We start from the raw sequence: 57671 nt of genomic DNA, 5'->3' as shown, positions 1-57671 counted from the left end.
AGGCTGATGACTTGGGTGGTGGGGTTGAAAATCTCCAGATACTCCGAGGCCGGCAAACCAACCACGGGCGATTCATCGGCCAGAATTTCGGTAATGAGCACCTGATTTACACCGGGCTGCACGGCAAAGCCACTGTTTACGAAGTCTACCTGCGCGGGTGTGGTCAGGGTATTGCCAAACAGGTCGGCTACCTGCTGCACGGTCAGGGTGTTGGCTCCCAGCGGCAGGTCGGCAGCCAGGGTCAGGTGCACCAGGGTGTTATCAGAGGCGTCGCGCCGGGCGGCGCTTATGGCGGGTGTGCTATTTTTTAGTTGGTAGTTGGATGCCAGTTGGGCTTCGATTACGGCTTCGGAGAACTGCACATCCAGTTGCCGCGCTGCCGTGGGCGTGACGGTCAGCGGCTGGGGAGCCTGCTGGTCGCTGACGCGAAAATCATCGAAGTAAAAACTGCGGCTGTTGGCCGAGGAATACGTGAGGGCAATGCCCAGGTAGTTGCTGGCGTGGTAGGTAGCATCGGTGGCCGTGCCTTCGGTGGTGTAGCTCTGGCCAGTACCGGTCAGGTCGGTTTCCAGGGTCCAGGTATCATCGGCGGCGCGGGTTACCCGCACGCGCACCAGATTATTGGTACTGGAGTTCAGAGATTGGTCCCGACCGTTTATGACGTAGGCGGCGCTGGTGGAGGCATCTTTGCGGAACAGGCTTACCTCATCGGGGGTGCCGCCCAGGCGCACAAAATAGCCGTGGTTGCTGGCAGCCCGCAGGTCGCTCTGGTCGGAGAGTAGCCACACATCGGCCAGGTTGCCGCTGCTGGTGGCCAGCTTTAGGTTGGCGTAGAATTCCCAGGTGGTGCCCGAGGCCGCTACGCTGGGCGTAACCAGCTGCAGGCTGGTGCCCGTGACGGCGGGGCCGTTGCTTTGCAGCTGCAGTGCGGTGTTTACTTCAAAGCTGGCGGCGTCTCCCGTCCAGGCAGGATTTTCGATGAAATTTCCGTCGGCGAAGGAGTCACTTAGCTGAGCCTGGGCTGGCAAGGCCGCTCCAATCAGGAAAAGAAGTAGGCAAGAAAGCAGCGGAATATGCGCAAAACGGGGCGCCAACGCGCAGGAAACGTGGTTCACGAGGGAAACAAACAAAAAAGAAAGGGGGACCTGGCCGGGCACAGGCCGGATCATACATCTAAGTAACCGGCTTTTCCCGACATTTGCCATGCTTTGGGCTTGCCCGAAGCTTCATTTTTTTGCTGCACGATTTTATGAAAGTCGCAATTGTAGGAGCCACCGGCCTGGTTGGGGGCGAAATGCTGAAAGTGCTGGCCGAGCGCCAGTTTCCCGTTACCGAGCTACTGCCCGTAGCTTCGGAAAAATCGGTGGGTCAGGAAATAGAATTTCAGGGCCGAAAATTCAAAGTAGTGAGCATGGACGACGCCATTGCGGCCCGTCCGGACGTAGCCATTTTCTCGGCGGGCGGCTCCGTATCCAAAGAGCAGGCCCCGCGTTTTGCGGAAGTGGGCACCGTGGTGATTGACAACTCCTCAGCCTGGCGCATGGACCCTACCAAAAAGCTGGTGGTGCCCGAAATCAACGCCAAAGACCTGACTTCCGCTGATAAAATCATTGCCAACCCTAACTGTTCCACCATTCAGATGGTGCTGGCCCTGCATACCCTGCACGATGCCTACCGCATCAAGCGCATTGTGGTAAGCACCTACCAGAGCGTTACGGGCACGGGCAAGAAAGCCGTAGACCAACTCATGGCAGAGCGCGCCGGCACGCCCGATGCCGCGCCCCGTGCCTACCCGCATACCATTGACCTGAACGTGCTGCCTCACATTGATGTGTTTGAGGAAAACGGTTACACCAAGGAGGAAATGAAGATGGTGAAGGAGACCAAGAAAATCATGGGCGACGACTCCATTCAGGTAACCGCTACCACCGTGCGCATTCCCGTAGTAGGCGGCCACTCCGAGGCCATTAACGTGGAGTTTGAAAAGGAATTCGAGCTGGCTGATGTCTATAAAATCCTTGCCCAAACTGAAGGTGTGGAAGTGGTGGACGACCCAGCGCAGAACCGCTACCCCATGCCCAAAGATGCCCACGGCAAAGATGCCGTGCTGGTAGGCCGCATCCGCCGCGACGAGTCTCAGCCCCGCACCCTGAACATGTGGGTGGTGGCCGATAACCTGCGCAAAGGCGCGGCGACTAACGCCGTACAGATTGCAGAGAAAATGCTGGAAATGGGACTGCTGAAGTAAGTTCTTCCTTTTAAAATCCATTTATAAAAGAGCCCTTGACGTACCATACGTCAAGGGCTCTTTTAATAAAAGTCAGATAGCCGCCAGGTGGCTCTTTAATGATCGGGGCTGGTTACTTTCCAAACACCCCACCCGCGAAGTTCATTACTGCCCGGCAGGTAACTTCCGGCTCTTCAAAATAGCCCAGGTGGCCTACATTGCTCAGGAGCAGGGCATGGCTTTGCGCGGGCAGGGCCAGTTGTGGCAAAATGCTTTCCACTGATACGGCCACATCCTCTTTTCCCACAACGAACAGCACCGGGAACCGGGCATTGCGCAGCACCTGCGTACGGTCCGGCCGGTCGCGCATGGCTTGCAGGGCGCCCAGCACGGTATCCTGCGGGGTAGCTTTGCCGATATCCTCCAGAAACTCGCGGCGCTCCAGCAGCCGCTCCCGGTTCACGGGCGCAAACAGAGGCCGGATAAACGACTCCATGAACTTCTCCACCCCATTGCGGCGCACGAAATCCATGTTCTTGTCGCGGTTGGCTTTCTTCTCTTCCGTATCGGGCAGGGCGGTGGAGTGGAATAGCACCATACCGGCTACCATCTCGGGGTAGCGCTCGGCAAATGCCAGCGCCACATAGCCGCCCATGCTATGGCACACCAGCAGGGCCTTCTCCACGCTTTTCTGCCGTAGCTGTTCCGCCACGTAGCGCGCCTGGGCTTCCATGGAGTAGTCCCGGATATCGTGCACGTTGGTGCCGTGCCCCAGCAGGTTTAGCGTGAGCAAACGGTACTCGTCCGGAAAGCCGCGGGTAAAATCCGTCCAGACCTCCCGTGATTCGCCGAAGCCGTGGAGGAAGAGTAGCGTGGGGTGAGCGTCGGACATGGCGGGAGTTGGAGTAGAGAGATAAGAAATCAAAAGTAGGAAATCTGGGGAGACCTTAATTCCTCTCTTCAGCAAACAAAAAAGCCAGGACCTGGTGGGTCCTGGCTTTTACTATGGTCAGATAAGCGGTGGATTAGCGGCGGCTCATCTTCACTACTTTCTGCTGATTACCCTGGCGGATAGTCAGGTAGTACACACCGGTTGGCCAGCTGGCGGCCTGTGGCAGTTTCAGCTCCTGCTCGCCGGCAGCGCCGTAGTTCACTGTTTTTTGCAGCAAGCGCTGGCCCAATACGTCATGCACCGTCAGGTACACTGCGCCCGCACCCAGGGTGTTGAACTGCACCGTTACCGTATTTTCATACGGGTTAGGGTATACGCCAGCCTGGAAGGTTTGCGCTGCCGCCGGAACCTGCACTGAACGAATGACTGAGGTGTTGGACTTCTTGTCCAGATCAACCTGCCGCAAGCGGTAAAACACGGTACCTACGGTAGCCTGGGTGAGGCTCATATCGTCAAACTTGTAGTCTGTGCGGGTACTGGCCGTACCGGCACCGGCTACCTGGCCAACCACCTTAAAGGTACGGCCGCCATCCACGCTGCGCTCTATATCAAAGTAGGCGCTGTTCCGCTCAGAAGCCGTAGCCCAGTTCAGGGTGGGGTGTTTACCCGTCCAGGCAGCCGTGAAGCTGATAAGCTCTACCGGCAGGGGCTTCGATACGGTTACCGTTACCTGTTGCGTATTGAGGCAGCCGGAAGCACTGGTCCCTGTTACGGTGTAGGTAGTTGTAGCGCTGGGGCTAGCGTTTACAGTAGCTCCCGTCGTAACGTCCAACCCATCTGCTGGCGACCAAGAGTAGGAAACAGCACCACTGGCCGTGAGAGGAGTAGAAGAGCCTTGGGTAATGGTAGGTGATGCAGGTGTCACTGCAACCGTCGGCAGCGGATTCACCGTGACATCAAAGGCCTGAGCACCGGTATCGACGCAACCAAAGCTGCTGGTGCCTATTACCCGATAGGTAGTATTCTGCGTTGGCGAATCAGACAGCGAGGCAGATGTTTCGCCAGTGATAACCGTAAATCCGCCTGACGTACCTATCCGTTTCGACCACTGGTAGCTAGAAACATTGCTTCCGGCTGTGGTTAATGAAATAGAAGAATTAAGGCAGACAACACCATTAGCAGGGTTTGATGTGATGGAGCTAATGGTTGGCAGGGGGTTCACCGTAACATCAACGGTACGCTCGGTTGATACGCAGCTGGCGCTGCTGGTGGCGACCACCCCATAGGTGTAAGCCGTTGGGCTGCTCACTGCCGGAGCCGGCGTGCTATACGTGTTGGTCGTGGTCGTGGCCAGCGTGGTCACCGCCCCCGCCCCAAGGCGACGCGTCCAGGTATAGCTGGTGGCGTTGCTGGCTGTGGCTGCCAGGTTCACGTTGAGGCCCGAGCACACGGGGCTGTTGCCCGTTAAGGCCGACACCACCGGGGTTGGATTGACCGTCACGGTCACCGTGGCCGTATTCGTGCAGCTCGTGGCTGAGTTGGTGGCCGTTACCGTGTAAGTGGTCGTTGCCGCCGGGTTAACAGAGATAGAAGCTCCTGTCTGGCCTGTGGACCAGCTATAAGTAATCGTGCCTGTGCTAGTGGTCGAAGCCGTCAGCGTCGAGGAGCTGCCTGCGCAGATAGTGGCCGGAGCAGCCGAGGCCGATACTGTCGGCAACGGATTAACCGTCACTGTCACCGTAGCTGTGTTAGTGCAGCCATTGTTGGTGCCCGTGACGGTGTAGGTGGTCGTCACAGATGGGTTTGCCGTAACAGTGGCGCCTGTCGTCGCACTCAGGCCCGTGGCCGGCGACCAGGTGTACGAAGTAGCACCACTGGCCGTCAGGCTAGTCGACCCGCCAGCGCAATAAGCCGGCGCGGCCGGAGTCACCGACACCGTCGGCAATGGGTTCACATTAATGGTGAGTGTGCGTGGACTAGTTTGAGAACAACCGAAGCTGCTAATACCTACTACCTCATATGTTGTACTTTCAGTTGGTGTAGTTATTAGTGAAGCGGACGTTTCTCCAGTCAACGTGGTGTATGTAGTTGACCCTGCTGGTCTGCTACGCCACCGATAACTGGAAACATTAGTACCTGTTGTAGTGAGTGTGATTTGAGTGCCTATGCAAATGGGCGAAGCAGGGTTAGACGTAATAGCCGTAATAGTCGGCAGTGGGTTGACTGTTACGGCCACAGTACGTTCAACCGAGGCGCAGCCGGCGCTACTTGTCGCGAATACGGCATAGGTATACACCGTCGAGTTGGTTACTGCCGGGGCTTGCGTGCTCAGCGTGTTGGTTGTAGTCGTCCCTAGTGCAGTGGTAACCCCGTTCAGGGTACGGCTCCAGGTATAGCTGGCGGCATTGGTAGCCGTTGCTACCAGGTTCACGCTATTGCCCGCGCACACGGGGTTGTTGCTCGTTAAGGCAGACACCACTGGCGTCGGATTGACCGTGACGGTGACCGTCTGGGTACTTGTGCAGCCACTAGCGTTGGTGCCCGTGACCGTGTAAGTGTAAGTACCCGCCGTGCTGGAAGTGAACACCGGGTTGGCAATGTTGGCTGCGCTCAGGTTGGTGGCCGGCAACCAGCTGTACGAAGTAGCGCCGCTGGCCGTCAGCTGCACCGGGGTGCCGGCGCAGGTAGCGGGGGCAGCCGGGGTAATGGTCACTACCGGCAGGGCATTGACCGTGACAGTCACCGTGGCCGTATTCACGCAGCCATTGGCGTTGGTGCCCGTGACGGTGTAGGTATAAGTGCCCGCTGTGCTGGAGTTAAAGACCGGGTTGGCAATGCTCGCATTGCTCAGGTTCGTGGCCGGCAACCAGCTGTAGGTAGTCGCCCCGCTGGCTGTCAGCTGGCTGTTCACCCCGGCGCACACGGCCGTCGGCGAAGCCGTGGCCGTCACCGTTGGCAAGGGATTCACGGTTATTACCGAACTCAGGGTTTGTGTTCCGCAGCTGGTAACAATGTCAACTTTATAAGTAGTAGTTGTAGTAGGGCTGGGTGTATAAGTAGCGGAAGTGGAAAGTACCTGGCTTGAGGTCGAAGTGTACCAGGCATAAGTAGCACCCGTAATGTTGGAAGTAGCCGTTAGTGTGGTAGGCGTACCGGCACAAACAGTAGCAGCCGTAGGAGAAACCGAGTTAGTAGCGGAGGCAACTTTAGTAACTGTTGCAGTAGCAGAGGTAGCCGAGCACACCGCAACACCAGCTGCGGTTCTACCTGTTGCCGTTACCTGGTAAAACAGGTCAGGGGCGGGGCTACCAGCAACAAAGCTATAAGTAGGGCCTGTAGCACCAGAGATATTGGTGAACGTACCATTGGCAGTACTGGAGCTTAACCACTGGTATGTGGCATTGGCATTATTGGAGCCAGCAGTCAGGGTAACCGCGCCATTATTACATACGATAGTGGTGCTGGGCGTAATAGTGGCGGTAATAGGCGCAATGGCTACGCTTAGGTTTTGGGTTAACGTAGTGCTGCAATCAGCAGTAGTTGCATCTACACGGTAGGTAGTGGCGGTAGTTAAGTTGCCGGTAGTAAACGTAGAAGAGATACCGGGCCCCGTTGTCTGCACGAGTGTTCCCGCCGAATTATACCACCTGAAAGTGGCGGCGCTTCCGGAATAGGTAGCCGTAAAGGTTGCTGCTGCCCCGGAGCAAACTGTGTTGGTGATAGGCGTAACCGTGAGGCTATTTACCGGAACGGTAATTTCCTGGCTGCTGTTGCCGCACGTGCTGTTGGTGAAAGCTGTTACCGTAAAAGTGGTAGTGGCAGTCAGGGTGCGGGTAATAGTTGTTCCCGTTTCGCTTTGTAAAACGCCACCGATATACCAAGCATAAACGCCCGACTGAGAACCAGTAGCGATTAACGTAACGGGCCCTCCGGAGCATAAACTGGCTACGCTTGACGTAACCCCCAGAGATGGCTGCAGCGTAACATCACCGTAGTTATCGGTTGTGCCACCGCTACAAGATTGTGCTTGTGACCGGATCCGGTACCGTGTATTAGTAGTGGGAGTAACTGTAAAAGCTATTTGCGCATCGGCAGCTCTTACACCACTGGTAATGAGGACCTCTGTGGTACCATCCAACCGGTATAGGGATAACTTTGCATCAGAAGTAGAAGATACATAAAGGATGGTAGAGGTACCTACGTTCGAACAAACGGGTATCGGGGCGCCTGACGAACCATTATTGATGGTGACAGTTGGTGCCGAGGTTCCGTCCGGATTATAGTAATTTACCTTAATCTGGTTAGAACATGATGCCGCTAAAGCATCAGAAGTGGAAAAGAAGTAGAAGAGCAGCAGGAAAGAGCCCAGTAATTTGTACAATGTCCTCATATACAGGAAGCAACAGGGTTTAGAATAGCATCTTTACGAACGTCCAAAGTTACTACGAAACGCTGATATCCATATTAATATATTATCATTCATTTATTCTGTATTATTAATACTAAATATGTGGACATGGAATTATTATATATTTTTATTATTTATCAAATAAATATTATAATTATAATCATTTAAATTAACCCCTTCAGCGAATAATACTTTACTATGAATGTCGGAAACTGTAGTGAATATTTCCCTGTCTATGGTTTTGAGCATGTTTGAAGATTTGGGGGAGGGATAATTCTATTCTTTTCTGTCTTGGGTAAAAATTTTTTTTACCCAAGACAGAAAAGAATAGAATTATCCTGTTTTTTCTACCCGGCCACATCACCTATAAGGGTTATTCTTTGGGGACCATAGTGCTAAGGCTCACTTAGAAAATAGCAAAAGACCAGGCCCATAACGGATCTGGTCTTAACTAGGCCTAAAGAAAACGACCAACAAAAAGACCAGGACGTTTCCGTACCTGGTCTTTTTGTTGGTCGTAAGATTGACCTACCGCCTACTTACGGCTCAGTTTCAATACTTGCTGCTGAGCACCCTGACGGATGGTGAGGTAGTATACACCACCACGCAGAGTAGCTGCTTCTGGCAAGCCTACTTTCTGCATACCCATACCCGGCGCCGTTACTGTGCGCGTCAGCAGTTTCTTGCCCAATACATCGTACACAGTGAAGACAATAGGACCAGCGCCTAGGGATTCCACTTCTACTGCCACATTCTTCTCAAACGGGTTAGGGAAGGCTGAAGCTTTGAAGTTGGCTTTGCCCGTACGGACCTGCAGCGTTGCTACGCTGGAATAGGCAAATGTGCCATCGGTGTTAACCTGGCGCAGACGGTAGTACACCGTACCCGTAGCGAAGGAAGGCAGACCGGCATCCGTAAAGCTATACTCATTACGGGTAGTGGTGCTGCCGGCACCGGCGCGCTGGCCGATGGTAGTGAAGGTTAGCCCGTCCAGGCTGCGCTCTACTACGAAGGAGGCGCTGCTTTTCTCGGAGGCCGTGGCCCAGTTCAGCTGTGGGGCTTTTCCTGCCCAAGCGGCATTGAAACTCGCAAACTCTACGGGGAGGACTTGTGGCACAGTAAGCGTCAGGCTGGCCGGGCCGCAGTTAGTACCTGTTCTGCTAACAGAATACTGCGTGGTCACCAGCGGATTTACATCCAGCGTGTTGCCTGCCGTGCTGGCCAGCGGAGTAGTGGTGCCATTGATGGTTTGCGTCCATACATAGCTACCGCTGGTACCGCCTTGTGCAGTCAGGGTTACCGTTTGACCGGAAGTTACTACACGGTCGACATCGGATGAGGCAATGGAAACCGGAGTCGTAATCTGGATTACCTGCGTTATAGCATTATTACCACAGGTAGGCACATTAGCAGTGACGGAGTAAGTAGTGGACGTAGTAGGGGTCACCGGCAAAACACCCGTGTCATTACTGCCAATAATTGCTCCCGTATTATCCCGAAAAGTATAAGTGGAACCAGCCGGGGCTCCCGAAGCCGTGAGCTGGACCGCAGTGCCGGGGCAAACTGTCCCAGTAACAGGCGCCCCATTTGCACTCGCCGCGAGTGAGAGAGAAGGCTGCAGACTTACTCGCACATAGATGAATTTGTTATTACTACATCCAATGGTGTGAACGAAGGTATAATCCGTAGTAGAAGAAGAACTCACATTCAGCGTTATAGGTGCGCTAGCATCTGAAGCAGTAGTCACAGTAGCAATAGGAGTCGCACCTATGGGAAGCCCAGCACTTTGCCCTTTACCTTCAAACAGAAGCCCAGTATAAACTCTCGTGGTACCTCCACCAGTATTGGTACCTTCGATTATAGTAATGGTAGCATTACCTGTGCCATCCGGGCAGTATGTAATAGGAGCATCATTACTGCCATTATTATAAGCAGTTGGGGTGCCTCCTGGATATGTAAGTGAAAATTGCCCTGAACACTGTGCAAGTACATTACCTGCTGTTCCGGTAACTAACAGCACAATTAGTGCAAAAAAGCGGTACAATGTTTTCATAGTAGAGAAGGTTTGGAGATGCATTCAACTTAGTTTATTTCAATATGCAAAATTACCTTATTAATATAAGAGTATGCTATAATGTTTTATATCTGCTTATTAAGAGAGTATAAGCAGGTATAAGAATAGTTATGAAATATATTATCTGTTGGCACCAAGAGAAATTATCCTATTACAAAGCCCTCACTGTTCACCATAATTAATGTCAGCACAACTCAAACTTTACCTTGTTAGGTTAAGTGTGAGTGTTTTTGAACAAGCCACCCACACACACAAAGGCCTGGTCATTTCCGACCTGGCCTTTGTGTGTTAACCATTAAAAGTAAGGCGAGTTACTACTTCCGGCTAAGCTTGAGCACCTGCTGTTGCGTGCCTTGGCGCACCGTCAGGTAGTAGATACCGGCCCGCAGCGAAGCGGCCTCCGGCAGGCTGATTTCCTGCAGACCTGCACCTGAAGCCGTAACTGTGCGTGTCAGCATCTGCTTGCCCAGCGCGTCATGCACCGTGCAGGTGATGGCCTCGGCACCTAAAGCTTCCACCTCCACGGTAACAACCCGGGCAGAGGGGTTTGGGTAAACACTGGCTTTGAAGTTGATCCGGCTGGTAGCCACCTGCAGGGTTTTGATAGCTGAATAGCTGAAAGTACCATCGGTATTCACCTGCCGCAGACGGTAGTATACCGTGCCGGCCATAGAGGTCGACAGGCTCACATCTGAGAACTGGTACTCAGTGCGGGTGGTGGTATTGCCGGCACCGGCGCGTTGGCCAATGGCGGCAAAAGTTAAACCGTCCATGCTGCGCTCGACAACAAACGAGGCACTGCTTTTCTCGGAGGCCGTAGCCCAGTTCAGTTGCGGGGCTTTACCGACCCAGATGGCCGTGAAGCTGGCAAACTCTACCGGAAGAATCACACCATTCACAGTGATGATAATTGAGGCAGATGTAGGGCAGTTGCCTGCGGCTGTATTACCACTCACCGTATACTGAGTTGAGGTTTTGGGGTAAACCGTTACCTGGGAGCCAGAAGATGTGATGACAGTACCATCACTAGCCGTCCAGCTATACGCACCAGCAGTACCACCGCCAGCTGTCAGGATAACCGGGGTAAGTGGAGCTACATTATTATCCGGGTCGTCCGAAGTTAAAGTCAGGTTGTTGGTATCTACTGCTATTCGCTGCACTACATCTGCACCACCGCAATTATCCGTCTTGGTAGTGATAGAATAGATAGTTGAAGTGGTAGGATTCACATTAAAAACACCCGTCTGATTCTGATCCAGCAGCGTGCCGCTGGAATTACGCAGGTAATATATTTCTCCTGCGGTGGCACCTATGGCAGTCAGGCTTACCGTTGATCCGGGGCAAACCGCGCCAGTAACCGGCAGGCCATTCTGCGTAGCAGTAATAGAGAGCGTGGGAGCCAGTGTTAGAGTAAAAATATTGGTCTTAGGATTGTTACAGTTGATGTCGCTCCGTAGCGTGTAGGTAGTATTGGCAGAGTTGATAGGCAGACCAAACGTATAAGTTGCATCAATTGGCACATACTGCTTGTTTACTCTCACGGTATCGGTGCCAGCACCTTTGTAGAGTATAAAAATGGTATTCGTTATCGGGGTAACAACAACCTGAGAAGAGGTGGATACCAGAGAAGGACAGTAGTAACTGGTAATGTCGCCAGAGCCATTATTTACGGAAACTGTTTCCACGCCATTTACAGCAGTAGCTGAGTTAGACGGGAAAGAAATGGTAAACTGGCCGGAACAGTTATTCCCACCTGGAGTGCCGCCACCACCTGGAGTGCCACCGCCCCCGTTGTTACCACTATTTCCTTGAGAATAACCTATGCTCACTGAGCCAAGCAAGAGCAGTAGAAAGGTCAAAAACGCGTATATATTTTTCATATTGCAGGTTTTACAAAGAGGGCGGAAACTGAATTTCCTGCAATACGCGAGCTTCCCCCTAATGACTGTGCAACAGAGTAAAATAACTTATTTACCTCATTTACAGCAATATATATTAGATTTATATATATAAATATTATTCAATGCTCCACAAAAAGTTCAATGAATTGCGACAAATTTTCAAGCCTATTTCGACGACTACTTTCATCAGGTCAGGGATGATAATACCATCCCTTTAAAATTGTAATCGTCACTTTCAGGACAGTCAACAAACGCTTATGACCTGGATGCCAAATAGAAATGTCACTTCATCCAGGTTGACGTAAAAAGAAAAAGCCGAAGCAGCTGGCGCTGCTTCGGCTTTGAAAAACTATTACTGGCAAATATTACAGCAAAACCGTGGTTCTGGGTACGGCTGCTACCACTTTCCCGCTCATCTCGCGTAGCGCAGCAGCAATACCATCGGCATCGAAACCACACTCTTTGTACAGCTCGTCCTGAGTACCGTGCTCTACAATGCGGTCCGGGATGCCGAGGCGCTTCACGGGCAGACTGTAGCCGTGGTCGGCCATAAACTCCAGCACGGCCGCACCGAAGCCGCCTTGCAGGCAGCCATCTTCTACGGTTACAATGGCTTTGTACTGGCGCAGGATGTTGTGCAGCATTTCCTCATCCAGCGGCTTGCAGAAGCGCATATCGTAGTGCCCGGGGTTGAGGCCCTCGGCAAGCAGCTGCTGGGTGGCTTTCACGGCATAGTTGCCAATGTGGCCAATGCTGAGCACTGCTACCCCTTCGCCCTCGCGCACTACGCGGCCGGTACCAATGGTGAGCTTTTTGAGCGGCTTGCGCCATTCCGGCATCACGCCTTCGCCGCGTGGGTAGCGGATGCTGAACGGACCGGCATTTTCGGGCAGGGAGGCCGTGTACATCAGGTTGCGCAGCTCTTCCTCATTCATGGGGGCCGAAACTACCATGTTGGGGATGCAGCGCATGTAGGCCAGGTCGTAGCAGCCGTGGTGCGTGGGGCCGTCGGCGCCGGCAAAACCGGCGCGGTCCAGGCAGAAAACCACGTGCAGATTCTGCAGGGCGACATCATGCACCACTTGGTCGTAGGCGCGCTGCATGAAGGAGGAGTAGATATTGCAGAAAGGCACCAGGCCCTGCGTGGCCAGACCAGCGGAAAAGACCACGGCATGCTGCTCGGCAATGCCCACGTCAAATGCGCGGTCGGGCATAGCCTCCATCATGATGTTCAGCGACGAGCCCGAAGGCATAGCCGGCGTCACACCCATGATTTTATCGTTCTTCTCGGCCAGCTCTACCAACGTGTGCCCAAACACGTCCTGATACTTAGGTGGCTGCGGCGTAGAGTAGGTTTTCTTGTGAATCTCGCCCGTAACCTTATCAAACAGGCCGGGAGCATGCCACAGCGTCTGGTCCTTCTCGGCCAGCGCATAGCCCTTGCCCTTCACCGTAACGCAGTGCAGCAGCTTGGGACCGGGAATGCTCTTCAGATCGTGCAGGATGGTGGCCAGATGCTGGACATCGTGGCCATCTACGGGGCCGAAGTAGCGAAAATTGAGGGCTTCGAACAGGTTTCCCTGTTTCAGCAAGGTGGCCTTCATGGCCTGCTCCACGCGCTTGGCAATCTGCTGGGGGTTGGGACCAAACTTGGAGAGCTTGCCCAGCACGTTCCACAGCTCATCGCGCACCTTGTTGTAGGTGCGGGAAGTGGTAATGTCGGTGAGGTATTCTTTGAGCGCGCCCACGTTGGGGTCGATGCTCATGCAGTTATCGTTGAGGATAACCAGCAGGTTGGATTTCTCCACGCCGGCGTGGTTCAGGGCTTCGAAGGCCATACCGGCCGTCATGGCCCCGTCGCCAATTACGGCAATGTGCTGCCGGTCGAATTCGCCTTTATAGTCTGAGGCTACCGCCATACCCAGGGCCGCGCCAATGCTGGTAGAGCTGTGGCCTACGCCAAAGGCATCGTACTCACTTTCGCTGCGTTTCGGAAACCCCGACATGCCGTGGTAGCGGCGGTTGGTAGGGAATTTCTCGCGGCGCCCTGTCAGGATTTTGTGCCCGTATGCCTGGTGGCCTACGTCCCACACCAACTGGTCGTAAGGCGTGTTGAAGACGTAGTGCAGGGCTACTGTGAGCTCCACTACACCCAGGGAGGCGCCAAAATGGCCGCCGTAGATGGAAACGGAATCAATGATGAACTGCCGCAGTTCCTGGCTTAGCTGAACCAACTGGTCCGGGCTGAGCTTTTTCAGGTCGTCAGGCGAGTCAATAGCTGCCAACAGGGCACCGGGTTCAACAATCATCTTGGGTCAGAACAAATAACAGGAACTAACAGGGCAACAGATAACCTTGCAAAAAGGTTAAGGGCAGCTACCATATAGCATCCCCATAGTGGGCAAAGGTACGAGTTTTCCGGGGCAGCGGTTTATCCCACTCGTACAGGTTTTCCGCTTCGTATCTTCCCTACGCAGCTCTGGCCGAATATTGGCTACTTTTGCCTATCCCCACACCGCTTGCTTATGCCCGTAACCCAGGACTCCGAGGAACAGCAACTGCTCGATAAGCTACGGCCGTCGCGCATTGTGCTGCCCGTGCTTATTGGCCTGGGAGTGGTGGGCTTTATGTTCTGGCGCAGCTACAAGCCCGGCGACCTGGCCCCGCTGGGCAACGCCAGCCCCATGTGGCTGCTCATTTCCCTGCTGGTGCTGGTAGCCCGCGACGCCGGCTACGTTTATCGGATCCGGGAAATATCGGAGCGGGTGCTCAGCTGGCGCGCCTCCCTGGATATTATTATGATCTGGGAGTTTGCGTCCTGCATTCTGCCCTCAGCCGTGGGTGGCACTTCGGTAGCGCCCATTCTGCTGCATAAGGAAGGCATTACGCTGGGCAAATCGGTGGCGTATGTGATGGTGACGGCCCTGCTCGACAACCTGTATTATGTGGTGATGGTGCCCTTGGTGGTCTGGTTGGCGCACGAGGGGCTGTACCCGGCCGAGTCGCTGCAAAGCGGGTTCATGACCACACTCAAAATAGCTTTTGGGCTGAGCTACGTCATGGTTTCGGTGTATTCCGGGCTGATGCTGTACGCTATTTTTATCAACCCGATGTCGGTGAAGCGGCTGCTGGTGCGCCTGTTTTCCCTGCGCGGCCTGCGGCGCTGGCGGGCTAAGGCCTACCAGCACGGCAATGAGGTAGTGTGGGCCTCGGCCCAGCTGCGCGGCAACGGCGCGGGCTACTGGCTGCGGGCGGCCCTCAGTACGGCCTTTGTCTGGACGGCGCGCTACCTCGTTATTGGCTGCCTGATTGCGGCTTTCGTGAACGTATCAGCGCAGGAATTCACCATGATGTTTGCCCGCAACATCACCTACAAAGTGATTCTGCTGGTAGCTATTACGCCGGGCGGGGCGGGCATTGCGGAAGGTGCTTTTCCCACGTTTTTCGGCAAGTTTATCGGTACGGCTACCATGACCAGCTTTATGGTGCTGCTCTACCGCATTGTAACCTATTACCTATATCTGGTGCTGGGCGCGGTGTTCCTGCCGCGCTGGGTGGCGCGGGTGTACGGCCGTCGCACGGCCCAGAAGCTGATGCATTCGTAGTCAGGCTGCCCTATCCAATCAACACAAAAAAGCCTTTCTACCAGTGGCAGAAAGGCTTTTTTGTGTTTTTCAGACTTCGATTTTCAACCGGAGCTTAGTCGGCCTCCAGCATCATTTGCGAGCCATCGGGGGCGCGCAGGGTAATTTCATCTTTGGTGAGATTTACGACATCAAAAGACAAAGTGTTGCTGCTGCCGGTAGGCGTGAGCGTAATTTTTTTAGCGGTCTGATCAAACGTGTACGTGCCCTGCATGGTCTGGGAGGGCGACGTCATGTTGAAGTTGCCGTTGGCAAAGAAGCGCAGCTCGGTTTTCTTGTCGGCGCTGGTTTGGTCTACTTTGTCGCCGGTGGCGGTGGTTTCCTTATCGGTCTTCCAGACTTTGCTGTCGGTACCGTAGAGCATATTGGTTTCGCCTACTTTATTTTCCTGGTTACAGGAGGTAGCAAACAGGGCCACCAGCACCAGCAGGCTGGCCAGATAGCGAAACGGGAAGGGCATCAGTTTCATAGGGAATGGAGGTGAAGTTGGGAGAAACTTGCAAGGTGAACTACCCGCTGGGTGCGCTATGCTTTTCCGGCGGATAGCCACTTCTTACGACAGGCTTTCCAAAGGGTTGGGATAAGTCTATTGACTCCCGGAATAACAACCAAATTGGTTCCACCGCGTAAGATTAGCGTTACATGCCTATGGCTATCAGGCCGATGCAGTACCTCCACTCCTCTCCTACTCCTAAATAACCACTCCCATGGGACTCTTCGATTTTCTGAATAAAGGCGAGCAGAAACCTGTTCAGCCAGCCAATAAGCCCGCCACTGGCAACACCGATTTCTTCGGCAACGCCAACCAGCCAGCGGCTACTACTCAGGGCGATACCTACACCGTAGTATCGGGTGATTCGCTCTCCAAAATTGCCAAACACCACTACGGCGACGCCAGCAAGTGGCACCAGATTTACGACGCCAACAAAGCCACTATCGGCTCTAACCCCGACCATATTGAAGTAGGTCAGGTACTGACTTTACCAAAAATTTAGTCTCCGACGCTACTTCCTCCAAACGCCGCTCTGCTCCGCAGGGCGGCGTTTTTTTGTGCATTCAGCTGCGTATAGCTTGTTTCATTTTAAGCCAAAGCGGTTAAAAAAAATGCGCTTAAAATTTTGAGTTCTGAATCTGGCGCTTACATTTGCCCTCACCAACCCGGTACTCCCCCGCTCGCGGCGGGGCAGTTTTCATAGGATTTATACAGAAGTGGCGAGAGAACAGGCTCCGTGACCCACTGGCAACCTTCGACCGCGCGAAAGGTGCCAATTCCTGCCCAGACCAGCTGTTGCTGGCGGGAGATATAAGTTGAGTGCCATGGAAAACACCCTCGCTTTCGCCTTATCGTATCCGTTTGCTCCGGCCGCCTCGTTGCGTCCCGGCACCTCAACGGATGTCTGTGTTTCCGCCTTCGCCGCTGCGCGAATGCGAATGCGCTGCTGTTGCAGCGCGTGTTGTTGCTGTTGCTAGCCGCTTAAATCCGGCTCCCTCCAGCACCCCTCCTCTCTTTTCCTGTTTAGCCCTGATTGGTAATGCCCCTTGGCATTCCATGAGGCAAACTGCATCCTAACCGCCGCAATCCGCTTGCTTTAGCCGGTTTCAGGAGGGTTTCCGCTACGCTTCGTCGTGGCCATTTTGCGCCCCCTGGCGCCTTCCCCAGTCAAAAAATTCTTCTTTAAATACAGACCCATTATGTCTACTCAGAACCTGCATTTCGAGACACTCCAACTCCACGCCGGCCAGCAGCCTGACCCCGTAACCGGTTCCCGCGCCGTCCCAATTTATCAGACCAGCAGCTACGTATTCAAAAACGCAGAGCATGGCGCTAACCTGTTTGCCCTCAAGGAATTCGGCAACATCTACACCCGGTTGATGAACCCGACCACTGACGTGTTTGAGCAGCGTATTGCGGCGCTGGAAGGTGGAGTAGCCGCGCTGGCCGTGTCCTCGGGGCTGGCCGCGCAGTTCATTGCACTCAACAACATTCTGCAGGCCGGCGACAACTTTGTTTCCTCCTCCTTTCTCTATGGGGGCACCTACAATCAGTTTAAAGTAGCCTTCAAGCGCCTGGGCATAGAGGCCCGGTTTGCCGATGGCGACAAGCCCGAGAGCTTTGAGGCCCTGATTGACGACAACACCAAGGCCCTGTACCTGGAAACCATTGGCAACCCCAGCTTCAGCGTGCCTGATTTTGAGCGCATTACTGCCATTGCCAACAAGTATGACCTGCCGCTGATTGTAGACAACACGTTTGGTGCGGGCGGCTACCTGTTCCGCCCCCTGGAGCATGGCGCGCACATTGTGGTAGAATCGGCTACCAAGTGGATTGGCGGGCACGGCACCAGCATTGGCGGCGTGATTGTGGATGGCGGCAAGTATGACTTCGGCAATGGCAAGTTTCCACAGTTTACGGAACCATCAGAAGGCTACCATGGCCTCATATTCAATGATGTGTTCGGCAAAAACGGCCCGTTCGGCAACATTGCCTTCATCATTCGGGCACGGGTAGAAGGCCTGCGGGACTTCGGCCCTTCGCAGAGTCCGTTCAACTCCTTCCTGCTGTTGCAGGGGCTGGAAACCCTGAGTTTGCGTCTGGAGCGCACCGTGGAAAACACGCAACGCATTGCTACCTGGCTGGAGCAGCACCCCCAGGTAGAGAAGGTAAACTACCCCGGCCTGAAAAGCAGCCCCTACTACGCCTTGGCGCAGAAATATCTGACCAAAGGAGCCGGGGGCGTGCTCACCTTTAGCATCCGCGGCTCCAAGGATACGGCTACCCGTTTTATTGACAACCTGAAGCTGGTGAGTCACCTGGCCAACGTAGGCGACGCCAAAACGCTCATCATTCAGCCTTCCGCTACCACGCACCAGCAGCTTTCCGAGCAGGAGCAACTGGCGGCCGGGGTACTGCCCACGCTGCTGCGCCTGTCCGTGGGCATTGAGCACTTTGAAGACATTCGTGCCGACCTGGCCCAGGCTTTTGAAGCCGTTCGGGAAGATGTGCCGCAGTCCAAGGAAACCAGCACTACCCTGCTGGAGCCCAAGGCCGAGCACGCGCAGCCGCTGGAGGTTTAATATCAGTTGCCAGTTGTGAGTTATCGGTTACCCGTTCGTTCAAAAGAATCCTGGCAACCGGCAACTCACAACTGGCAACTGGCAACTCAACATATGGGTTGGGCTCCGCCGGCACTTAAGAGTCTATTGGGTGGGACTAGGACTCGCCGACATTTGGGCCCAACCCTTTCTATCACGGCGCTGCCCAGGCGGGCAGCGCCGATTAGGAATTTCCTTCCGGATATATCATGCCTGAAGACTTCATATTTACGCTCCCCCAGCCTTTGCCGCTGGAAGGTGGTGGGCTGCTGCCCGGCGCCCAGGTGGCCTACCGCACCTACGGCACCCTGAATGAAGCCCGCGACAACGTCGTCTGGGTATGCCACGCCCTCACGGCTAATGCCGAGGTGCTGGACTGGTGGCCGGGGCTGTTCGGGGATAATTGCTACTTCGACCCCGCCGACTGGTTTATCGTGTGTGCCAACGTGCTGGGCTCCTGCTACGGCTCTACGGGTCCGCTCACTGTGCACCCCCAAACCACCCGGCCCTGGTACCAGGAGTTTCCCCTGCTTACCGTCCGTGACCTGGTGGCGGCCCATGAGCAGTTGCGCCAGCATCTGGGTTTAACCCAGGTTCATACTCTCATTGGCGGTTCTCTGGGCGGACAGCAGGCGCTGGAGTGGGCCGTGCAGCAGCCCGGGGTGTTTGCGCACCTGGTAGTGCTGGCCACCAATGCCCGGCACTCTCCCTGGGGCATTGCGTTTAATGAGGCCCAGCGGCTGGCTATTCTGGCCGATGAAACCTACCACCAGTCCTCCCCAACCGGGGGGCAGCGCGGCCTGAAGGCGGCCCGGGCTATGGCGCTGCTCAGCTACCGCAGCTACGATGCCTACCACCAAACGCAGGCCGAGCCGGCCGATGACACGCTGGAGGATTTTCGGGCCAGTGCTTATCAGCAATACCAGGGCAACAAGCTGGTAGCCCGCTTCAATGCCTATACCTACGTGGTGCTTTCCAAAGCCATGGACTCGCACCACCTGGGGCGCGGCCGGGAAAGTATTGAAACGGCTCTGAGCGGCATTAAAGCCCGCACGCTCATCATCGGCATCAGCTCCGATGTGCTCTTTCCGCCAACGGAGCAGCGCCTGCTGGCGCGCCATATCCCGGGAGCCATGTATGCAGAAATAGAGTCCCGCTTCGGCCACGACGGATTCCTGATTGAAACCGACCAAATCACGCATTTTCTCGAACGATTTCATGCCCAGACCTTCGCACACTAGCCTGCCGGACACCGTTCACTCGCCCCTGCGCATTGGCCTCATGGGCTTTGGCTGCGTAGGCCAGGGCCTGTATGATATTCTGCAGCAGCTGCCGGAGTTTGGGGCGGAAGTACGGCGCATTGCGGTAAAGAACCCCGCCAAAACCCGCCCCCTGCCCGCTCACCGGTTTGAATACCACGCCGATGCCCTGCTGGATGACCCGGAGCTGGACGTATTAATAGAGGTAATTGATGACGCCGCCGAAGCTTTCCGGCTGGTGAAGGCCGCCCTGCAGCAGGGCCGCCGCGTGATAACCGCCAATAAGGCCATGCTGGCCCGCCACCTGCCCGAACTGGTGCAGCTACAGGAGCAGTTTGGCGGCACACTGCTGTATGAAGCCAGCGTGTGCGGCAGCATTCCCATTTTGCGCACGCTGGATGCCCATTTCGGCAGTGAGCCCCTGCGCTCGGTCAGCGGCATTCTGAATGGCTCCTCCAACTATGTGCTCACGCGCATGACCCAGGAAGGCACGGATTACGCCGCCGCCCTGGCTGAAGCCCAGCTGCTGGGCTTCGCCGAAACCGACCCCACCCTGGACATGGCGGCTTTCGACCCGCGTTCCAAAGCCGTTATTCTGGCGGCCCACGCCTACGGCTTACTTCTGCAGCCGGAACAGGTGCTGCACCTGGGCATTGAAGCCATTACGCCCACCGATATTGCCTACGCGCAGGCTCAGGGCCATAAAATAAAAGTAGTAGCCACCCTGGAGCAGCTGCCCGATGGCCGCGTAACGGCGCTGGTAGCGCCCACCTTTGTGGCGGCAGATTCCCCCTTGTATACCGTAGAGCATGAGTTCAATGGGGTATCCGTAGAGGCGGCGTTTGCCGGTACGCAGTTTCTGCGGGGCCGCGGGGCCGGCGGGCACCCCACTGGCTCCGCCGTTCTATCGGACTTGGCCGCCTTGCAACGCCAACAGGCCTATGGCTATACCAAGCTCCGGCAGACAGCGCCGGCCTTCACCAACAATCTGGCGGTGGAAATTTATCTGCGCACACCGAAAGAAAACGTGCTCGAAGCCCTGACGTTGACGGATGTTTCGGTGGAAGGGAGCGGGCCGGAGGGGTATTTTGCCGTAGGCTACACTACGCTGGCCACGCTACTGGAGCAACGGGAAAACTTGCGGCAAGCCGGAGCATTGGTAGTGCGCACCGGGCCAATCCGTATCACGGAGGTAGCGCAGCAGGTGGCAGAATCTGCGCTGGCGCAATAACGAGCAGGCCAAGGGCCAAGGGTAAGGCCGGCACTTAATTAAGTCAGGGAATGTGTATATTCCAGTATGGAATCGAGCCGGGTTTTTCATCCTTGAAAAACCAAATGGCTCAGGCATTTACCTGGGCCGAAAAGGTGTTCTTGGTTCTTACCGCTTTGCCCTATGCTTGCCGCTCTGCTTCTGCCCTTTTTCAGCCTGGTAGCGGGCTGGTGCGCCCAGCCCACCCCGGCCGCACTGCGCGATAAAACCGTGCGCAACGACTTTGAAACGTTGGTGGAAGCGGAGCGCACCTTTGCCGCCTATGGTCAGGAGCATTCCGTGCAAAACGCCTTCGGCAAATACCTCGGCAATGCGTTTCTGCTGCATAAAGGCCAGTTTATGCGGGGCCGCGACATTTATGGCCAGGCACCAGAGGAGCCCGGGCGCTTAATCTGGCGCCCCGTGTTTGCCGATATTGCCGCCTCCGGTGACCTGGGCGTGACCACCGGCCCCTGGGATTTTCGGCCGAATACCCTGGCCGATGCGCCTACGCGGTTCGGCAACTTTGCCACCATCTGGCGCAAGACGGATTCCGGCAGCTGGGAGGCCGTGTACGATGGCGGCATAAGCCACGCGGCCCCTGCCAAACCAGCCGCCGAGCAGCTCCGGCCCGTCCGATATGCCCTCAAGCAGGAATCGGCACCGGCAGACACGGCCAGGCGCCGGGCTGAATTGGCGCAGGTAGAAGCGGATTTTGCCAGCCGGGCCAAAAAGTGCCTGCGCCAGGCGTATCAGCCAGTGCTGGGGCCCACGCAGGAGTTGCGCCTGCTGCGCGAAGGGGAGCAGCCGTTTCTGAATACGGCCGCCTGGGCACTAGCTAAAACCTCTACCCAAGCGCTGCTGCTGCAGCCGGTAAAAACGGAGGTATCGGCGGCGGGCGACTGGGGCTATTCCATCGGCTATATCGGGCAGCTGCCCGAGCGGGGCCAGTTTCTGCACGTATGGCGCCGCACCGATGGCCAATGGAAGCTAACCATGGAAGTGCTTAGCTTACGCGTCATCTGAGGTAGCCTCGCCGCCTGAAAATAGAATGGAGCAGCCCTGGCCTTTGCCGGGGCTTTTTTGCTGATGCCAGCTGCCTGCGCTCCGGCTTTTGTTGCGTAGGTTTGCCCAGTTCATCTTACTGCGCTATGCCCACCGCTCCTGACCCGCTTCGCCCCCAAGACCGGGTGGCCATTGTATGTACGGCCCGTAAAGCCTCTCACGAAGAGCTGGCCGCCGCCGTGGCTACGCTTACCGGTTGGGGCCTGGAAGTAGTACTGGGCGAAAGCACGAATATTGCCCACCATCAGTTTGGCGGCGACGATGAAGTGCGGCGGCGCGACTTTCAGCACCAGTTGGACGACCCCGGCATCCGGGCTATTCTGATTGCGCGCGGCGGCTACGGCACCCCGCGTATCATTGACCAGCTGGACTTTTCCCGCTTTGCAGAGAACCCGAAATGGGTAGCCGGCTTCTCGGATATCACCACGCTTAACTGTCACCTGCTGCGCCTGGGGCACCAGAGTATTCATGGCGTGATGCCGTTGCTCTTTCACCAGCCCGGCGGCGAGGAAGCACTGGAAAGCCTGCGGCGGGCGTTGTTTGGCGCACCAATAATCTATACCGTGGCGCCACAGTCGCTTAACCGTTTCGGCACGGCCGAGGGCGAGTTGATAGGCGGCAACCTCAGCCTGCTGCAAAACCTGACCGGTACTGCCTCCGACTGCCCTACCGATGGCCGGATTCTGTTTCTGGAAGACACCGACGAGTATCTCTATTCCATAGACCGGATGCTGGTGCACCTGGACCGCACCGGCAAGCTCTGCCATCTGGCCGGGCTGCTGGTAGGCCACTTCAGCAACCCCCAGGATAACCTCGTGCCCTTTGGCCAAACTCCCTACGAAATCATTGATACCTACGCCCGCCGGTATAATTTCCCGGTGGCCTACGGCTTCCCCGTTGGCCATGAGCCCGAGAACATGGCTCTGATTTGTGGCCGGCAAGCCAGGATGACGGTGAATGAGAGTGGGGCGCGGGTGGAGTATATGGAGGCGCCATAACGGCTATGCGTATGGCCTCAGCAATTCATAAAGGCCTTCTTTTTCAAAGAGTAGTTTACCAATTCTTAGGCTTGACCACCCCGGTAGCAGACGGTAGGTAAAACGTGGAACCTGCTCTTCCAACAAACATTCTATAGAATAAGCATGAATACTTGGCTGTATTGTTAGCCGGCTTTCCAGTTGTAGTAAGTGAGTGGAAACCATAAAATAGGAACCCTGAGAGCTGGCCAGTCCTTCAATCGTTGCTTGGGTAATATCCAATGCGTCATCCACATTAGTGCCCCGAAAAAGCTCATCAAAGACGGCAAACGTTCGGCCTGGCCGTTGTGCTGCCTGTACTACTGCTTTCAGGTTCTGTATTTCCGCCATAAAGTGGCTATACCCATTTTTCAGACTATCGGTCAGGTTGATGGCTACCACTATAGAATGAAAAAAGGGTAATTGGCAGGCTGCCGCCGGCACTCCTACTCCTACATGGGCCAAATACACACACAAGCCTATAGCTTTGAGTAAGGTAGACTTGCCGGCCATATTAGGTCCGGTCAGAATTAGTACCGAATCAGTTGGCTTCAGAACCAGGGTATTCTTGACAGGTAGCGCCAAGATGGGATGATAGAACTGCTCCAGGGTCAATCCGTTATCCTGAAAGATGGGAAAAACAAAGCCGTAACGGAGCATCCCTTTCGCTAAGGACCAGTATGCTTCAAACACATAGAATGCCTGCCAGAATGCGCTTACTTCCTCGGGGCTAACGGCTTGTAGTTGCCGGGCAAAGCGTACCATTTGGGCAACTGAAAAAGAGTCCTGCTGAATAGCCAGGGCAGTAATTGGCAGAATAAAGCGGTGCAGAAACCGGACCAGCTTCTCTAGTATCGGCCGAAAGCTAGCGGGAAACCCTGATACAGTAAGTTGCAGCACATATTGCTGCTGCAGCCGGTGTAGAAAGGAAATAGTCTGAACGTAACGGGCCCGGCTTGTATAGCGCTCCTTCTCCGAAAACAACAGCTTAACACTGAGCCTGAACCTGTTATCTTCTAATCTAACCCGACCATTGCTAACATCCAGCAGAAAAGCCCGCACTTCCTGAAAATGAATTTTCTGATAAGAGAAATCAGCAAGCACTGACCAGTTGTCCAAAAAGGCTTTAATAACTGCTTGCTTCTCCTGAATCAACTCGACTGAAGACGGTAATTCACTCAACAACTTGCTTAAAGCATCCTCAGCATCGGCATTTTGGGTATAGTTGAATAAAGGCAGTATTTCAGCTTCCAGATGTAAGTCCTGAATATGTATCATTTGCTTATAGTCAGTTGCTGCTTCACTTCGCTAATGTACATTCCGGGCTTCGACTCCCTTCAAGAAGCCTAAAACCGTCTGATTAAACAACGGACCATTTTCCTGCGGGGCGTAGTGCGAGAGTGCCGGCAGAATAACCAGCTGGCTGTGCGGAATATTCTCAGCAATAAGCCGGGTGTGCGCATCCTTGATAACATCCTTCTCCCCGGCCAGCACCAGAACCGGCGCCGTTATGGCATGTAGCTCGGCGGGTTTCATGTTGGGGTAGTTCAGCAGCAGGGTACTGAGGCGGTAGCCTTTGTGCCACTGCTTTTTGAAAGGACCAAGCACAGTCAAAATCCGCTTGGTCTGGCGCACCTGCTTCAGTAGCTTGGCATCTACGGCAGTGGTGTCGGCGTAGAGGTTGGCGCCCATGGTTACCAGGCTTTTTACCTGGGTTGGATAGCGCAGGGCCATACTCAGGCCCGTGTTGCCGCCGTCGCTCCAGCCCACAATGTGGGCGGCGGGCATCTGCAGGTGCTCCAATAGTGCGTGCATGTCATCGGCAAACAAATCGTAGCTGAGCCGGCCCTTGGTGGCGGCCGACTTGCCCTGGTCGCGGGTATCAACGGCAATAACCTGGTATTCCTGGGCCAGTGCCCCTATTTGCTGGCGGAAGCTGCTGATGGATTCTCCATTACCGTGCAACAGCAGCAGGGGCTCGCCCTGGCCGTAGGTTTCGTAGTAGAGCTTCACGCCATTTACTACCGCATAGTGTCCTGCCGCTTTGTTGCGGCCATAGGGCACAATATGCTGCCCCGCGGTAGCCAGGTAGTGGTTGCCACTGGAATCCGTGGCAATTTCCTGAGTAAAGCCCGTCACCTGCTGAAACTGACGCCAGCTTCGCTTATCCGCCAGCAGAGGGCCGGCACTTTCAAAATCCGCGTTCAGCAGGGGGCATTTCTCCCACCGCCCGGGCTTAGTTTCGACTTCCAGCAGAAAGTCATCGAAGCCGAAACGGCCGTTCATATAGTAGCCCAGCACTACCTGCAGCGTGTCGGCCTGCTTACTTAGCTTGCCCTGCACGCTATAGGTGCGCCAGTGCGCATTCTTAATATTTTTGGGAAGGCGGGCGGAGCTAAGCCACTTGGTTTTAGAGTCCAGCACGGAAGCCGCAATCCAGGCATCCGCTCCGTCGGAGGCGGCAGTATCTACCTGCATTCGGGCCGATAGCCGGTAAGGTCGGCCGGCATACGCCTTCACGTTCACGCGTTGGAACAAGCCATCGGCCACGGCTAGTTTAGGGGTTGTTTGGGCGTGGGCGGCAGCGCTCAGCAGCAGGGCCAGCAAAGTCAGAAGTTTTTTCATCCGTGAGGAAGAGCCCGAAACCAGGCTGCAGGTGGCAAGGGCAGAAAAAAACTCCGGCCATTCTACTGGCCGGAGTTTTTTCTGATTTTCAATTAGCAGTAACTACTCGCCGTAAATCACCTGCAGTACCGTCTGGCCCACGGCCTTAAGCGTGCGCCGGTCTACAATGCTCATGTTATCCTGCGTGGTGTGGTGATAGGCGGGGAAAACATCTTCCCCGAAAGGCAGCGTGTCAATGATATCGATGGTGCGCACCCCGGCCTTGTTTGTATACACGTGGTCATCAGTAAGGGCGGGCCCATCCCGAAAGATAAAGAAGTCTGAAAAGCCAATTCTGGCGGCCATATTCCACACTTTTTCCACCACATCGGCGGCCATCTGGCGCGACTCGCCTTCGCGGCTAAACTTGGCGTTCTTCGCCCCTACCATATCCAGCAGAATGCCATAGCTGGGCTTGTAGCCAGCTGGCAGCATGTGCTCGGCCCAGTACTGGGAGCCCAGGCACCAGCTGTCTGCATCTGGCAGTTGGTTGCGCAGCTCGCTTTGCGTCGATTCGTCGTAGCCGTAGTCTTCGGCGTCAAACAAAATAAAGTCGATGCCGACGTTGGGGCGGAGGCTATCGGGCTGGGCGGCCAGCACGCGGGCCATTTCCAGGGCTATGCCCACGCCGCTGGCACCATCTACGGCACCATCCAAGGGGGCATTTTTCCTGGTCTTGTCTTTATCGGCGAAGGGGCGGGTGTCCCAGTGCGTGAAAATGGCAATACGGCGCGCTGCCTGCGGCTGATACTGCGCTACAATGTTGCGCGAGCGAAGCATTTTGCCATCAAAAGCCATGGCCTCAAACGGCTGTTCCTTTACTGAAAGGCCCAGGCTTTTAAACGTGCGCACTATCCAGTCGCCGGTTTTTACGTGGGCCGTGGAGTTGGGCACGCGGGGCCCAAACGCCACCTGCCGGGCCGTGTAGGCATACGCCGAGTCGGCGTTGAAGGCAGGCGCTTTCGGCAGCGGCACTTCCTCCTTAGTGGCGGTGGTTTCGGTGGTGGTTTTCTTCTCTGTACAGCCTGCGGCCAGCAGCAAAGCGGCCAGCGCAAGGGAGGTAATATGAGAGAGGCGGAAGTTCATAGAGTTATAGAAGGACGTTGTGCCGAAGCAAAGCGACTGGCATGCGGAGGTTGCAACGGATAGTATTTCTCAAGCCCACTGCCGGCCGGAGCCGCGGGGTTTATTCTTCGCTGTAAGCCCAGTCGATGCCGGATTTGGTGTCTTTTACCACTATGCCCTGCTCTTTCAGCGCGGCCCGAATAACATCCACTTTGGCGTAGTCTTTGGCTGCTTTGGCTTCCTGATAAAAGCTCAGCGTAAGGCCCAGCAGATCTTCGGCATTGGCCCGCGGCTCGTCCTGCAGGCCCAGCACCTCCTGCACCAGCGTGCGGAAAGCGCTGGTGGCTTCCGTTAAAGCGGCTTCGCTCACCTGGCTTAGCGTAGCCAGGTTGGCCGCGTAGCCATTAAACTTGCGCAGCAGGTTAAACAGGGAAGCAATGCAGCGGGCCGTGTTCAGGTCGTCGTTCAGGCCCGTGAAGCAGTCCTGCGTGAGTTTGCGCAGCTCGGCATCGGCCGCAGTGGTATCAGCAGCGCGCTCGGTGCCCTCGGGCAACACCAGCTTATCCAGCACGCGCAGGCCGTTCATGAGCTTGCGGTAGCCTTTGCGGGCGGCCTGCATGGCATCATCCGAAATATCAATGGGGCTGCGGTAATGCGCCTGCAGCAGGAAGAACCGCGCCACCATGGGCGAGTATGCCTGCGACAGAGTAGCATTGGTGCCCTCAAACAGCTCGGAAATGGTAATGAAGTTGCCAAGCGACTTGCTCATTTTGGCTCCATTCACCGTAATCATGTTGTGGTGCACCCAAACGCGGGCCTCATCGGTGTGGCTGTGGCTGCCCTGGCTCTGCGCAATTTCGCACTCGTGGTGCGGAAACATCAGGTCCAGGCCACCGCCGTGGATGTCCGACATCTGCCCCAGATACTTGCGGCTCATGGCCGAGCACTCCAGGTGCCAGCCGGGGAAGCCCTGGCCCCAGGGCGAGGGCCACTGCATGAGGTGGCGGGCATCGGCCTTTTTCCAGAGGGCAAAATCCAACGGGCTGCGCTTTTCTTCCTGCCCCGCCAAATTGTCGCGCGAGCCGGCCAGCAGCTCATCTACTACCCGGTTGGAAAGCTTGCCATATCCGCGGCCGGCGGCATTATAAGCGGGTACATCAAAGTACACCGAGCCATTCACCTCATAAGCAAAATTGTTGCTGATGATTTCCTGAATCAGCTCAATCTGCTCGGTGATGTGGCCGCTGGCGCGGGGTTGAATATCGGGCGGCAAGCAGCCTAGTACCTCTACGTGGCGCTGGTAGAGGTTGGCAAACTGCTCTGCCACCTGCATGGGCTCCAGCTGCCGGGCGCGGGCCATTTTGCTGATTTTGTCCTCCCCTTCGTCGGCGTCGCTTTCCAGGTGGCCTACATCCGTGATGTTGCGCACGTAGCGCACCGTGTAGCCGAGGTAGCGCAGATAGCGCGTGAGCACATCGAACACCACCGGGCCGCGGGCGTTGCCCACGTGGGCTTCGCTATATACGGTGGGGCCGCACAGGTACACCCCTACAAAGGGTGCGTGCAGGGGTTCAAAGGATTCCTTCTTGCGGGTGAGGGTGTTGTAGAGGGAGAGCGGGTGGTGCATCCGGCAAAGATATCATTGGCAATGAAGAATGAGGAATGATGCGGGCAGGCACCTTCTTATCTCAGTCTTTCGTCTTGGTTTTCAACCGATACGTGCCGGTGAGGGGAAAGTGGTCAGAATACGGAATTTCGTAGTGCACGCCAAAGTCGTCAATGGCCCATTGCGGGCCGGCAAACTGCTGGTCGATGCGCAGGAAAGGCAGGCGGCCGTTGTAGGTGGCCCCTATCCCGTTACCGATGGTGGCATGGGCATTCTGCAGGTGGTCGGCCAGCTGGTCGTAGGTATAGCTGTAGGGTAGGTCGTTTAAATCAGCGCAAAAAAGAATGGGGTAGCGGCACTGGGCCATGTGCTGCACCAGCTCATCTACCTGCCGGCTGCGCGCTACCAGCCCGCGCTTAAACCGGCGCAGCAGCCCCACGCCTTTCGCTTTCAGCCCGTCCTTACTGGAATAACTGTCCACGATGTCACGCTCATCCATGCTCATGCTTTGCAGGTGGGCGTTATACACCCGGATGGTATCGCCACCGGGCAGGCGCAGATCAGCAAACATGGCGTGATTCTGCGTGAGCTTACCAAAGTTGATAGTGCCCCGGTTTACAATAGGAAAGCGCGAGAAGATAGCCAGCCCGAACTCCGCCCCAATGGCATTCCGCAGCGTAACGGACACAAAGGGCGTGCGGTGCGCATCAGGCCCAATGCGCTGTACTGACTGAAACACGTCTTTATTTGCCCGGGTTGTGTGCGGTTCGTTATAGAATTCCTGCAGGCAGATTACGTCCGCCGGTTGCTCGGCCAGCCATTTAATTAAGTGGCGGGAAGACGAAAAATTCTTGTCCCGCAGCTGCGCATACACATTAAAAATGCGCACGTTGGCACTCAGCAGCTGTACTTGTTGGCCGGCGGCCTTCTCGCCCGTAGGCACCAGATACAACGGATGCAGAGCAAAGCCCCGCTGCACATGGGGCCACATCAGCACCAGCAGCAGAATGGGCAGCAAAGCCACCCGCCAGTTGCGCAGCAGCCAGTACACAGCCAGCACGCCCGTGAGTAGGAGCGCTACCGGTAAAGAAAGCCCCAGAAAGGCGGCGGGCCAGAACTGATGCGCCGGCACCTGCAGCGCCGCAATGGCTACCAACACCCATCCCAACACCAGCAGGGTGCATTTAAAAGCAAAGGAACGTCGCACAGTTACAAAGAAAGACGCCGGCAAATTACGACATCCTGCTTGTTTAGCTGCGGATGGCATTAATCCGTGCCTACTTTAGACTATATTTCAGGGTCATATTTTCGCTTGTTATCTTAATTATGAATCGAAGGGCCTGCTATTGCCTGTTTCTGGGCATTATTTCATTGTTGATAGGCAAAGGGCAGTCTGGCTACGCTGCTGCTCCCACTACGCGCAGCTTAGAGTTTGTGGAAAACCGCGGGCAGTGGCCGGAGCCCGTACGCTTTGCCGCTGATATTCCGGGCGGGCGCCTGTTCCTCCGGCCCACCGGCTTTACCTACACGCTGTACTCACTCGAAGACTTAAGTGCGCACAACCACCACGACGGCCGCAGCAAAACCACCACCATTCCCCCGGAGCGGCTCCGCGGCCACGCCTATACCGTCTCGTTTGTAGGCGGGCGGGCGGCGGCTCAGATCAGCTCCCGGGAGCCCACGGAGGGCACACGCAATTATTTTCTTGGGCAGGATTCCCACCATTGGGCCCGGAACGTGCGCGGCTTCCGCCAGCTGCGCTATGAAAAAGTATACCCTAATACCGATGTACAGCTCTATGAAAACATAGGCGGGCAGCTGGAATACGATTTTCTGGTGGCGCCGGGCGGCAAGCCCGATGCCATTCGGCTGCGCTACGAAGGGCAGGAAAGCCTCACGCTGCAGGAAGGCGTGCTGGTAGTGCGCACCTCCGTGGGCCAGGTAACGGAAACTGCTCCCCGGGCCTGGCAGGATATTAATGGCCGCCGCGTGCCCGTGGCCTGCGCCTTTGTGCTGCGCGGCAAGGAAGTATCGTTCCGGCTGCCCCAGGGCTATCAGCGGAAATACCCGCTCGTTATTGACCCCACGGTTATCTTTTCCTCCTTCACCGGCGCTACCGATGATAACTGGGGCAATACGGCAACTTATGATGAGGAAGGCCACCTGTATTCCGGCGGCACGGCGTTTGGGCCGGGCTATCCGGTTTCGCCGGGGGCATTCGATGTAAGCTTCAATCAGGTGATTGATGTTGCCATCATTAAATATAATACCACCGTCAACGGGCCGGCTGCCCGCCTGTATGCCACGTTTCTGGGCGGCAGCGGCGTAGAAACACCCCATAGTCTGGTTGTCAACTCCAAGGGCGAGCTGCTGATTCTGGGTACTACCTCTTCCCCTGACTTTCCGACCAGCACTACCGCTTTCGACCGGAAGTTTAACGGTGGCGCACCAATCGTGCCTCTCAGCGGCTCTAACTATACGAATGGTGCCGATTTGTTTATCAGCACCTTATCTACTGATGGCAGCCAACTGGTCGCCTCCACTTTTCTGGGCGGCACCGGCAACGACGGTTTGAATACCGATCAATCAGGGGATGATTATCTATCCCGAAACTACGGAGACGCCTTCCGGGGTGATATTACGGTGGATGCCGCCGATAACGTATACCTCACCACCAACACCATCAGTACCGATTTTCCGGTGCGCAATGGCTTGGGCCGCACCTACGGTGGGGGCGCCAGCGACGCCGTGGTGGCCAAGCTCCCCGCCGACCTGAGCACCCTACTGTGGTCAAGCTACCTGGGCGGGCGTGGGGCCGATGCGGCCTACTCCATTCAGCTGGCCACCGATGGCTCCGTTTACCTGGCCGGCGGTACCAACAGCACCGACTTTCCTACCACCACCGGCTCCTACCAGCCCGGGAAGGCCGGCAATGCCGATGGGTTTGTGGCGCACATCAGTGCTAATGGCACGCGCCTGGAACAGGCCTCTTACCTGGGCACCGCGCAGTATGACCAGGCTTATTTTCTGCAGCTGGATGAGCTGGACAATGTGTATCTGTTGGGGCAAACGTTCGGCACCTATCCCGTAACATCCGGTCTGTACGACAACAATAAGCGCCGCGGCGGACAGTTTATTCAGAAGATGGATCCGAAGCTGGCCACACGCGTGTACTCCGTCGTTTTCGGCAGCGGCCGCAATGGGGTGGATGTATCGTTGACGGCTTTCCTGGTAGATGCCTGTGAGCGGATTTATGCCTGCGGCTGGGGCGGCCGGGTCAACCAGGCCTATACCGGCGGCTCTACCGATGGCCTGCCGGTAACATCCAATGCCATCCAGACCACCACGGATGGCTCCGATTTCTACCTGATTCAGTTTGGAGCCGGCGCGCAAAGCGTAGAGTATGCTACTTTCTTCGGCGAAAATGGGGGGCGCGGTGAGCATGTAGACGGCGGCACCAGCCGCTTTGATAAACGCGGCGTGGTGTACCAGGCCGTATGCGGCGGCTGTGGTGGCACCTCCGGCTTTCCGGTGCCGCCCGGCGCCAACACGTATTCTACCCGCAACAACAGCCGCAACTGCAATAACGCGGCGTTTAAAATTGACTTCGGGCTGCGGTTTGCCCAGGCGGGTCCCGCCAGAATAGTGTGCGCCGATGATGCGGCCTTTGTGCTGGGCGGCAGCCCGGCTGGTGGTACCTGGACGGGCCCCGGCGTAACTCTACAAGCTAACGGTAGCTACCTCTTCACGCCCGCCGCTGCTTTGGTAGGGGAGCAAAAACTCACGTACTCCGTAGCTTCCACAGGAGTCTGCGTGACCACTAGCGTCTTGAGCCTTACCGTGAATCCGGTACAGACCGTTGACTTTCCGCTGGCGCCCATGCTCTGCACCAACCAAGCGGCCATCACGCTTACAGCCACGCCGGCCGGGGGCACTTTTTCGGGTAAGGGCGTTACCGGCAATCAGTTTAACCCTGTAGCTGCGGGGCCGGGCACGCACACCATTACATATACCCTGCCGCCCGGTCAGTGCGGGCAGGCAACCCGCACTGTGATGATACAGGCCCCGCCCGTGGTAGAGGCCGGCCGGGATACCGCCCTGTGCAGCTTTCAGAACTTACCTTATCAGCTGCTGGGGGCTAGCCCGGCCGGCGGTATCTGGAGTGGTACTGGCGTTACACCCGAAGGAATGTTTACGCCCCCGGCTGCCGCTGATACGGCGCAGCTCATTCGCCTCACCTATACTTATCAGATAGAAAACGGCTGCAGCCAGTTTGATGTCCGCCGGGTGGTAATGGCCCCACTGAACACGCAGTCGGAGCCTTTACCCCTGCCCGAATGCCCGGCTTACCCCGGCAAAACTGGCCTGGCCCCGCTAACAGTTCACTTCGTTTCGCCTTCCCGCTACGCCAGCAGCTACGACTGGGACTTTGGGGATGGCAGCCCGCATAGCACCGAGGCTAATCCCACCCACGTTTATACCACGCCGGGTTCTTACTCCGTCAGCTCCAGCGCTTATTACACCGCCAACTGTCAGGTAGAAACCCGCTTTCTGACCGTGGAGGTAGGCGAAGCCAATGTGCCCAACATCTTCACCCCCAACAACGACAAGCGCAACGACACCTTTGTGCAGCACTTCACCTGCCTGCCGGTTTCCCTCAAAATATTCTCCCGCTGGGGCAATGAGGTGTACAGCACCCCCGACTACCATAATGACTGGACCGGCGACAAGCTCGCCGATGGCGTCTATTATTTCCTGCTGCGCGATACCGACGGCAAGCAGTACAAAGGGTGGCTGGAGGTGCGCCGCTAAGCGCCTATCCCAGAACGGGTATTGCATTTAGGTAGAATATATCCTATCTTTGCACCTGCAAACTACAAGTTAAGAGGAGGGGACGTGCAGTCCCCTCTTTCTTTTATCCCCCAGGTTCAGCCGTATGAGATTTGACCGTGAACGAATTGCCGAAATGCTACAGGACAGCCTGCCTGGCACAGAGCTGTTCGTGGTCGGCCTGACTATTTCAGATGCTATCCGCCCCAAAGTGACGGTTATTCTGGACGGAGAGCAGGGATTGGGCATTGATGAATGCGCGAAAGTCAGCCGCCGGCTGGCCCACCGCATTGATGAAGCCTACGGAGAAGAAGCCAGCTACACGCTGGAAGTCACCTCCCCCGGCGCCGACCAACCCCTCCTCGACCCACGCCAGTACACCCGCCACGTTGGCCGCGACCTGAATCTGAAGCTGGCCGACGGCACCGAAAAAACCGGTACGCTGGAAGCCATTGAAGCCGAAGGCATTCAGCTGGCCGAAGTCATTAAAGAGAAAACCAAAAAGAAAGTATTGCCCGCCGTTTCCATTCCGTTCACGGATATAAAGGAAGCCCGGGTCGTCATTTCTTTTAAATAACTTACTAGCGAATGGCCCCCGGTCATTTGCTTTTTCGTTCTGCTCACCTTTCATCTGTCTCGTCTGCTGGCTAATTTCCCAACGTAAGCCAACGGCCCGCAGCGCACAGTCAAAAGCTCAAAAAATATGAACAGCCACGTTCTGATCGAATCTTTCGCCGAGTTCGCCCGGTCTAAGAACATCGACCGTCCCACGATGATGAGCATCCTGGAAGACGTGTTCCGGACGATGATTCGCAAAAAGTACACGACTGATGAGAACTTCGACGTCATCATCAACGTGGACAAGGGCGACCTTGAAATCTGGCGCAACCGCGAAATTGTGGACGATAACTCAGAGGATATCTGGGATTTCGACAAGATTCCGCTGGCGGAGGCCCAGAAGATTGAGGCCGACTTTGAAGTAGGCGAACAGGTTGCGGAAGAAGTTAAGCTGGAAGATTTCGGCCGTCGTGCCGTGCTCATGGCCCGCCAAACGCTGATTCAGCGCGTGAAGGACCTGGAGCGGGATAACCTCTACCAGACCTATAAGGACCAGGTAGGCGAAATCATTGCCGGTGAAGTATACCAGGTGTGGAGCCGCGAGGCCCTGATCCTGGACAAGGACGAAAACGAGTTGGTACTGCCCAAATCAGAGCAGATTCCCAAGGACCGGTACCGTAAGGGCGACACTGTGCGCGCTGTAGTACACCGGGTGGAAATCATCAACGGCACGCCCAAAATCATCCTCTCCCGCGCGGCGCCAGCCTTCCTGGAGCGGTTGTTTGAGCAGGAAGTACCCGAAATCTATGATGGCCTCATCACCATCAAGAACATTGTGCGCGAGCCAGGCGAGCGAGCCAAAGTAGCCGTAGAAAGCTACGATGACCGTATCGACCCGGTGGGTGCCTGCGTAGGCATGAAAGGCTCCCGTATCCACGCCGTGGTGCGTGAGCTGGAGAACGAGAACATCGATGTCATCAACTACACCGATAACCTCGAGCTCTACATTCAGCGTGCATTGTCGCCGGCTAAAATCGGCTCAATGAAAATAAACGAACAAACCGGTCGTGTTTCGGTGTTCCTGAAACCTGACCAGGTATCACTGGCCATTGGCCGTGGTGGTGCCAACATCAAGCTGGCCTCGCGGCTGGTGGGCATGGAAATCGACGTATTCCGGGAAGCCGGCGACTACGAAGAGGACATTGCCCTTGATGAATTCCAGGATGAAATTGAAGACTGGGTAATTGCCGAGCTGAAAAAAATCGGCCTCGACACGGGCCGGGCCGTATTGGCTGTCAGCAAGGAAGACCTGGTTCGTCGGACGGAACTGGAGGAAGAAACGGTGGAAGAAGTCTTCCGCGTGATTCGCCAGGAATTTGAAGACGAAGAAGAACAAGAAGAACCCAAGACCGGCGACGCGCAATGAGTGCGTGGCGGCCGGTACGGCAAAGGCGTTAAATCGGGCCCCGCGGCTGGATTTAACGCCGCTCGGCAAGATTTAATATAGTACCTTTGCAACTGAATAAGAGTATCGTTCGCGAGCATAGAATGGCGGAAGCAGCAACCAAGAGGCTGAATCAGGCGGCCAAAGACCTGAACGTTGGATTGTCCACGATTGTGGATTTTTTAGCGGAAAAAGGCATTCAGATCGACAATAAACCGACGACTAAGTTGACGGCGGAGCAGGTTATCCTGCTCAACAAAGCCTTCGAGTCATCGGCTCAGGATAAGATCGAGGCAGCCAAGCTCAGCCAGGCCAAGCGCCAGAGTGAGCTGGAGGCACACCCGCGTCCGGAGCCCGCAGCTCCGAAAGCGGAGGTGGTGCCCCCGGCTCCCGCAGCCAAGCCTGCTGAAGAGCCCAAGCCAGCGGCGCCGGTTACCCCGGCCCCCGCTCCGGCTCCGGTAGCAGCTGCCCCGGCACTCGCCCCGGCCCCCGCTATTAAAGAGGAAGCTCCTAAAGTACCCGGCCTGAAGGTGATGGGGAAAATTGAGCTGGATGCAAAAGGCCGCCCGGTTCCGCTCAAGCCTGCTCCGGCAGCAGCGGTGCCTGCCCCGGCACCTGCACCTGCTTCAGTACCCGCTCCTGCTCCAAAAGCAGAAGAAAAGCCAGTGCCAGCACCCAAAGCTGAGCCCGCTCCGGCCCCCGTGGCCGCTGCGCCGGTAACGCCGCCTGCTCCCAAAGTAGAACCAGCCCCCGCTCCCGTAGCGCCTGCCCCAAAGCCTGCTCCTGCTCCGGTAGTTCAGGCACCGGCAGCGCCTGCTGCTCCGGCCCCGGAAGTTCCGGCTGCCGCAGCGCCGGCGCCTGAAGCAGGCACGCCTACCCCGGAAGAACCCGCCGGCACCATTGTAGCCAAAGCCGACCAGCTGAAAGGCCTGACGGTTCTGGGTAAGATTGAGCTGCCTACGGATTCCTCCCGTCGGGGTGGCCGCGGTGCCCGCCCGGTTGCTTCTTCCGATGTTCGGAAAAGCGGCCTGGCTCCTGATAATAAGAAGAAGCGTCAGCGTATTCCTACCCCCGGCACCGGCCAGCCCGGCCAGGGTGGTGGGCAAGGTGCCGCCCAGGGTGGTGCCCAGCAGGGCAACCGTCCGGGTCCCGGCCAAGGCCGTCCGGATCAGAACAGCCGCCCGGTGCAGCGTTCCATGCATGCTGGCCAGCGTCCTGGCCAGGGTGGTGGTGCCCAGCGCCCGGTTACGCCCGCTACTCCGGAGCAGAACGACAAGCAGATTCAGGAGCAGATCAAAGCCACGCTGGCGAAGCTCAGCGGCGGCCGTGGTGGCAACCAGACTAACCGCGCTAAGTACCGCCGCGACAAGCGGGCCGGTGCAGCGGAGGATCGGGAAGCTATGCGCCAGCAAAACGAGCTGGATGCCAAGATCCTGAAGGTAACCGAGTTTATCTCGGCCAACGACCTGGCTTCGTTCATGAACGTTTCCGTGAACGAGGTGATTAAGGTCTGCCTCACCATGGGTATGTTCGTATCCATCAACCAGCGCCTTGACGCGGAAGCTATTACGGTTATTGCCGATGAGTTCGGCTATGACGTAGAGTTCCTGTCGGCGGAGGAAGAGGAAACCGACCTCGGTATCGAAGACAACGAAGAAGACCTGCAGCCGCGGGCTCCTATCGTAACCATCATGGGTCACGTTGACCACGGTAAAACGTCGTTGCTTGACTATATCCGGAGTGCCAGCGTAGCCAAAGGCGAAGCCGGTGGTATTACCCAGCACATTGGTGCCTACGATGTAATGACGGCTTCCGGCAAGCGGGTTACCTTCCTGGATACTCCGGGTCACGAAGCGTTTACCGCTATGCGTGCCCGTGGTGCCAAGGTGACGGACATTGCCATCATTGTGGTAGCCGCCGATGACTCGGTGATGCCTCAGACGAAGGAAGCCATCAACCACGCGCAGGCAGCCGGAGTACCCATCGTTATTGCGCTCAATAAGATTGATAAGCCTGGTGCCAACCCCGATAAGGTCCGTGAGGAGTTGTCGGCCATCAACGTCCTGGTAGAAGAATGGGGTGGTAAGTACCAGTCGCAGGAAGTATCGGCCAAAACCGGCCTGGGTATTGAAGACCTGCTGGAAAAGGTATTGCTGGAAGCCGAGATTCTCGAACTGAAAGCAAACCCCGACCGCAACGCCGTTGGTACGGTTATCGAAGCCTCGCTGGACAAAGGCCGTGGCTACGTAACCACCATTCTGGTGCAAACCGGTACCATGAACGTGGGCGATATTGTGCTGGCTGGTCCGCACTACGGCCGCGTAAAGGCCATGACCGACCACCGCGGCAAGAAGATGAAGTCAGCTGGCCCGGCTACTCCGGTACAGGTGCTTGGTCTGACCGGCGCTCCACAGGCCGGCGACAAGATTCAGGTGATGGAGACGGAGCGCGAAGCCCGCGAACTGGCTACGCAGCGTCAGCAGCTCTCGCGTGAGCAGAGCCTGCGCACCAAGAAGCACATTACTCTGGATGAAATTGGTCGTCGTCTGGCAATCGGTTCGTTCAAAGAGCTTAACGTTATTGTGAAAGGTGACGTGGACGGCTCGGTGGAAGCACTGGCCGACTCCCTGCTGAAGCTGAGCACGCCGGAAGTGGCCGTAAACATCCTCAACAAGGGTGTGGGCGCCATTTCGGAAGGCGACGTTCTGCTGGCTTCTGCCTCCGACGCCATCATCATTGGCTTCCAGGTTCGTCCTTCGCAGAGTGCCCGCAAGCTGGCTGAGCAGGAACAGATCGATATTCGTCTGTACTCTATCATCTACAATGCCATCAATGAGGTGAAGGATGCCATGGAAGGCATGCTGGCTCCAACGGTGAAAGAAGTAGTGGTGGCCAACGCCGAAGTTCGTCAGGTGTTCAACATTACCAAGGTGGGCACCATTGCCGGCTGTATGGTAACGGACGGTAGCTTCACCCGCAAAACCAGAGTCCGCGTGGTACGCAATGGTATTGTGGTGTACGCCGGCGAAGTACAGGACCTCAAGCGCTACAAAGACGATGTGTCGGAAGTACGTCAGGGTTACGAATGCGGTATTTCGGTTAAGGGCTTCAATGACCTGCGCGAAGGCGACAACATTGAGGGCTTCGAAGAGCAGGAAGTAAAACGGACGCTGTAAGCGCTTCACTAGTCACGAATACGCAACGCCCCGGTCTGCAAAGGCCGGGGCGTTGTGCGTTTATACCATCCGGCCAGTCATCTTTAAGCCAACCCGGTCGGTTTGGAACGGTAAATTTTCAGTTTCGCATTGCCGGGGTCTCACATCATTGGGTAACCTCCTCCGGCAGTTTATTCCGGCTGGAAAAGGATAAGCGTGGTTCCAAGGAGAATGGCCATGTATGGTTTAGGGGATAAAAGTGCTGGGCATCTATAAGCTCAGTTCTGATAACTATATAAGTAAGCACATATCTATTATAAGCCTTACAAGCAGGTAAAGCAGGTTTTCACTACTTGGTTGTATTCTAACACGGGCATTGTACTTCCTCAGGAGCATGGCTTCTTCTTTTCCGCTGGCATGCTCCGGAAGTTCCTGCTTCCAGAAGTCTTATCCACCATTTGACGGTACCTGAAGGGGGCACTCTACTGTGCGGTGTAATAAGCTGGTCACATCATCATGCGATTGACCCTAGTGGCTGCATGGCCTAGTTTTGCATCATGCCTTGAAGGAATTGCATCCTCTTGCACATAACTACCCCCCTTTAACTTACACCAACCTAATTACTACCTGCTATGAAAACGCTGGCTACCTCTTTATGCTTTGGCGCGCTGCTGCTGAGCGGCGCTGCTGAAGCCCAAACCAAACCTACTCCTCGCCCCGCTGGCAAAGCCGGCAACGCTACGACCCGGGTTACCACGGCGCGGCCTGCGGCAAAGCAAGCCGCCCCGCTGAAAGCGGCACCCGTGGCGCAGGTTGCCCCGGCGTCTCCTGCGCCCGAAGCCAAGACTGTGGTAGCCGTGGCGCCCAAAGCGGCAACCGCTAATGCGGGGTTTGGCAAGGGCTCCATGGCGGTTAACCTGGGTATTGGCCTGGGGCTGGGTTATGGCTACCTGGGCAACGCCAACTTACCGGCGCTCAACCTGTCGGTGGAACGGGGCATTATCGACAACATTGGGCCCGGCACCATTTCCGTGGGTGGCCTGGTGGGCTACAAAGCCTACCGCTACAACTACCCCGGCACCGATTACAAGGCTACCTGGACGGACATCTACGTGGCAGCCCGGGGCCTGTACCACTACAATCTCACGGAGAACCCCAAGGTAGATACCTACGCCGGCATCAGCCTGGGTCTGCGCCTGGAAAGCTGGAAGGACACTTACTATGGCGATGATTACAACAGCAGCTACGGCGGCGCTTATGCTCACTCCGGCATTTTCGTGGGGGGCCGCTACTACTTCTCTGATAAAGTAGGCGCCTTTGCGGAGGCAGGCTATGATATGTCTTACCTGAAACTGGGCCTGACGGCCAAATTCTAACCTAATATCTAACTCATTCTTTTTACTACCCTCCTCTACCCTTTCTTACCTATGAAAACCAACCTGAAACTTGTTGCTGCTGCTCTGTTGCTTGCTGTTACGGCCTGTGATAAGGATAAAGACTCCTCCCCCAATCCGGCGGCTTCGGAAAACCACCTGATAGACAAGAACTGGCAGATATCGGCCATGACGGTTAGCCCCGCTATGGAAACCGAGGCGGGGCCTCTCTCCGACCTGTATGCCTGGCTGCCTCCCTGCTCCAAGGATGACTTTTTGCGGTTTGAGAAGAACGGCACTTTTAAGGGCGACGAAGGCGCCAGCAAGTGCGAGGAAGAAGATCCGCAGACTACCAGCAACGGCACCTGGACCCTGACGGATAGCAATAAGAAGCTGACGATGGTGGAAGACGGCGAGACGCAGACCTTCACGGTAGTCAACCTCAGCAAAGAAGAACTGAAGCTCAGCCTGCAGGAAACCGAAGACGGAGTAACCTACACGCTGCTCACCACCTTCCGCAAGCAATAAGGAATGCAAAGAGCCCCGCCGTTTTGGTTAACCGCGGGGCTCTTTGATTTGCTTCTTTCTCTATTCTATAACGTTTATCAGGCTATTTCTTCCGATGAAAACCTTACAAAAACTCCGCTGGGCGCTGTTACTTGCTTTTTTCTTACCCCTGGGTGCACAGGCCCAACTTGGGCTGCTGTGGCGGGTGGAGGACAAACTGGCCGACAAAGCCGCGCAGAAAATTGTGAATAAGCTAGATAAGAAAGCCGAGGCGGCCATAGAGCGCCAGGTGGCCGAAGCCAGCACAGGGTACTACAGCACCTTGCTGGCCGATGGCAAAATCATTTGCCACGGCATTCAGTTTGAGCCCGGCACGGCTACCATTACGGCGGAGTCTCAGCCCGTCATTAATGCCCTGGTGAATGTGCTGGCCGATAACCCTGACCTGCGCATTCGCATTGAGGGGCATACGGCGCTGGAAGGCGACGCCGCCACGAACCTGAAGCTCTCCCAGCGCCAGGCTGAGACCGTACGAGTGGCCCTGGTGCGGGGTGGCGTAGATGCTGCGCGCCTCACCACCAAAGGCCTCGGCGAAACGCATCCGCTGGACCCCGATACCGCCAATGGGCTGGACAGCCTGAACCAGCGCCTGGAACTGGTCAGGCTCTAACCAAATAACCCATAATAACGCACCGGCAGAGGTCAACAGCCTTCTGAAGGTGCAACAACAGACTGACGCTGAACTTAGTACCTTCGCTTTACATCAGGGCCACACCCCTGATGCAGCCGGCCGGGCACCCTGGCGGCACCCTTAAATGAAAGATTAAATCCCGGCTTCTTCTTTGGTAGCACCGGAGGCGAACGGTGGCTCTGGTATTACCGAAGAAGCAAAAAGCCCCGGAACACTGTTCCGGGGCTTTTTTTATGGTTGTTTACTTGGAGTAAATAAATCCTCGCTTGCTTTTGCGCACCAACGGCTTGCCCGGAGGATCAATGCCGGGAGCGGCGCGCGTCATGCCGCGCTTCTGCATGGCGCCACCCCGCTTGTCGCGGAAGCGCTTCACCACAAAGCCACCGGAGCCGCGCTCAAATGCCCGTGAGCCGCTGCCGTAGCTGGAGTTTCCGCCGCCCCGTGCTTCCAGCACTTCAATCTGCTGGTCGCGCTTTACTTCGTTGGGGTTCATGCTCATGCGGCGCTGCATGCGCGCAATATCCGAAGCGGAAGCTTTCTTCTTCCGCGGCGTCGTCGGCTTTTTAGGGCTTTCAAATACGGGGCCGGCCGGACCAGTGGGGGCCGTTTGCGCCAAAGCTGCCGTAGAAACCAGCGTACCCGCCAGCAATAGGCCGGCTATTATATACTTCTTCATATCCATCAAGAGCCAAGATACCTGTAGCCAACGCTAAAGCACATGCCGTGCCACACTTTAGGGGTTATGGGGGCGAAACGGCTGGTTAGCTAAGGTAGTTCATTTTCTAAAATTTGTAAGTAAGCCCTATGCCTAAGGTTTCCTTGAACTGAATGCGCTTGCCCCGGGTATCGGGCCGGTCAGTGTGGCGGATGGGCACCAGAATGTCGTCGTCGTACACCAACGTAGCGGCTACGTTGGCACTTAAGAACTTATTGACCTTGAAATCGAGCAGGTTTTCCCAGTTTACATCGACATTCTGAGGATTGTGAAAGTAGTTGCTGAACAGTTCCAGCCGGGACTGATAGGTGACGTTTTCCACTATAGGCTGCCGCAGCCGCGCATTCAGATAGGCACCCATTTCCTCGCGCAGCCGCTCGCCGGTGCCGGCAATGGGCAGGCCATCAGGGCCACGGCGCGCGGCCCGCACGCCAAAAGCACCGGCATCGGCCAGCCCCTGGTCGCTTACAATGGTGAACTTGCCCGTGGCGGGCGAGAGAAACAGTGAAAAACGCTCCGTGGGCTTATACTCAATACCCAGCGAGGCCAGGATAAATGCCGGCGCAAAAAACCGGGAAAGCAGGGAATCCGGCTTTTCGATATCGGTGGTGGGGGTGAGTTGGGTTTTTAGGTTGAGCTGGGCGGCATAGGAAAGCACGTTGGTAAACTGCCGGCCGTAGCGGCTATTCAACTCCAGCCGGTCGTCGTTTTTGCGCAGGCGCGATTTGCCGGGCTTCAGCAGGCCATACACCAGGTCAGCGGCGGCATCGAAACTGTGAATTCCCTGCTTATAATGCGTATAGGCATTCCCAATAGCCAGCAGAGAGAGGGAGCTTTGTCCGCCGGCGGCCCAGTTGCTTAAGCTCACCTGGCTAAAATTGAGAGTGCCGGCCCCACCACGGTGCCAGCCCTGCATGGTATCTACCTCCGCCGATACTTTATAGGCCTCGGCCGGTACCGGGGCCCGGTTGGGCACTTGTGCCAAAGTAGTGACTGGCCGCAGCATGAGCAGCAGAACTAGTGCGCAGGAAGTAAGAGCGGAAAGTAAAAGCTGTTTCATAAGAGTGAAGTGGTGAAGAAGCAGAAAGGCCAGCTCTTGCTCACTACCGGAGAAAAAGCTGGCCTGGAAGCCTGAAACGAAAGTTTGGTTACACGCGGCTACGCAGCGAGTCCCGAATTTCCATCAGCAATACCTGGTCTTTGGTGGGCAGCGGGTCCGTAACCACTACCTCAGCCGGCTTCTTAAAGCGGTTAGCCAGCTTTACCAGCCAGAAAATGGCGAAGGCAATGATGATGAAGTAGAAAATGGCATTGATGAGGTTGCCATAGTTGAGGGTAGCGGCCCCGGCCGTTTTGGCGGCTTCTATGGTGGGGTACGATTTGCCATCCAGCGAAACAAACCAGTTCTTAAAATCGACTCCGCCGGTTATAAGGCCCAGAATAGGCATCAGGATATCATCGGTCAGGGAACCTACAATTTTGCCAAAGGAGGCCCCAATGATAACGCCGACGGCCAGGTCAAGCACATTCCCTTTGGAGATGAACTCCTTGAATTCGGATACAAAACCCATAAGCGGTGCTGGTAAGTTGGTGGAGAGTGAAAGTATAGATGGGTAAATATAGCATTACCGTTATTATATCCTACTACAGCAGTATTTTCATAATAAGGAAGTTACCCTGTCTATTAGGCGGCCTTACCGGCTAGTCTCAGCTAAATGGCCGCTTAGAATACCGCCCGCCGCACAGGGCTTTTGCGTTATCTTTGCCGCCGTTCCAACCCTACCTACGCCCTATGCCTTCTTTCGACAACCTGCTGTATGAGCTGGACCCCGCCTCCGGGATTCTGACAATTACTATCAACCGGCCCACCAAGCTGAATGCCCTGAATGCCGCCACTATTACCGACATTAAAGCGGCCATGCAGCGGGCCCAGGACGATGCGCAGGTGCGCGGTATTATCCTGACGGGCAGCGGCGACAAGGCCTTTGTGGCTGGCGCCGATATTGCTGAGCTGGCCCAGATGACGGAAATTACCGGCCGCCGCGTGGCCGAGTACGGTCAGGACGCCTTCTGCTCCATTGAGGAAAGCACCAAGCCCGTTATTGCGGCCGTAAATGGCTTTGCGCTGGGCGGTGGCTGCGAGTTGGCTATGGCCTGCCACCTGCGGGTGGCCTCGGAAAACGCGCGCTTTGGTCAGCCCGAGGTGAACCTGGGCCTGGTGCCCGGCTACGGCGGCACCCAGCGCCTGGCCCAGTTGGTTGGCAAAGGCAAAGCCCTGGAACTCCTCATGACGGCTGACCTGGTGAATGCTGAGGAAGCCCTGCAGCTGGGCCTGGTAAACCACGTAGTAACCCGCACCGAGCTGCTCGACTTCTGCCGGCAGCTACTAGGCCGCATTCTGACCAAAGCTCCACTGGCCGTCAGCCTGATCATCGACTGCGTGAATGCGGGCTACGACCCGGAGCGCCACGGCTACCAGACGGAGGCCAATGCCTTCAGCCGCTGCTGCGCATCCGAGGATTTCCATGAGGGCACGCAGGCTTTCCTGGAGAAGCGCCCGGCTGCTTTCACCGGCCGCTAAGCAGCCCATATTTGAGTTGCGTGCCGGCGGGCGCTCCACTCACCATTTCACATCTTCACTGATTCACCGTTGAGTGTAGCGAAAAAACTGGCTGGGCAAACGGCCGTGTATGGGATAAGCAGCATTGTAGGGCGGGTACTGTCCTACCTGCTGGTGCCCATTTATACCAGCCGGTTTGCGGCCGCCGAATACGGTATTGTAACGGCGCTGTATGCCTATGTCTCGTTTCTGAACGTGGTGTTTACCTACGGGATGGAAACGGCCTACTTCCGCTTTGCTAACCGCCCCGACACCGACCGGAAAGCCCTGTACAGCCAGGTACTCAGCCTGCTTTTGACCAGCAGCCTGGTGATGAGCGGCCTGCTGGCGCTGCTGGCCACGCCACTCATGAACCTGATGCACCTGCCACCCGGCCATGAACGCTACGCCGTCTGGATTGCGCTGATTCTGGGGCTGGATGCCATGGCCGCTATCCCGTTTGCGCGCCTGCGCCTGGAAAACAAGGCCCGTAAGTTTGCTACCATCCGGCTGGTCAATATCCTGCTCACGGTAGGCCTCAACCTGTTTTTTCTGGTGCTGTGCCCCGATGTGCTGGCCGGCAAATACCTCCCGGGCCTGCACCCTGTTCTTGCCCCGCTCTACGACCCCAGCATTGGCGTGGGCTACGTGTTCCTGTCTAACCTGGCGGCCAGCGCCCTCACGCTGCTGCTGCTGTGGCGCGAGCTGACGGACTTCCGCTTCCGGCTGGACCTACCCGCGCTCAAACCCATGCTGCGCTACGCCTATCCGCTCATGCTGATGGGGCTGGCGGGCATGGTAAACGAAACCCTGGACCGGATTCTGCTGGGCTCCTGGCTGCCCCAGGGCTTCTACCCGGGCAAGTCTAACCTGGCGGCGGTGGGCATTTACGGAGCCTGCTACAAGCTCAGCATCTTTATGTCCCTGGTGATTCAGGCCTTCCGCTACGCGGCCGAGCCGTTCTTCTTTTCGCAAAGCACCAACAAGAATTCCCCGGCCACTTTTGCGCTTATTCTGAAGTGGTTTACCATCTGCTGCGCCTTGATTTTCGTGCTCATCAGCGTGAACATTGAGGACTTCTCGCTGCTTTTCCTGCGCCGGCCGGAGTACCGCGAGGGTATTGTGGTAGTGCCGGTATTGCTGCTGGCCAACCTTTTTCTGGGCATGTACTACAACCTTTCGGTGTGGTTTAAGCTCACGGATAAAACGTATTTCGGGACGTACATTGGTTTTGGCGGCGCTTTGCTTACCATTGCCCTCAACTTCCTGCTGATTCCGCTGCTGGGCTATATGGGTAGCGCCCTCACCACGCTGGCCTGTTATTTCTCCATGGCAGCTATCTGCTGGTGGCTGGGCAACCGGCATTTCCCGGTGCCCTACCCTATGTTCCGCCTGGGTCTTTGGCTGGCGCTGGCCATTGGGCTGGTAGCCGTTTCCTGGTACACCCCGGTAGCCGATTACTGGCTGCGCCACTTGTTCCACCTGGTTTTGTGCGCCGCTTTTGCCGGCCTGGTATACCTGGTGGAAATCCGGGGACGGCGGGCCACCCTGGTTTCGTAGCTTTGTTTAGTGCCTGGGCACAACTTCTCCGCGTTCTTCCCGTTTCCGATGCAGATTCCCATCATCAACCGCTCACACCACCCCTTGCCTGCTTACCAAACGGCCCACGCCGCCGGCCTCGACCTGCGCGCCAACCTGACGGAAAGCATAACGCTGAAACCTCTGCAACGTGCCCTCATTTCCACGGGTCTTTTCCTGGAAATTCCGGTGGGCTACGAGGCCCAGATCCGGCCCCGCAGCGGGCTGGCCTACAAGCACGGCATCGGCATTGTAAATAGCCCCGGCACCATTGATGCCGACTACCGGGGCGAGCTGAAGGTGCTGCTGGTTAACCTTTCCGACCAGGAGTTTGTGGTGGAAGATGGGGAACGAATTGCGCAGCTTATCGTAGCCCGGCACGAAACCATTGTGTGGGAGCCGGTAGAAGAGCTGAGCGAAACCGGCCGGGGTGCCGGCGGCTACGGCAGCACCGGAGTCCGCTAACCCTGGTTTCTTATAGTTGATTTAACCGCTTACTACTACATACCAAAACTGACCCTCTGATATGAGAATCATCGTCCCGATGGCCGGCATGGGCAAACGCATGCGCCCCCATACGCTCACTGTTCCCAAGCCCCTGATTCCGATTGCCGGCAAGCCCATTGTGCAGCGCCTGGTAGAGGACATTGCCAAAGTGTGCGGCGAGCAGGTAGAAGAAGTGGCCTTCATTGTGGGTCGATTCGGGACGGAAGTAGAGAAAAGCCTCGTGCAGATTGCCGAGTCAGTGGGCGCTAAAGGCTCCATCTACTATCAGGACGAGCCCCTGGGCACGGCCCACGCTATTCTCTGCGCCAAAGAATCTCTGACCGGCCCGGTGGTAGTGGCTTTCGCGGATACGCTGTTCAAAGCGGATTTCACGCTGGACTCCTCCGTGCCCGGCACCATCTGGGTGCAGCGCGTAGACGACCCCAAGCCGTTTGGCGTGGTGAAGCTGGACGAACAGGGCCACATCACGGATTTCGTGGAGAAGCCCCAGGAGTTTGTTTCCGATCTGGCCATCATCGGCATTTACTACTTCCAGGACGGCGACTATCTGCGCGAAGAGTTGCAGTACCTGCTCGATAACGACATCAAGGACAAAGGCGAGTACCAGCTCACCAATGCCCTGGAGAACATGAAAAATAAAGGCACCGTGTTTGTGCCCGGCCGCGTAACCGAGTGGCTGGACTGCGGCAATAAGGATGCTACCGTGTACACCAACCAGCGCTACCTGGAATACCTGCAGGAGCGCGGCGAAAACCTGGTAGCTGCCTCGGCCCAGCTGACCAACAGCGTGCTGATTCCGCCGGTTTATATCGGCGAAAACGTCATCATCAACAATTCGGTGGTGGGTCCGCACGTTTCCATCGGCAGCCACACCGCCGTGCGCGACTCCGTGCTGTCCAACACCATCGTGCAGCAGTCGGCTACGGTGCTGCACGCCAACGTAACCAACTCCATGATTGGCAACCACGCCACGGTAACGGGCAAGCCCGATGACCTGAGCCTGGGCGACTACAACGTGGTGCGCGTATAAATAAAAGGCACTTTTCGGCCGCGGCGTTGTTCTGGAATTGCCAGTGGCACGCCGCGGCCGATTATCTTGTTTGCTCCCCGTTTTCCGTTTATGCCTCGTTCTTCCGCTTTTTTTGTTCTGCTACTCCTGACGTTGGTGCTGGGGGCTGGGCCGATTATGGCACAGCAGCCCGCAGCCAAAACGGAGAAACCGGCCAAGCGCCAGAAGCTCACGCGCAAGGAACGGCGCGAGCTAAAGCACCGCGCGGCCGTGGAGCAGGCCCGCCAGCAGGTGCACGAGTTGACGGAAAAAGAGCGGGAGCTAAGCGAGTCTTACTTTGTGGAGGGCGTGAAGTATGCCCTGCTGGAGGACTACACCAAGTCTCTGGAACGGCTGCTGGCCGCCTACCGCATCAACCCCAACAATGCCGCCATCAACTACAAGATTGCGGAAACCAACCTGCTGACCGGCAACCTGAAGGATGCCACCAACTTTGCCACCGCAGCCCTGAAGCTGGACGCGAAGAACCCCTACTATTATTTACTGCTGGCGCAGATCTACGCCTCCCAGAAGCAGTTTGATGAGGCTGCCCAGGTGTACACCACCCTGATCAGGGACGTGCCCGATTCAGGAAACTACCTGTTTAACCTAGCCGACCTGTACCTGGCGCAGAACAAGCTGCCCGAAGCCCTGGCCACTCTGGAGCAGGCCGAAAAGCAATTTGGTCCCCTGGATGAGGTATCGTTCAAGAAGCAGCAGATTTACCTGCGCCAAAACAACCTCGACAAAGCCCTGCAGGAAGGCGAGGCCCTGATTACGGCCAACCCCAACGAAGTGCGCTACGTGCTGGCCCAGGCCGAAATGTATGCCGCCAACAGCCGCCTGCCCGATGCTATCCGGGTAGCAAACCAGGCCCTTGCCCAGGACCCCGACAACCCCCAGGCGCACATGATTCTGGCCGACGTGTACCGGCAGCAGAATAACCCTACGGAGTCACAAGTCCATTTAAAGCAGGCGTTCAGCAGCCCGGGGCTGGATATTGACCAGAAAGTCCGGATTCTGGTGGACTATATTAAGCAGCTACCCAACCCCGCGCTGGAAAAGCCCGCCCTGGAGCTGGCCGACATTACCATGCGCGCCCACCCCAAGGAAGCCAAGGCATTTGCCGTGGCCGGGGATATTCAGTCTATTACGGAGCACAAGAAAGAGGCCCGCGCCTCCTACCTCAAAGCCCTAAAACTGGACAACTCCAAGTTTCAGATCTGGCAGCAGGTAGTTTTGATTGACGCCGAGCTGAATCAGAAGGATTCGCTGCTGGTGCATTCCAACCGTGCCCTGGAGCTGTTCCCCAATCAGGCGGTGTTCTGGTTTTATAACGGCACAGCGCATCTGATGAACAAAAGCGCCCCCAAGGGCGTGAAGGCGCTGGAGTACGGCAAGAAGCTGGCCGCCGACAACCCCGAGCTGCAGGCGCAGTTTGATATTCAGCTGGGCGACGCCTACCACGAGCTGAAGGACTATGCCAAGTCAGATGCGGCCTATGATGCCGCGCTGGTATTTGACGCCAACAATGCTCAGGCGCTGAATAACTATAGCTACTTCCTGTCGTTGCGCGGCGAGAAGCTGGAAAAGGCCAAGGAAATGTCGGGCAAGCTGGTGAAACAGTTTCCGGACAATGGTACTTACCTGGACACCTATGCCTGGGTGCTGTATAAAATGAAAGACTATGCCGGTGCCCGGCAGTACCTGGAGAAGGCGCTGAAGTCCTCCAAAGACGGCACCGTAACGGAACATTACGGCGACGTTCTGTTCCAACTTGGCGATATTGCCGGCGCATATACGCAATGGCAGCAAGCCAAGCGCCTGGGCGGGGCCTCCAAACTCCTCGACCGGAAGCTCAAAGACCGTAAATTGTATGAATAGACGCTTCGCGCCCCTGGTGCTTGCGCTGGTGCTGATAATGCTGGGTGCCTGCACCCGTAAAGCCATACCCACCCGCCCGGCAGCCACGGAAGTGCCCAAAGTGGTTGACTTAGTACGCGCTGATAATCTGGATTTCAAGTTTCTCTCCGCCAAGGGGAAAGCTCAGATTGAAACCAATGGCGAGAAAATGCCCAATGCTAACCTGTCGCTACGCATGCGGAAAGACAGCATCATCTGGCTATCCGTATCGGTGGTAGGCGTAGAAGTATTGCGCGCCCACCTCACGCCTGATTCCGTGCAGATTCTGGATAAGCTGCATCGGGAGTACTATGCAGGCAACTTCGATTATCTGCGGCAGCGCTTTAATCTGCCCGTCACCTTCCAGCAGATTCAGGCCTTGGTAGTGGGCAACTACGTGCCTTCCTCCGATGAAAATACGCCTCCCACGGTAAGCACCGAAGGCCCCTTGCAGAAAGTGCAGTACCAGCAGGCCTCGCTGTTTGTGGAGCAGCTGATAGAGCAAACCCGGCAGCGGGTGCAGAAGCTGGCCGTGAAGGACCAGAACAGCAAGACCAACTTCACGGTAGACTATTCTGACTTTAAGCCGCTGCTGCCCCAGCCGCAGCAGTTTGCCAATGCGCTGCTGGTGATGATTCAGCCGCCCAACGGGCCGGCATCCACCGCCTCCATCAACTTCCGTAATATCGACGTGGATAAGGAGCGTCTTTCGTTCCCGTTCTCGGTGCCCTCAGATTATGTGCGGAAAAAGTAAGGCGCGCTTTGCCTTTTTGCTGATGCTGGTGATGCTGGCCTTCTCCGGCATGTCCCAGACGCGGCGCACCAGCCGCACCGGGCGTACCAAAGCCCAGCTGGAGCGGGAAAAGCGCAACGCCCTGCGCGAGATTCGCGAAACCAGCCGTATTCTGCAGCAAACCCAGCAGCGCAAAGAAGCCACCATTGGCCAGCTGAATGCGCTGAAGGAGAAAATTGCGGGTCAGCAGAACGTCATCAACAATATTTCCAGCGAGCTGAAGTATCTGGACTCCGATGTGCGCCAGACGGAAAACCAGGTGCAGCAGACCCAGCAAACCCTGCAGCAGCTGAAGGAAGAGTATTCGCGGCTGATTTATGCCTCGGCCAAAACGGCCAACAGCTACAACCGCATCATGTTCCTGTTTGCCTCGGAGTCGTTCAACCAGATGCTGCGGCGCCTCCAGTATGTGCGCCAGTACTCAGAGGTACGCAAGGCCCAGGCCGCCCAGATTACCAATACCCAGGAAAAACTGAGCCGGCAGCTTACCGGGCTGCATGCCAAGCGTCAGGAGAAATCGAGCCTGCTCTCTAGCCAGCTCACCGAGAACCGCAACCTGCTGACCATTAAAACCCAGCAGGACCAGGTGGTTACACAGCTCAGCCGCCAGGAAGAAATCCTGCGCCAGAAGCTGGCCACCCGGCAGAAAGCCGTCAGCCGCCTGGATAACCTGATTGCCCAGCGCGTGCGGGAGGAAATTGCCCGTGCGGCCCGCGCAGCCGCCGCCAAAGCTGCCCAGCGGGCCGCCACGGCCAGCCGCGGCAACGCGCCGGTGCGTAGCCCTGGCAGCACGGCCCGCAATGCCCCAGCCGAGGCGGAAGTAGAGCGTACGGACCGCGTAACGCTGACCCCCGAAACGGCAGTGCTTTCTTCTTCTTTTGCGGATAACCGGGGCCGCCTGCTGTGGCCTGTTGGCCGCGGCTTTATTGCCCAGCGCTTTGGCAAGCACCCGCACCCCGTGTTAAAGCACGTGGTAGTGGAAAACCGGGGCGTCGATATTCAAACCAACTCCGGTGAAACCGTGCGCTCGGTGTTCGAGGGCAAAGTGCTGACGGTGGCCAGCATTGCGGGCATGAACAACATTGTCATGATTCAGCACGGGGAGTACTTCACGGTATATGCCAAGCTGCGCAGCGTGAGCGTGAGCGAGGGGCAGCACGTAGAGGCGCGGCAGGCCATTGGCACTGTATACACAGACTCGGAGGGAACCAGTGAGGTACAATTCCAAGTATGGCGCAATAGTGCCAACCTGAATCCGGAAAACTGGCTGGGCCGCAAATAAGGCATCTGTAAACCGACCGGAAATAGCACAAAAAAAACACCGTACAGCGCACGGTGCCTTTCTGAGCTATGAAAACAAACTTAGCTATCAGTCTATTCTCCACTGCTGGCGGCAGCGAGTAGCAGAGAATGCCCCCGATAACAGGCGAAAGATAGGAAAATTCCGTCGTTTATAACAGCGGTTTTTCGTTGAATCTGTATTTTTTCTCGGTGTATTCCCTTATTTTACGATAAAGGACATTTCATAGTTTTGGGATTAATCAAATAAGATTTAGGCGTCCCATAAGACCCGCCCGGTAAGACTGGCCAATGGGTATCTCCAGGGCTCCTTTTGAGCCGTCTATCATTACCGCATCGGCTTCGATAGAGTTAATTTTATCCAACTGTACTATATACTTACGATGCACCCGGACGAAGGTGCGCGCCGGCAGCTTCGACTCGATATCCTTCATGGTGGTATAAATCGTCAGGCGCTCGGTGGTAGTGTGAATGTTCACGTAGTCTCCCAGCGCTTCGATGTAGTTGATGTCGGTGATTTTTACGCGCAGTAGCTTCTGCTCGTGCTTCACGAAAATCTCATTGCGGCTGCCCATGTACAGGGCCTGTGCCGAGTCGTTGGCCATTTTCAACAGCCCTTCCAGCTTCTGCTTTTCCTGCTCCAGCAACAGCTGGGTGCGCCGCAGCTCCAGATGCATAGACACTTCTTTAGCCAGAATTACGAGGGCCTCCCGTTGCTGCGTGGTCAGCTCATGGGGCTCGGTATGCAGAGTGCATAGGGTGCCCAAGGGAAAACCCTCCGGGGTAAGCAACGGGGCCCCGGCATAGAACCGAATGCTGGGTTCATCCGTCACCAGGGGGTTATCCTGAAATAAGGGGTCTTCCGTGGCATTCTTTACTTCGTACACGTCCTTTTCCGTGAACATGGCGTGCTGGCAGAAGGCCATATTGCGCGGCGTCTGTTGCTTGGCTTCCAGCCCCAGATTCGACTTAAACCACTGCCGCTCCGCATCAACCAGCGAAACCAGGGAAATGGGCGTTCCGCAGATCAGGGCAGCCAGCCGGGTTAAGGCGTCCAGAGAAGGCTCGGGCGGTGTATCCAGCACCTGGTAGCTATGCAGCGCCTCTAGCCGCGCTTCTTCATTAACTACCTTCATGGTAGGGGCCGCTAGAGAATCAGTTTCTGCAGTGGTGACTTTATACGGTATCATATCAGGATGTTCTACTATCCCACTGTTTGGAGCGGGCGCTTAACAAAAGTACTGGGTCAATGTTGGATTTCAATTGCTGAAAATCCGCAGGGGCTGGTTTAATTGGCGAATATCTACGTAGTTACCACCCGGTTCAGATTGCCAAAATGTGCTCCGGAAGCAGAGCTTCCCAATCTGCATTTAGAAATTATAGGGTACCTTTGCCAATCCTGTAGCTGCACCAAGTGCGTATACAAGATTTCAACTTCAAAACCGGCCCCCAAGGGCCTTGTGCCATGACATTCGCCACACTTCTTCTGGGTATCGGTAACTTCGGAGGCACCGAGCTTCTGCTTATCGGCCTCGCTATTATTCTGCTATTTGGTGCTAAGCGTATTCCGGAATTGTTCCGGGGCATGGGCCAGGGCATCCGCGAGTTTAAGGATGCTTCAAAGGAGGAAAAGCCCGAGTACCGGGATGGTCCTTCCAACCCCAACAATCCTACGCAACCACGTCAGTAACTTTCTGTCATGAATACTCCATTTCTTCTTTTTCTGGGTGACCTGGGTGGTGGTGAGCTAATGCTGATCATGGTGGTTATCCTGATTTTCTTTGGCGCCAACAAAATACCCGAGCTGGCGCGGGGACTGGGCAAAGGCATTCGGGAGTTCAAGGATGCTTCGCGGGAAATCCGCAGCGAGATTGAAAACTCCGGTCAGCCGCAGCAGCCCCAGCAGCCTTACCAGCAGCAGTTCAACCAGCAATACGCCGCTCCGCAGCAGCCGGTGACCCCTCCAGTGGCCCCCACCCACGTAGCGCCTCCCATGGATGGGGGCATTACCCCGCTTACTCCCGAAGAGCAGCACCGCTTAGATCAACCGACCAACTGATTCTCTGACTTTGAGACGCTTTAACTCCCTCACGGAAGTTCGCCACGAGCTGACGGCAGGCACTATGACCTGTCGTCAGCTCGTGGAGTATTATCTGGATAATATTCAGCAGAAAAGCCACCTGAATGCTTTTCTGGAAGTATTCGCTGATGAAGCCCGTGCCCAGGCCGATGCCGTGGACGCCAAGCTGGCCGCCGGCACGGCGGGCCGCCTGGCCGGTATGGTCATTGGTCTGAAGGACGTGCTGGCCTACAAGGACCACGCCCTGCAGAGCAGCAGCCACATTCTGGACGGCTTCAAATCCCTGTACACAGCCACGGCCGTGCAGCGCCTCATCGACGAAGATGTTATCATCATCGGCCGCCAGAACTGCGACGAGTTTGCCATGGGTGCCTCCAACGAGACGTCTTACTTTGGCCCCGTGCGCAATGAGGTAGACCCCGAGCGGGTATCCGGTGGTTCATCGGGCGGCTCGGCTGTGGCCGTGCAGGCTGATCTGTGCCTGGCTTCGCTGGGTACGGATACGGGCGGCTCGGTGCGTCAGCCGGCTGCTTTCTGCGGTGTCATTGGCTTCAAGCCTACGTATTCGCGCATCTCGCGCTACGGGCTTTCCGCTTATGCTTCCTCTTTTGATCAGGTGGGTACCCTCACCCGCTCGGTGGAAGATGCGGCGCTGCTTCTGGAGCTGATGGCCGGCCCCGATAATTTCGACAGCACCGGCAGCCAGCGCGAAGTGCCGGCTTACAGCCAGCTGCTGGAGCCCGCCCCGCATTACCGCATTGCCTACATTCGAGATTGTATGGAGCGCCCGGGCCTGAACCCGGAAATTAAAGCGGCCACGGAAGATGCCCTGGAGCAGCTGCGCAGCCAGGGCCACGTGGTAGAAGCGGTAGAATTCCCCTACCTCGACTACATCGTACCCACCTATTACATCCTGACCACCGCCGAAGCCAGCTCTAACCTGAGCCGCTACGACGGAGTGAAGTTCGGCTACCGCGCCCCCGACGCTACCGATCTGGAGTCGCTCTACAAGAAAACCCGCTCCCAGGGCTTCGGCCCCGAGGTGCAGCGGCGCATTCTGCTGGGCACCTTCGTGCTTTCGGCCAGCTACTACGACGCTTACTATACCAAAGCGCAGCGCGTGCGACGCCTCATCAAGGAAACAACCGATGAGCTGCTGCGTCAGTACGACTTCCTGGTGCTGCCCACTACGCCTACTACCGCTTTCCGCATTGGGGAGAATAAAAAAGATACTTTAGCAATGTATCTTGCTGATATATTTACTGTTCAGGCTTCCTTGGCAGGCGTTCCGGCTGTTTCTGTTCCCTTTGGTCAGGACGCTGCCGGGCTGCCTATTGGCCTGCAGATTCTGAGCGGCTCCTTCCGCGAAGAACATCTGCTTGCCTTTTCCAAGTCCGTCACGGAAACCTTAACCCCGGCCGCTACTTGATGAGTACATCGTTCCGCACTTCCGCCCTGCTTCTTTTCCTGGCCACCGTGGCTCGCCCTACCCTGGGGCAAACCCTGCCCGAACTGAAACCGGACGCGCCCAGTGCGGACGATACGCTGCGTGCCCAGCAACAGCTGCTGCGCGCTGACTCTTTGGTAGCCGAGCCGGCGTTTTCGCCGGACTCGGCCATGCTGGTTTGGCGCCAGACTCCGCCGGCCGTGCGGGACCTGGTAGCCGACCGGATTGCCTGCTACGAGTCCGACATGCCGCTGGTGTTCAACAACACGGTAATGGCCTTCGTGAATTACTTCACGGTGCGCAACCGTACGTACACCCAGCGCATATTGGAGCGCCAGAATCTGTATTTCCCGCTGTTTGAGAAGTATCTGGCCAAGTACCATTTGCCGCAGGATCTGAAATACCTGGCCGTGGTAGAATCGGCGCTGCTGCCCCAGGCCCGCTCCCATGCCGGAGCCGTGGGCTTGTGGCAGTTTATGGGCCCCACCGCCGGCGACCTGCGCCTACGCCGCGACGAGTTTGTGGATGAGCGCATGAATCCGGAGAAATCGACGGAGGCGGCCTGCAAGTATCTACGGGATTTGTACCGCTACTTCGGCGACTGGGAGCTGGTGCTGGCGGCGTATAACTACGGCAGCGGCAACATCAACAAGGCTATCCGGCGGGCCGGTGGGCAGCGTAGCTTCTGGGCTATTTATAACTACCTGCCGAAGGAAACGCGCAATTACGTACCCACTTTCACGGCTACGCTCTACACGCTTAACTACGCCAAGGAGCACGGCCTGCACTCCGAGACGCTGAACTACCGCTACCCGGAGCCAACCGATACGCTGCTGATTTCCGGCCGCTCGCTGGATCTGTATAAGCTGGCGAAGTCGATGGGGCTGGACTCCACTACGATTCTCAGCTACAACCCGGAGCTGCGCAAGTACTACATCCCCGAGTCCTTCCGGAACTACCCGCTGCAGGTACCCAGCTGCGTGCGCACCGAGCTGGTAGCCCAGGACCGCAACACGCTGCTGGACTACTGTAAAGTAACGCTGCCCCCACCAGCGCCCATCATCCCGCTTAACCCGCTGCTGAATGGGGTTGATTCAAGCCGCACGGCTGTGGCCGCCAGCGAACCGACAGCCCCAGCAGAGAAACCCCGATACCGGCGGGCGCGCCACACGGTGCGCCGCGGAGAAACCGTGGCCAGCGTAGCAGGCCGATACGATGTAGACCCCAGCCAGATCCGGCGGTGGAACAAGCTGCGCAAAGGACAAAAGCTGGTAGCCAGGCAGCAGGTTTTCGTATATGTACCCGTGGCTGATGAAAAAGTCGAAACGGTTGCCGCGGTAAAGTCTAAGCGGACCGTACCAGCCAGGCTGGCTACCGTAGCGGCGCCAAAAAGCATGGCCGATACGGCAATAGCGGTAGCCAAGGTTACGCCTTCTGCGCCAGTGGCAGCAGAAGAGCAAATCCAGGCCAGGACGCCGGAAGTAACCCTGCCAACCCGGAAAGCTGCTGAGAAGCCTTCACCACGCCCGGCACGCACGGTAGCGGCTATTACTATAGAGAAAACCAATACGGAGCCATCCGTAGCCCGCCCCACCACCAGCACCGATGATGACAGCCTGCCGGCGGAATATGTAGTGCGCCCCGGCGACTATCTGACCAAAGTAGCCCGCGAGCAGGGATTAACCGTAGCCCAGCTTACCACCTGGAACCGGCTGGAATCAAGTCAGGTGGTGCCCGGGCAGAAGCTGGTGTTGCACGCACCGGGCCCGGACGAAGCCGTAGCCGAGGCCCATCCCAAAGCCAAGGAGCAGCGCACTGCAACAGCAGGCCCCAAAAAGGCCGCCCGCTCTACCCCCATGCCGGCCCGCGTGCACCTGGTACAGCCTGGCGACACCTTATATAACATCTCGCGCCGCTACCAGGGCGTTACCGTGGAACAGTTGCGTAAGCTCAACCACCTGACTTCGGATGAAGTGAAGCCCGGCCAGAAGCTGATTGTGCAGGGCTAAATTTCTTTTTCTTGGAATAATTAGGGGAGGGCCACGCAAAAAGCCCTCCCCTAATTATTTATAAGTTGCCGGGCAAAAAAGAAGTACGCTATGGAACCTTTTATAGCGAAAGGGCACGGTGCTTGTCAATAAGCCTGCTTCACTTATTCCTACTTTATTTATGCAACTACTTCGACGCCTTACTTTCCTGGCAGCTCTCACGCTAAGTACGATGGGCTGCGGCTCTAAAGAAGATGAGCCACAACCGGCCCCGGTTCCGGCGGCCGAGTTTGCCTTATACCGTAGCATTTATTATCCGGCTACTGCAGAAACAACAGGGATACGCTATGCCCCCATCGAAATCAAAACCAGCGGCGCCTTGAGTGAGCAGGAACTTACCCTGCATTTTTCCGGCAGCGCCGGCCCGGATGCCATTACCTTTACCCTCCCGGGCCAGCAGCTTACCAGTGGACTGACAGGTACTTATACTCTTCAATCATTGCCGAACCCGGCTGAAGGTGTAGCAGATGTATGGTACGTATTTACGCGGGCAGAAGCACCGGGCAGCACCCAAGGCAGCATCTACGGCAGCCATATGCACCAGCTGTCAGGCTATCTGAAGATTACCGCCTTTGACCGCCAGCGCCGTCTGATTAGTGGGGAGTATGAGGTGACTATGGATAACATTTCTGACCCCTATGACAGCAACTGGGGCCCCAGCCCGATAAGACGTTGCAACCTGGAAATAGGAGGCAGTTTTAAGAACATGCCACTCAAGTAAATAAGGCTTCTTTTCCTTCTGTTTTATCCGCCCCGGCCCTCCCTGGTCCGGGGCGGTTTCGTTTACGCTGCATGCCGCGCAAACTTTGATTCCGGCCAAATTCGCCCCAACTTGCTTCTTGCCTCACACCCGAGGAACCACCCTACCATTGCACGCATGCTGAAAATAAATAAACAGGAAGCGCTGGATTATCACTCCCGCACGCCCGCCGGC

The 57671-nt window shown here is 56.4% G+C and carries 44 protein-coding genes and 1 riboswitch (2 of these 45 cut by a window edge); of the genes, 28 read left to right on the top strand and 16 right to left on the bottom strand.

The features are described from left to right. On the bottom strand, positions 1–1115 hold the beginning of the coding sequence (locus AM218_RS00440; protein WP_197273994.1) for a lamin tail domain-containing protein. It extends 1537 nt beyond the left edge of the window; 1115 of the gene's 2652 nt are visible here — the first part of the coding sequence; the start codon lies at positions 1113–1115; its stop codon lies off the left edge, out of view. A 134-nt stretch (positions 1116–1249) separates the two neighbouring features. Between AM218_RS00440 and AM218_RS00435 the strand changes: the two genes are divergently transcribed. Beyond that, positions 1250–2248: an aspartate-semialdehyde dehydrogenase gene (locus AM218_RS00435; protein ID WP_054410846.1), complete on the top strand. Its 999-nt coding sequence runs from the start codon at positions 1250–1252 to the stop codon at positions 2246–2248. A 112-nt stretch (positions 2249–2360) separates the two neighbouring features. On the opposite strand, the gene AM218_RS00430 is transcribed toward AM218_RS00435, so the two are convergent. From AM218_RS00430 to dxs, 5 genes are all read right to left on the bottom strand, one after another. Then, a complete protein-coding gene (locus AM218_RS00430; RefSeq protein WP_071843650.1) occupies positions 2361–3119 on the bottom strand; it encodes an alpha/beta fold hydrolase in 759 nt (252 codons plus the stop codon). 133 nt (positions 3120–3252) lie between these two features. Then, positions 3253–7509 carry an Ig-like domain-containing protein gene (locus AM218_RS16460; RefSeq protein ID WP_082317988.1) on the bottom strand — a complete coding sequence of 1419 codons (4257 nt, stop codon included), beginning with the start codon at positions 7507–7509 and terminating at the stop codon, positions 3253–3255. Positions 7510–8062: 553 nt separating this feature from the next. Next, positions 8063–8974 (bottom strand): T9SS type A sorting domain-containing protein, encoded by a 912-nt coding sequence (locus AM218_RS16890; RefSeq protein WP_197273992.1) that lies wholly within the window; start codon positions 8972–8974, stop codon positions 8063–8065. 941 nt (positions 8975–9915) lie between these two features. After that, positions 9916–11286 carry a T9SS type A sorting domain-containing protein gene (locus tag AM218_RS00415; protein WP_054410841.1) on the bottom strand — a complete coding sequence of 457 codons (1371 nt, stop codon included), beginning with the start codon at positions 11284–11286 and terminating at the stop codon, positions 9916–9918. Positions 11287–11867: 581 nt separating this feature from the next. Further along, positions 11868–13811, bottom strand: coding sequence for a 1-deoxy-D-xylulose-5-phosphate synthase (gene dxs / locus AM218_RS00410; protein WP_054410839.1), 1944 nt, complete (start codon positions 13809–13811; stop codon positions 11868–11870). A gap of 216 nt (positions 13812–14027) precedes the next feature. On the opposite strand from dxs, the gene AM218_RS00405 reads away from it, so the two are divergent. Then, positions 14028–15107, top strand: coding sequence for a lysylphosphatidylglycerol synthase transmembrane domain-containing protein (locus tag AM218_RS00405; protein WP_054410837.1), 1080 nt, complete (start codon positions 14028–14030; stop codon positions 15105–15107). 94 nt (positions 15108–15201) lie between these two features. Here the strand turns inward: AM218_RS00405 and AM218_RS00400 are convergent, their stop codons facing one another. Then, the gene (locus AM218_RS00400) at positions 15202–15615 is read right to left on the bottom strand and encodes a hypothetical protein (RefSeq protein WP_054410835.1); all 414 of its coding nucleotides are present in this window, start codon (positions 15613–15615) and stop codon (positions 15202–15204) included. A 238-nt stretch (positions 15616–15853) separates the two neighbouring features. On the opposite strand from AM218_RS00400, the gene AM218_RS00395 reads away from it, so the two are divergent. The 6 genes from AM218_RS00395 to AM218_RS00370 all read left to right on the top strand — a co-directional run bounded on the left by AM218_RS00395 (position 15854) and on the right by AM218_RS00370 (position 22810). Further along, positions 15854–16141: a LysM peptidoglycan-binding domain-containing protein gene (locus AM218_RS00395; RefSeq protein ID WP_054410833.1), complete on the top strand. Its 288-nt coding sequence runs from the start codon at positions 15854–15856 to the stop codon at positions 16139–16141. A gap of 201 nt (positions 16142–16342) precedes the next feature. After that, a riboswitch (SAM riboswitch) is annotated at positions 16343–16456 on the top strand. A gap of 382 nt (positions 16457–16838) precedes the next feature. After that, on the top strand, positions 16839–18221 hold the full coding sequence (locus tag AM218_RS00390; RefSeq protein ID WP_054415152.1) for an O-acetylhomoserine aminocarboxypropyltransferase/cysteine synthase family protein: 1383 nt from the start codon (positions 16839–16841) through the stop codon (positions 18219–18221). Positions 18222–18448: 227 nt separating this feature from the next. Continuing rightward, positions 18449–19480: a homoserine O-acetyltransferase MetX gene (gene metX, locus AM218_RS00385; protein WP_054410832.1), complete on the top strand. Its 1032-nt coding sequence runs from the start codon at positions 18449–18451 to the stop codon at positions 19478–19480. Beyond that, positions 19458–20729: a homoserine dehydrogenase gene (locus tag AM218_RS00380; RefSeq protein ID WP_054410830.1), complete on the top strand. Its 1272-nt coding sequence runs from the start codon at positions 19458–19460 to the stop codon at positions 20727–20729. The genes metX and AM218_RS00380 overlap by 23 nt, the downstream gene beginning before the upstream one ends. Positions 20730–20891: 162 nt before the next feature. Further along, positions 20892–21773 (top strand): hypothetical protein, encoded by an 882-nt coding sequence (locus tag AM218_RS00375; protein ID WP_054410828.1) that lies wholly within the window; start codon positions 20892–20894, stop codon positions 21771–21773. 125 nt (positions 21774–21898) lie between these two features. Then, positions 21899–22810 (top strand): S66 peptidase family protein, encoded by a 912-nt coding sequence (locus AM218_RS00370; RefSeq protein WP_054410827.1) that lies wholly within the window; start codon positions 21899–21901, stop codon positions 22808–22810. Between the two features lie 3 nt (positions 22811–22813). On the opposite strand, the gene AM218_RS00365 is transcribed toward AM218_RS00370, so the two are convergent. The 5 genes from AM218_RS00365 to AM218_RS00345 form a co-directional block, all read right to left on the bottom strand. Beyond that, on the bottom strand, positions 22814–24106 hold the full coding sequence (locus tag AM218_RS00365; RefSeq protein WP_054410825.1) for a MutS-related protein: 1293 nt from the start codon (positions 24104–24106) through the stop codon (positions 22814–22816). A gap of 30 nt (positions 24107–24136) precedes the next feature. Next, positions 24137–25453: an alpha/beta fold hydrolase gene (locus tag AM218_RS00360; RefSeq protein ID WP_054410823.1), complete on the bottom strand. Its 1317-nt coding sequence runs from the start codon at positions 25451–25453 to the stop codon at positions 24137–24139. Positions 25454–25555: 102 nt separating this feature from the next. Further along, on the bottom strand, positions 25556–26578 hold the full coding sequence (locus tag AM218_RS00355) for a M28 family peptidase (protein WP_054410821.1): 1023 nt from the start codon (positions 26576–26578) through the stop codon (positions 25556–25558). Between the two features lie 100 nt (positions 26579–26678). Beyond that, positions 26679–28184, bottom strand: coding sequence for a cysteine--tRNA ligase (cysS, locus tag AM218_RS00350; RefSeq protein WP_054410819.1), 1506 nt, complete (start codon positions 28182–28184; stop codon positions 26679–26681). A 61-nt stretch (positions 28185–28245) separates the two neighbouring features. Continuing rightward, positions 28246–29370 carry an endonuclease/exonuclease/phosphatase family protein gene (locus AM218_RS00345; protein WP_197273991.1) on the bottom strand — a complete coding sequence of 375 codons (1125 nt, stop codon included), beginning with the start codon at positions 29368–29370 and terminating at the stop codon, positions 28246–28248. 119 nt (positions 29371–29489) lie between these two features. Between AM218_RS00345 and AM218_RS00340 the strand changes: the two genes are divergently transcribed. From AM218_RS00340 to AM218_RS00310, 7 genes are all read left to right on the top strand, one after another. Next, entirely contained in the window at positions 29490–32975 is a 3486-nt protein-coding gene (locus AM218_RS00340; RefSeq protein WP_157547454.1) for a DUF7948 domain-containing protein, read from the top strand. Positions 32976–33099: 124 nt separating this feature from the next. Beyond that, positions 33100–33570 carry a ribosome maturation factor RimP gene (gene rimP, locus AM218_RS00335; RefSeq protein ID WP_231717516.1) on the top strand — a complete coding sequence of 157 codons (471 nt, stop codon included), beginning with the start codon at positions 33100–33102 and terminating at the stop codon, positions 33568–33570. Between the two features lie 126 nt (positions 33571–33696). Further along, on the top strand, positions 33697–34977 hold the full coding sequence (nusA, locus tag AM218_RS00330) for a transcription termination factor NusA (protein ID WP_054410812.1): 1281 nt from the start codon (positions 33697–33699) through the stop codon (positions 34975–34977). A 122-nt stretch (positions 34978–35099) separates the two neighbouring features. Next, positions 35100–38171: a translation initiation factor IF-2 gene (gene infB / locus AM218_RS00325; protein ID WP_054410810.1), complete on the top strand. Its 3072-nt coding sequence runs from the start codon at positions 35100–35102 to the stop codon at positions 38169–38171. Positions 38172–38782: 611 nt separating this feature from the next. After that, positions 38783–39526, top strand: coding sequence for a hypothetical protein (locus AM218_RS00320; RefSeq protein WP_054410808.1), 744 nt, complete (start codon positions 38783–38785; stop codon positions 39524–39526). Between the two features lie 51 nt (positions 39527–39577). Further along, the gene (locus tag AM218_RS00315) at positions 39578–40051 is read left to right on the top strand and encodes a lipocalin-like domain-containing protein (RefSeq protein WP_054410807.1); all 474 of its coding nucleotides are present in this window, start codon (positions 39578–39580) and stop codon (positions 40049–40051) included. A gap of 94 nt (positions 40052–40145) precedes the next feature. After that, positions 40146–40700: an OmpA family protein gene (locus AM218_RS00310; protein WP_054410805.1), complete on the top strand. Its 555-nt coding sequence runs from the start codon at positions 40146–40148 to the stop codon at positions 40698–40700. A gap of 262 nt (positions 40701–40962) precedes the next feature. Here AM218_RS00310 and AM218_RS00305 read toward each other — a convergent pair whose 3' ends face one another. The 3 genes from AM218_RS00305 to mscL all read right to left on the bottom strand — a co-directional run bounded on the left by AM218_RS00305 (position 40963) and on the right by mscL (position 43007). Further along, positions 40963–41397 (bottom strand): hypothetical protein, encoded by a 435-nt coding sequence (locus AM218_RS00305; protein ID WP_157547453.1) that lies wholly within the window; start codon positions 41395–41397, stop codon positions 40963–40965. A 106-nt stretch (positions 41398–41503) separates the two neighbouring features. Then, positions 41504–42496: a DUF3078 domain-containing protein gene (locus tag AM218_RS00300; protein WP_157547452.1), complete on the bottom strand. Its 993-nt coding sequence runs from the start codon at positions 42494–42496 to the stop codon at positions 41504–41506. A gap of 88 nt (positions 42497–42584) precedes the next feature. Then, positions 42585–43007 (bottom strand): large conductance mechanosensitive channel protein MscL, encoded by a 423-nt coding sequence (gene mscL, locus AM218_RS00295; protein ID WP_044515701.1) that lies wholly within the window; start codon positions 43005–43007, stop codon positions 42585–42587. Between the two features lie 221 nt (positions 43008–43228). Between mscL and AM218_RS00290 the strand changes: the two genes are divergently transcribed. From AM218_RS00290 to AM218_RS00260, 7 genes are all read left to right on the top strand, one after another. Continuing rightward, positions 43229–44017, top strand: a complete 789-nt coding sequence (locus tag AM218_RS00290; protein ID WP_054410801.1) for an enoyl-CoA hydratase/isomerase family protein — start codon at positions 43229–43231, stop codon at positions 44015–44017. A gap of 69 nt (positions 44018–44086) precedes the next feature. Further along, positions 44087–45595 (top strand): lipopolysaccharide biosynthesis protein, encoded by a 1509-nt coding sequence (locus AM218_RS00285; protein ID WP_054410799.1) that lies wholly within the window; start codon positions 44087–44089, stop codon positions 45593–45595. A 48-nt stretch (positions 45596–45643) separates the two neighbouring features. After that, positions 45644–46078 carry a dUTP diphosphatase gene (gene dut, locus AM218_RS00280; RefSeq protein WP_054410798.1) on the top strand — a complete coding sequence of 145 codons (435 nt, stop codon included), beginning with the start codon at positions 45644–45646 and terminating at the stop codon, positions 46076–46078. A gap of 61 nt (positions 46079–46139) precedes the next feature. Further along, positions 46140–47150, top strand: a complete 1011-nt coding sequence (locus AM218_RS00275) for a sugar nucleotidyltransferase (protein ID WP_054410796.1) — start codon at positions 46140–46142, stop codon at positions 47148–47150. Positions 47151–47240: 90 nt separating this feature from the next. Beyond that, positions 47241–49052, top strand: a complete 1812-nt coding sequence (locus tag AM218_RS00270) for a tetratricopeptide repeat protein (protein WP_082318287.1) — start codon at positions 47241–47243, stop codon at positions 49050–49052. Continuing rightward, entirely contained in the window at positions 49045–49824 is a 780-nt protein-coding gene (lolB1, locus tag AM218_RS00265) for a lipoprotein insertase outer membrane protein LolB1 (protein WP_082317982.1), read from the top strand. Before AM218_RS00270 ends, lolB1 begins: the two co-directional genes overlap by 8 nt. Beyond that, positions 49808–51145, top strand: coding sequence for a murein hydrolase activator EnvC family protein (locus AM218_RS00260; RefSeq protein WP_054410790.1), 1338 nt, complete (start codon positions 49808–49810; stop codon positions 51143–51145). Before lolB1 ends, AM218_RS00260 begins: the two co-directional genes overlap by 17 nt. A 259-nt stretch (positions 51146–51404) precedes the next feature. Here the strand turns inward: AM218_RS00260 and AM218_RS16885 are convergent, their stop codons facing one another. Next, positions 51405–52298: a GAF domain-containing DNA-binding protein gene (locus AM218_RS16885; protein WP_054410788.1), complete on the bottom strand. Its 894-nt coding sequence runs from the start codon at positions 52296–52298 to the stop codon at positions 51405–51407. Positions 52299–52576: 278 nt separating this feature from the next. Here AM218_RS16885 and AM218_RS00250 point away from each other — a divergent pair, with 278 nt between their 5' ends. The 6 genes from AM218_RS00250 to AM218_RS00225 all read left to right on the top strand — a co-directional run. Beyond that, entirely contained in the window at positions 52577–52852 is a 276-nt protein-coding gene (locus AM218_RS00250; protein ID WP_316937425.1) for a twin-arginine translocase TatA/TatE family subunit, read from the top strand. Between the two features lie 9 nt (positions 52853–52861). Then, the gene (gene tatA, locus AM218_RS16225) at positions 52862–53221 is read left to right on the top strand and encodes a twin-arginine translocase TatA/TatE family subunit (protein WP_082317980.1); all 360 of its coding nucleotides are present in this window, start codon (positions 52862–52864) and stop codon (positions 53219–53221) included. A gap of 10 nt (positions 53222–53231) precedes the next feature. Then, positions 53232–54671, top strand: coding sequence for an Asp-tRNA(Asn)/Glu-tRNA(Gln) amidotransferase subunit GatA (gatA, locus tag AM218_RS00240; protein ID WP_054410787.1), 1440 nt, complete (start codon positions 53232–53234; stop codon positions 54669–54671). Beyond that, positions 54671–56698, top strand: coding sequence for a LysM peptidoglycan-binding domain-containing protein (locus AM218_RS00235; protein ID WP_054410785.1), 2028 nt, complete (start codon positions 54671–54673; stop codon positions 56696–56698). Before gatA ends, AM218_RS00235 begins: the two co-directional genes overlap by 1 nt. Before the next feature lie 160 nt (positions 56699–56858). Then, positions 56859–57458, top strand: coding sequence for a hypothetical protein (locus AM218_RS00230; RefSeq protein WP_157547451.1), 600 nt, complete (start codon positions 56859–56861; stop codon positions 57456–57458). 156 nt (positions 57459–57614) lie between these two features. After that, on the top strand, positions 57615–57671 hold the start of the coding sequence (locus AM218_RS00225; RefSeq protein WP_197273990.1) for an NADP-dependent malic enzyme. The gene runs 2217 nt beyond the window's last position; the window shows 57 of its 2274 coding nt (coding positions 1–57); the start codon lies at positions 57615–57617; the stop codon falls past the right edge of the window.

This window comes from Hymenobacter sp. DG25A (assembly GCF_001280305.1).
Classification (GTDB): Bacteria; Bacteroidota; Bacteroidia; order Cytophagales; family Hymenobacteraceae; genus Hymenobacter.
This window is presented reverse-complemented; position numbering and strand designations above follow the sequence as displayed.

Bases quoted from the DNA above. Each gene is read 5' to 3' on its own strand.
- AM218_RS00435 (WP_054410846.1), top strand. From the start codon at position 1,250: ATGAAAGTCGCAATTGTAGGAGCCACCGGCCTGGTTGGGGGCGAAATG.
- AM218_RS00430 (WP_071843650.1), bottom strand. From the start codon at position 3,119: ATGTCCGACGCTCACCCCACGCTACTCTTCCTCCACGGCTTCGGCGAA.
- AM218_RS16460 (WP_082317988.1), bottom strand. From the start codon at position 7,509: ATGAGGACATTGTACAAATTACTGGGCTCTTTCCTGCTGCTCTTCTAC.
- dxs (WP_054410839.1), bottom strand. From the start codon at position 13,811: ATGATTGTTGAACCCGGTGCCCTGTTGGCAGCTATTGACTCGCCTGAC.
- AM218_RS00405 (WP_054410837.1), top strand. From the start codon at position 14,028: ATGCCCGTAACCCAGGACTCCGAGGAACAGCAACTGCTCGATAAGCTA.
- AM218_RS00400 (WP_054410835.1), bottom strand. From the start codon at position 15,615: ATGAAACTGATGCCCTTCCCGTTTCGCTATCTGGCCAGCCTGCTGGTG.
- AM218_RS00395 (WP_054410833.1), top strand. From the start codon at position 15,854: ATGGGACTCTTCGATTTTCTGAATAAAGGCGAGCAGAAACCTGTTCAG.
- AM218_RS00390 (WP_054415152.1), top strand. From the start codon at position 16,839: ATGTCTACTCAGAACCTGCATTTCGAGACACTCCAACTCCACGCCGGC.
- metX (WP_054410832.1), top strand. From the start codon at position 18,449: ATGCCTGAAGACTTCATATTTACGCTCCCCCAGCCTTTGCCGCTGGAA.
- AM218_RS00380 (WP_054410830.1), top strand. From the start codon at position 19,458: ATGCCCAGACCTTCGCACACTAGCCTGCCGGACACCGTTCACTCGCCC.
- AM218_RS00375 (WP_054410828.1), top strand. From the start codon at position 20,892: ATGCTTGCCGCTCTGCTTCTGCCCTTTTTCAGCCTGGTAGCGGGCTGG.
- AM218_RS00370 (WP_054410827.1), top strand. From the start codon at position 21,899: ATGCCCACCGCTCCTGACCCGCTTCGCCCCCAAGACCGGGTGGCCATT.
- AM218_RS00365 (WP_054410825.1), bottom strand. From the start codon at position 24,106: ATGATACATATTCAGGACTTACATCTGGAAGCTGAAATACTGCCTTTA.
- AM218_RS00360 (WP_054410823.1), bottom strand. From the start codon at position 25,453: ATGAAAAAACTTCTGACTTTGCTGGCCCTGCTGCTGAGCGCTGCCGCC.
- AM218_RS00355 (WP_054410821.1), bottom strand. From the start codon at position 26,578: ATGAACTTCCGCCTCTCTCATATTACCTCCCTTGCGCTGGCCGCTTTG.
- cysS (WP_054410819.1), bottom strand. From the start codon at position 28,184: ATGCACCACCCGCTCTCCCTCTACAACACCCTCACCCGCAAGAAGGAA.
- AM218_RS00340 (WP_157547454.1), top strand. From the start codon at position 29,490: ATGAATCGAAGGGCCTGCTATTGCCTGTTTCTGGGCATTATTTCATTG.
- rimP (WP_231717516.1), top strand. From the start codon at position 33,100: ATGAGATTTGACCGTGAACGAATTGCCGAAATGCTACAGGACAGCCTG.
- nusA (WP_054410812.1), top strand. From the start codon at position 33,697: ATGAACAGCCACGTTCTGATCGAATCTTTCGCCGAGTTCGCCCGGTCT.
- infB (WP_054410810.1), top strand. From the start codon at position 35,100: ATGGCGGAAGCAGCAACCAAGAGGCTGAATCAGGCGGCCAAAGACCTG.
- AM218_RS00320 (WP_054410808.1), top strand. From the start codon at position 38,783: ATGAAAACGCTGGCTACCTCTTTATGCTTTGGCGCGCTGCTGCTGAGC.
- AM218_RS00315 (WP_054410807.1), top strand. From the start codon at position 39,578: ATGAAAACCAACCTGAAACTTGTTGCTGCTGCTCTGTTGCTTGCTGTT.
- AM218_RS00310 (WP_054410805.1), top strand. From the start codon at position 40,146: ATGAAAACCTTACAAAAACTCCGCTGGGCGCTGTTACTTGCTTTTTTC.
- AM218_RS00305 (WP_157547453.1), bottom strand. From the start codon at position 41,397: ATGAAGAAGTATATAATAGCCGGCCTATTGCTGGCGGGTACGCTGGTT.
- AM218_RS00300 (WP_157547452.1), bottom strand. From the start codon at position 42,496: ATGAAACAGCTTTTACTTTCCGCTCTTACTTCCTGCGCACTAGTTCTG.
- mscL (WP_044515701.1), bottom strand. From the start codon at position 43,007: ATGGGTTTTGTATCCGAATTCAAGGAGTTCATCTCCAAAGGGAATGTG.
- AM218_RS00290 (WP_054410801.1), top strand. From the start codon at position 43,229: ATGCCTTCTTTCGACAACCTGCTGTATGAGCTGGACCCCGCCTCCGGG.
- dut (WP_054410798.1), top strand. From the start codon at position 45,644: ATGCAGATTCCCATCATCAACCGCTCACACCACCCCTTGCCTGCTTAC.
- AM218_RS00275 (WP_054410796.1), top strand. From the start codon at position 46,140: ATGAGAATCATCGTCCCGATGGCCGGCATGGGCAAACGCATGCGCCCC.
- AM218_RS00270 (WP_082318287.1), top strand. From the start codon at position 47,241: ATGCCTCGTTCTTCCGCTTTTTTTGTTCTGCTACTCCTGACGTTGGTG.
- lolB1 (WP_082317982.1), top strand. From the start codon at position 49,045: ATGAATAGACGCTTCGCGCCCCTGGTGCTTGCGCTGGTGCTGATAATG.
- AM218_RS00260 (WP_054410790.1), top strand. From the start codon at position 49,808: ATGTGCGGAAAAAGTAAGGCGCGCTTTGCCTTTTTGCTGATGCTGGTG.
- AM218_RS16885 (WP_054410788.1), bottom strand. From the start codon at position 52,298: ATGAAGGTAGTTAATGAAGAAGCGCGGCTAGAGGCGCTGCATAGCTAC.
- tatA (WP_082317980.1), top strand. From the start codon at position 52,862: ATGAATACTCCATTTCTTCTTTTTCTGGGTGACCTGGGTGGTGGTGAG.
- AM218_RS00235 (WP_054410785.1), top strand. From the start codon at position 54,671: ATGAGTACATCGTTCCGCACTTCCGCCCTGCTTCTTTTCCTGGCCACC.
- AM218_RS00230 (WP_157547451.1), top strand. From the start codon at position 56,859: ATGCAACTACTTCGACGCCTTACTTTCCTGGCAGCTCTCACGCTAAGT.